Source organism: Laceyella putida, from assembly GCF_042665195.1.
GTDB classification, from domain to species: Bacteria; Bacillota; Bacilli; order Thermoactinomycetales; family Thermoactinomycetaceae; genus Laceyella; species Laceyella putida.
The window spans coordinates 1-57,671 of record NZ_JBHTBW010000005.1; the positions used below are offsets into that span (position 1 = coordinate 1).

56 protein-coding genes and 1 riboswitch (1 of these 57 running past the window's edge) are annotated in these 57,671 nt (G+C 51.0%); of the genes, 37 read left to right on the top strand and 19 right to left on the bottom strand.

From position 1 onward, the window contains the following. The 11 genes from ACFQNG_RS01350 to ACFQNG_RS01400 form a co-directional block, all read left to right on the top strand. Positions 1–181 (top strand): hypothetical protein (locus ACFQNG_RS01350; protein WP_379863000.1); only part of this gene is annotated, 181 nt, incomplete at its 5' end. Between the two features lie 117 nt (positions 182–298). Then, positions 299–925: a TetR/AcrR family transcriptional regulator gene (locus tag ACFQNG_RS01355; RefSeq protein WP_379863001.1), complete on the top strand. Its 627-nt coding sequence runs from the start codon at positions 299–301 to the stop codon at positions 923–925. A gap of 124 nt (positions 926–1,049) precedes the next feature. After that, complete coding sequence (locus tag ACFQNG_RS01360) at positions 1,050–2,252, top strand: cytochrome P450 family protein (RefSeq protein ID WP_379863002.1); 1,203 nt, start codon at positions 1,050–1,052, stop codon at positions 2,250–2,252. Between the two features lie 312 nt (positions 2,253–2,564). Beyond that, positions 2,565–2,957, top strand: a complete 393-nt coding sequence (locus ACFQNG_RS01365; protein ID WP_379863004.1) for a hypothetical protein — start codon at positions 2,565–2,567, stop codon at positions 2,955–2,957. A gap of 32 nt (positions 2,958–2,989) precedes the next feature. Beyond that, entirely contained in the window at positions 2,990–3,670 is a 681-nt protein-coding gene (locus tag ACFQNG_RS01370) for a PspA/IM30 family protein (RefSeq protein ID WP_379863005.1), read from the top strand. A 511-nt stretch (positions 3,671–4,181) separates the two neighbouring features. Further along, the gene (gene liaF / locus ACFQNG_RS01375; RefSeq protein ID WP_379863006.1) at positions 4,182–4,922 is read left to right on the top strand and encodes a cell wall-active antibiotics response protein LiaF; all 741 of its coding nucleotides are present in this window, start codon (positions 4,182–4,184) and stop codon (positions 4,920–4,922) included. Next, positions 4,919–5,983 carry a sensor histidine kinase gene (locus ACFQNG_RS01380; RefSeq protein WP_379863007.1) on the top strand — a complete coding sequence of 355 codons (1,065 nt, stop codon included), beginning with the start codon at positions 4,919–4,921 and terminating at the stop codon, positions 5,981–5,983. The genes liaF and ACFQNG_RS01380 overlap by 4 nt, the downstream gene beginning before the upstream one ends. Further along, a complete protein-coding gene (locus ACFQNG_RS01385) occupies positions 5,980–6,612 on the top strand; it encodes a response regulator (protein ID WP_379863008.1) in 633 nt (210 codons plus the stop codon). Before ACFQNG_RS01380 ends, ACFQNG_RS01385 begins: the two co-directional genes overlap by 4 nt. Positions 6,613–6,780: 168 nt before the next feature. Beyond that, a complete protein-coding gene (locus ACFQNG_RS01390; protein WP_379863009.1) occupies positions 6,781–7,062 on the top strand; it encodes a hypothetical protein in 282 nt (93 codons plus the stop codon). Positions 7,063–7,480: 418 nt separating this feature from the next. Further along, entirely contained in the window at positions 7,481–8,086 is a 606-nt protein-coding gene (locus ACFQNG_RS01395; RefSeq protein WP_379863010.1) for a DedA family protein, read from the top strand. A gap of 145 nt (positions 8,087–8,231) precedes the next feature. Then, positions 8,232–9,011 carry a CAP domain-containing protein gene (locus tag ACFQNG_RS01400; RefSeq protein ID WP_379863011.1) on the top strand — a complete coding sequence of 260 codons (780 nt, stop codon included), beginning with the start codon at positions 8,232–8,234 and terminating at the stop codon, positions 9,009–9,011. 449 nt (positions 9,012–9,460) lie between these two features. Here ACFQNG_RS01400 and ACFQNG_RS01405 read toward each other — a convergent pair whose 3' ends face one another. After that, complete coding sequence (locus tag ACFQNG_RS01405) at positions 9,461–10,096, bottom strand: hypothetical protein (RefSeq protein WP_379863012.1); 636 nt, start codon at positions 10,094–10,096, stop codon at positions 9,461–9,463. Beyond that, entirely contained in the window at positions 10,032–10,568 is a 537-nt protein-coding gene (locus tag ACFQNG_RS01410; RefSeq protein ID WP_379863013.1) for an RNA polymerase sigma factor, read from the bottom strand. Before ACFQNG_RS01410 ends, ACFQNG_RS01405 begins: the two co-directional genes overlap by 65 nt. A 350-nt stretch (positions 10,569–10,918) precedes the next feature. Between ACFQNG_RS01410 and ACFQNG_RS01415 the strand changes: the two genes are divergently transcribed. After that, complete coding sequence (locus ACFQNG_RS01415) at positions 10,919–11,686, top strand: peptidoglycan DD-metalloendopeptidase family protein (protein WP_379863014.1); 768 nt, start codon at positions 10,919–10,921, stop codon at positions 11,684–11,686. An 84-nt stretch (positions 11,687–11,770) separates the two neighbouring features. Here ACFQNG_RS01415 and ACFQNG_RS01420 read toward each other — a convergent pair whose 3' ends face one another. After that, positions 11,771–12,388 (bottom strand): LysE/ArgO family amino acid transporter, encoded by a 618-nt coding sequence (locus ACFQNG_RS01420; protein ID WP_379863015.1) that lies wholly within the window; start codon positions 12,386–12,388, stop codon positions 11,771–11,773. 496 nt (positions 12,389–12,884) lie between these two features. On the opposite strand from ACFQNG_RS01420, the gene ACFQNG_RS01425 reads away from it, so the two are divergent. The 6 genes from ACFQNG_RS01425 to ACFQNG_RS01450 all read left to right on the top strand — a co-directional run bounded on the left by ACFQNG_RS01425 (position 12,885) and on the right by ACFQNG_RS01450 (position 20,008). Further along, positions 12,885–14,324 (top strand): FAD-linked oxidase C-terminal domain-containing protein, encoded by a 1,440-nt coding sequence (locus ACFQNG_RS01425; protein ID WP_379863016.1) that lies wholly within the window; start codon positions 12,885–12,887, stop codon positions 14,322–14,324. A 92-nt stretch (positions 14,325–14,416) separates the two neighbouring features. After that, positions 14,417–15,673 carry a (Fe-S)-binding protein gene (locus tag ACFQNG_RS01430; protein ID WP_379863074.1) on the top strand — a complete coding sequence of 419 codons (1,257 nt, stop codon included), beginning with the start codon at positions 14,417–14,419 and terminating at the stop codon, positions 15,671–15,673. 360 nt (positions 15,674–16,033) lie between these two features. Further along, positions 16,034–16,942, top strand: coding sequence for an N-acetylmuramic acid 6-phosphate etherase (gene murQ / locus ACFQNG_RS01435; RefSeq protein WP_379863017.1), 909 nt, complete (start codon positions 16,034–16,036; stop codon positions 16,940–16,942). A 714-nt stretch (positions 16,943–17,656) separates the two neighbouring features. Continuing rightward, positions 17,657–18,361 carry a pyridoxamine 5'-phosphate oxidase family protein gene (locus ACFQNG_RS01440; RefSeq protein ID WP_379863018.1) on the top strand — a complete coding sequence of 235 codons (705 nt, stop codon included), beginning with the start codon at positions 17,657–17,659 and terminating at the stop codon, positions 18,359–18,361. A gap of 251 nt (positions 18,362–18,612) precedes the next feature. Further along, a complete protein-coding gene (locus ACFQNG_RS01445) occupies positions 18,613–18,963 on the top strand; it encodes a DinB family protein (protein ID WP_379863019.1) in 351 nt (116 codons plus the stop codon). A 199-nt stretch (positions 18,964–19,162) separates the two neighbouring features. After that, entirely contained in the window at positions 19,163–20,008 is an 846-nt protein-coding gene (locus ACFQNG_RS01450) for an undecaprenyl-diphosphate phosphatase (protein ID WP_379863020.1), read from the top strand. A 392-nt stretch (positions 20,009–20,400) separates the two neighbouring features. Here the strand turns inward: ACFQNG_RS01450 and ACFQNG_RS01455 are convergent, their stop codons facing one another. From ACFQNG_RS01455 to ACFQNG_RS01465, 3 genes are all read right to left on the bottom strand, one after another. Then, positions 20,401–21,228, bottom strand: coding sequence for a carbohydrate ABC transporter permease (locus tag ACFQNG_RS01455; protein WP_379863021.1), 828 nt, complete (start codon positions 21,226–21,228; stop codon positions 20,401–20,403). Position 21,229: 1 nt separating this feature from the next. Then, positions 21,230–22,150, bottom strand: a complete 921-nt coding sequence (locus ACFQNG_RS01460; RefSeq protein ID WP_379863022.1) for a carbohydrate ABC transporter permease — start codon at positions 22,148–22,150, stop codon at positions 21,230–21,232. 138 nt (positions 22,151–22,288) lie between these two features. Then, entirely contained in the window at positions 22,289–23,539 is a 1,251-nt protein-coding gene (locus tag ACFQNG_RS01465; protein WP_379863023.1) for an extracellular solute-binding protein, read from the bottom strand. Between the two features lie 479 nt (positions 23,540–24,018). Between ACFQNG_RS01465 and ACFQNG_RS01470 the strand changes: the two genes are divergently transcribed. Both ACFQNG_RS01470 and ACFQNG_RS01475 read left to right on the top strand, forming a co-directional pair. Further along, on the top strand, positions 24,019–25,047 hold the full coding sequence (locus ACFQNG_RS01470) for a LacI family DNA-binding transcriptional regulator (protein ID WP_379863024.1): 1,029 nt from the start codon (positions 24,019–24,021) through the stop codon (positions 25,045–25,047). A gap of 289 nt (positions 25,048–25,336) precedes the next feature. Beyond that, positions 25,337–27,298 (top strand): glycoside hydrolase family 15 protein, encoded by a 1,962-nt coding sequence (locus ACFQNG_RS01475; protein WP_379863025.1) that lies wholly within the window; start codon positions 25,337–25,339, stop codon positions 27,296–27,298. Between the two features lie 111 nt (positions 27,299–27,409). Here the strand turns inward: ACFQNG_RS01475 and ACFQNG_RS01480 are convergent, their stop codons facing one another. Next, positions 27,410–27,940, bottom strand: a complete 531-nt coding sequence (locus tag ACFQNG_RS01480; protein WP_379863026.1) for a hypothetical protein — start codon at positions 27,938–27,940, stop codon at positions 27,410–27,412. A gap of 190 nt (positions 27,941–28,130) precedes the next feature. Between ACFQNG_RS01480 and ACFQNG_RS01485 the strand changes: the two genes are divergently transcribed. The 3 genes from ACFQNG_RS01485 (at position 28,131) to ACFQNG_RS01495 (ending at position 30,724) form a co-directional block, all read left to right on the top strand. Further along, complete coding sequence (locus tag ACFQNG_RS01485; protein ID WP_379863028.1) at positions 28,131–28,646, top strand: hypothetical protein; 516 nt, start codon at positions 28,131–28,133, stop codon at positions 28,644–28,646. A gap of 238 nt (positions 28,647–28,884) precedes the next feature. Continuing rightward, the gene (locus ACFQNG_RS01490; RefSeq protein WP_379863029.1) at positions 28,885–30,441 is read left to right on the top strand and encodes an ABC-F family ATP-binding cassette domain-containing protein; all 1,557 of its coding nucleotides are present in this window, start codon (positions 28,885–28,887) and stop codon (positions 30,439–30,441) included. A gap of 82 nt (positions 30,442–30,523) precedes the next feature. Continuing rightward, positions 30,524–30,724 carry a YwbE family protein gene (locus ACFQNG_RS01495; protein WP_379863030.1) on the top strand — a complete coding sequence of 67 codons (201 nt, stop codon included), beginning with the start codon at positions 30,524–30,526 and terminating at the stop codon, positions 30,722–30,724. Here ACFQNG_RS01495 and ACFQNG_RS01500 read toward each other — a convergent pair. After that, positions 30,721–31,431 carry an endonuclease/exonuclease/phosphatase family protein gene (locus ACFQNG_RS01500; RefSeq protein WP_379863031.1) on the bottom strand — a complete coding sequence of 237 codons (711 nt, stop codon included), beginning with the start codon at positions 31,429–31,431 and terminating at the stop codon, positions 30,721–30,723. The genes ACFQNG_RS01495 and ACFQNG_RS01500 overlap by 4 nt on opposite strands. Positions 31,432–31,921: 490 nt before the next feature. Between ACFQNG_RS01500 and lepB the strand changes: the two genes are divergently transcribed. From lepB to ACFQNG_RS01520, 4 genes are all read left to right on the top strand, one after another. After that, positions 31,922–32,353 carry a signal peptidase I gene (gene lepB / locus ACFQNG_RS01505; RefSeq protein ID WP_379863075.1) on the top strand — a complete coding sequence of 144 codons (432 nt, stop codon included), beginning with the start codon at positions 31,922–31,924 and terminating at the stop codon, positions 32,351–32,353. Between the two features lie 547 nt (positions 32,354–32,900). Then, the gene (locus tag ACFQNG_RS01510) at positions 32,901–35,009 is read left to right on the top strand and encodes a HelD family protein (protein WP_379863032.1); all 2,109 of its coding nucleotides are present in this window, start codon (positions 32,901–32,903) and stop codon (positions 35,007–35,009) included. Between the two features lie 239 nt (positions 35,010–35,248). Further along, entirely contained in the window at positions 35,249–35,875 is a 627-nt protein-coding gene (locus ACFQNG_RS01515; protein WP_379863033.1) for a tetratricopeptide repeat protein, read from the top strand. 106 nt (positions 35,876–35,981) lie between these two features. Continuing rightward, complete coding sequence (locus ACFQNG_RS01520) at positions 35,982–36,728, top strand: thioesterase II family protein (protein WP_379863034.1); 747 nt, start codon at positions 35,982–35,984, stop codon at positions 36,726–36,728. 136 nt (positions 36,729–36,864) lie between these two features. Here ACFQNG_RS01520 and ACFQNG_RS01525 read toward each other — a convergent pair whose 3' ends face one another. Genes ACFQNG_RS01525 through ACFQNG_RS01535 form a run of 3 tightly spaced genes read right to left on the bottom strand, consistent with a single transcriptional unit; the run spans position 36,865 to position 40,402 of the window. Beyond that, positions 36,865–38,721 (bottom strand): PTS fructose transporter subunit IIABC, encoded by a 1,857-nt coding sequence (locus ACFQNG_RS01525; RefSeq protein WP_379863036.1) that lies wholly within the window; start codon positions 38,719–38,721, stop codon positions 36,865–36,867. 11 nt (positions 38,722–38,732) lie between these two features. After that, positions 38,733–39,647 carry a 1-phosphofructokinase gene (pfkB, locus tag ACFQNG_RS01530; RefSeq protein ID WP_379863038.1) on the bottom strand — a complete coding sequence of 305 codons (915 nt, stop codon included), beginning with the start codon at positions 39,645–39,647 and terminating at the stop codon, positions 38,733–38,735. Then, on the bottom strand, positions 39,644–40,402 hold the full coding sequence (locus ACFQNG_RS01535) for a DeoR/GlpR family DNA-binding transcription regulator (protein ID WP_379863039.1): 759 nt from the start codon (positions 40,400–40,402) through the stop codon (positions 39,644–39,646). The genes pfkB and ACFQNG_RS01535 overlap by 4 nt, the downstream gene beginning before the upstream one ends. Before the next feature lie 383 nt (positions 40,403–40,785). On the opposite strand from ACFQNG_RS01535, the gene ACFQNG_RS01540 reads away from it, so the two are divergent. From ACFQNG_RS01540 to ACFQNG_RS01560, 5 genes are all read left to right on the top strand, one after another. Further along, a complete protein-coding gene (locus ACFQNG_RS01540) occupies positions 40,786–41,064 on the top strand; it encodes a hypothetical protein (protein ID WP_379863040.1) in 279 nt (92 codons plus the stop codon). Positions 41,065–41,078: 14 nt separating this feature from the next. Next, positions 41,079–41,417: a DUF2085 domain-containing protein gene (locus ACFQNG_RS01545; protein WP_379863041.1), complete on the top strand. Its 339-nt coding sequence runs from the start codon at positions 41,079–41,081 to the stop codon at positions 41,415–41,417. A 296-nt stretch (positions 41,418–41,713) separates the two neighbouring features. Next, complete coding sequence (locus ACFQNG_RS01550) at positions 41,714–43,042, top strand: helix-turn-helix domain-containing protein (RefSeq protein WP_379863042.1); 1,329 nt, start codon at positions 41,714–41,716, stop codon at positions 43,040–43,042. A gap of 50 nt (positions 43,043–43,092) precedes the next feature. Beyond that, a riboswitch (SAM riboswitch) is annotated at positions 43,093–43,204 on the top strand. Between the two features lie 78 nt (positions 43,205–43,282). Beyond that, entirely contained in the window at positions 43,283–46,726 is a 3,444-nt protein-coding gene (gene metH, locus ACFQNG_RS01555) for a methionine synthase (protein ID WP_379863043.1), read from the top strand. A gap of 12 nt (positions 46,727–46,738) precedes the next feature. Next, complete coding sequence (locus ACFQNG_RS01560) at positions 46,739–48,595, top strand: bifunctional homocysteine S-methyltransferase/methylenetetrahydrofolate reductase (RefSeq protein ID WP_379863044.1); 1,857 nt, start codon at positions 46,739–46,741, stop codon at positions 48,593–48,595. A 347-nt stretch (positions 48,596–48,942) separates the two neighbouring features. On the opposite strand, the gene ACFQNG_RS01565 is transcribed toward ACFQNG_RS01560, so the two are convergent. After that, positions 48,943–49,707, bottom strand: a complete 765-nt coding sequence (locus tag ACFQNG_RS01565) for a MerR family transcriptional regulator (RefSeq protein ID WP_379863076.1) — start codon at positions 49,705–49,707, stop codon at positions 48,943–48,945. A gap of 532 nt (positions 49,708–50,239) precedes the next feature. On the opposite strand from ACFQNG_RS01565, the gene ACFQNG_RS01570 reads away from it, so the two are divergent. Together ACFQNG_RS01570 and ACFQNG_RS01575 are read left to right on the top strand one after the other, a co-directional pair. After that, positions 50,240–50,683: a hypothetical protein gene (locus ACFQNG_RS01570; RefSeq protein ID WP_379863045.1), complete on the top strand. Its 444-nt coding sequence runs from the start codon at positions 50,240–50,242 to the stop codon at positions 50,681–50,683. A 39-nt stretch (positions 50,684–50,722) separates the two neighbouring features. Then, positions 50,723–51,682, top strand: a complete 960-nt coding sequence (locus ACFQNG_RS01575; protein WP_379863046.1) for a 4-hydroxy-3-methylbut-2-enyl diphosphate reductase — start codon at positions 50,723–50,725, stop codon at positions 51,680–51,682. A 77-nt stretch (positions 51,683–51,759) separates the two neighbouring features. Here the strand turns inward: ACFQNG_RS01575 and ACFQNG_RS01580 are convergent, their stop codons facing one another. Together ACFQNG_RS01580 and ACFQNG_RS01585 are read right to left on the bottom strand one after the other, a co-directional pair. Next, complete coding sequence (locus ACFQNG_RS01580; protein ID WP_379863047.1) at positions 51,760–51,924, bottom strand: hypothetical protein; 165 nt, start codon at positions 51,922–51,924, stop codon at positions 51,760–51,762. 69 nt (positions 51,925–51,993) lie between these two features. Beyond that, complete coding sequence (locus tag ACFQNG_RS01585; protein ID WP_379863048.1) at positions 51,994–52,293, bottom strand: DUF1811 family protein; 300 nt, start codon at positions 52,291–52,293, stop codon at positions 51,994–51,996. Between the two features lie 76 nt (positions 52,294–52,369). On the opposite strand from ACFQNG_RS01585, the gene ACFQNG_RS01590 reads away from it, so the two are divergent. Beyond that, positions 52,370–53,275 (top strand): alkaline phosphatase family protein, encoded by a 906-nt coding sequence (locus tag ACFQNG_RS01590; RefSeq protein ID WP_379863049.1) that lies wholly within the window; start codon positions 52,370–52,372, stop codon positions 53,273–53,275. Position 53,276: 1 nt separating this feature from the next. Continuing rightward, a complete protein-coding gene (locus ACFQNG_RS01595; RefSeq protein ID WP_379863050.1) occupies positions 53,277–53,660 on the top strand; it encodes a hypothetical protein in 384 nt (127 codons plus the stop codon). 1 nt (position 53,661) lies between these two features. On the opposite strand, the gene ACFQNG_RS01600 is transcribed toward ACFQNG_RS01595, so the two are convergent. The 3 genes from ACFQNG_RS01600 to ACFQNG_RS01610 form a co-directional block, all read right to left on the bottom strand. Continuing rightward, a complete protein-coding gene (locus ACFQNG_RS01600) occupies positions 53,662–54,012 on the bottom strand; it encodes a L,D-transpeptidase (protein ID WP_379863051.1) in 351 nt (116 codons plus the stop codon). A gap of 63 nt (positions 54,013–54,075) precedes the next feature. Beyond that, positions 54,076–54,252, bottom strand: coding sequence for a hypothetical protein (locus tag ACFQNG_RS01605; protein ID WP_379863052.1), 177 nt, complete (start codon positions 54,250–54,252; stop codon positions 54,076–54,078). Positions 54,253–54,339: 87 nt separating this feature from the next. Further along, a complete protein-coding gene (locus ACFQNG_RS01610) occupies positions 54,340–54,822 on the bottom strand; it encodes a DinB family protein (RefSeq protein ID WP_379863053.1) in 483 nt (160 codons plus the stop codon). A 369-nt stretch (positions 54,823–55,191) separates the two neighbouring features. Between ACFQNG_RS01610 and speD the strand changes: the two genes are divergently transcribed. After that, positions 55,192–55,602, top strand: a complete 411-nt coding sequence (gene speD, locus ACFQNG_RS01615) for an adenosylmethionine decarboxylase (protein ID WP_379863054.1) — start codon at positions 55,192–55,194, stop codon at positions 55,600–55,602. 138 nt (positions 55,603–55,740) lie between these two features. Here the strand turns inward: speD and ptsP are convergent, their stop codons facing one another. Both ptsP and ACFQNG_RS01625 read right to left on the bottom strand, forming a co-directional pair. After that, entirely contained in the window at positions 55,741–57,450 is a 1,710-nt protein-coding gene (gene ptsP, locus ACFQNG_RS01620) for a phosphoenolpyruvate--protein phosphotransferase (RefSeq protein WP_379863055.1), read from the bottom strand. 12 nt (positions 57,451–57,462) lie between these two features. After that, positions 57,463–57,671, bottom strand: partial view of an HPr family phosphocarrier protein gene (locus tag ACFQNG_RS01625; RefSeq protein WP_379863056.1) — the 3' portion only. Its footprint extends 46 nt past the window's final position; only the last 209 of its 255 coding nucleotides appear in the window; its start codon lies off the right edge, out of view; its stop codon occupies positions 57,463–57,465.

Sequence of the window (57,671 nt, forward strand, 5' to 3'; positions counted from 1 at the left end):
CCTTGCTTTTGTTGTTATGAACATTCTAACAGGAAATCATGATGGATTCACCAGACACGCCCTAGTCGAGATTAGCGATGAAAAGATTGCGCCCATTTTATCCACAAAAAGTACCCTGGGTAAGCAGATATCATCGCTTGGATGCCCCTGCCTTGTGAGATGTTGGGGTTTTTTTGTGTGAAAAAAAGGGTCAAGAAGTGAATGCATGGAAGGGAATAGATGCCGATTCCTGTAGTGGTTACATGTTTGTAGTATATTTATAAAAACGCCCCAGTGATGATGAAAGGAGAGATTCGTGTTGCCGAGGAAACGAACGGCGCGGGAGCAACAAGCGATGGAGCGAAGGCAACAACTGTTGAAAGCGGCGAAGCAGTTGTTTGCGGAGAATGGTTATCATGCGACCACAACCAAGTCGATCAATGAAAAGATCGGGATGGCAGATGGGTTGTTGTACCATTATTTCCCGCAAGGAAAGCGGCAAATGTTGCAAGAGCTGGTCAGGGAAGAAGTGAAGCATAAAGTGGATGCCATGATGAATGAGTTGCGGCGGCTGGACCGGGAGTTGGATTTGGAACAGACGCTATTGCGGATCGGCAAGGCCCTGATGCGTTATACGTTGATGGATCGCGAAATCATTATCATATATTTAAAGGAACATTCCTTATTGGAGCCGGAGCTGGTGAAGGAAGTGATTGGACAAATCCTCCACCTATCGCAAGAAATCACGTTGATCATTCAACGCCGATTCGATTCGGAAGCGTTTAAGGAGCTTGACCCCGTCATGATGTCCAGGCAATATGTCAGTGGCATATCCAATTATTTGGCGCAGGAATTGTATTTCGGAAGTGACAACGTCTATCGGATGCCGGCTGAAGAGTATTTGGTTCAATGGGTGAAGCATACGATTTCTTCTTGGAAAAAATGAAACATGAAAAATGTTCATTTTTCGTTACTCTTTTCATTCATTAATTAATGAATGAAAAGAGTATAGTAGAAAGTGGAGGCGCAAGTCGTCCCGTCTAAAAAATCTGTAAGTATGGGGGATAACCATGCGAAAAGTGGATTTGTTTTCCGGGGAATTTAAAAAGGAAGCGTATGAAATCTACCAAGAGTTGCGTCAAACTTCGCCCGTTTATCCGGTAGAGATGCCCAATGGAACGAGGGGATGGCTGATCACCCGGTATGAAGATGTGGTGGCAGCGCTGAAGGATCCACGCTTTATGAAAAACGGGCGAGCTGTCTTGGGAGATGAATACAAAGAAAAGTTTTATGTGTCGGAAGAAACGCATTTGTTAACCCATCATATGTTGGCGATGGACCCTCCCGACCACACCCGTTTGCGGGGCTTGGTGCAAAAGGCCTTCTCCCCACGGTTGGTGGCCGATTTGGAAGGGCGTATCGAGGAGATCGCGAAAGAGTTGCTGGATGCGATGGAGGGGAAAGCCGGGGTGGACCTGATTGAAGACTATGCGTTTCCACTCCCGATCATCGTCATTTGTGAAATGTTGGGCATTCCCGCGGAAGATCGCCTGAAATTCCGCGATTGGTCCAACGTGATCGTGGATTCCTCCAACCAGGCGGAACAGATGAGGCGGGCCGTTCCTAAAATCAGGGAATTTATCGAGTATTTGCGGGAACTGTTCGTGGAGCGGCGTCGTGATCCCAAAGACGATTTGATCAGCGGACTGGTTCATGCCCAGGAGGAAGGGAACAAGCTGTCGGAAACGGAGTTGCTTGCGATGGTATTCCTGTTGATTGTCGCGGGGCATGAGACGACGGTCAACTTGATCGGCAACGGGGTGTTGGCACTCTTGGAAAACCCTGACCAATTGTCTTTGTTAAAGCAGAAACCGGAATGCATCCATACGGCTGTCGAAGAACTGTTGCGTTATTATAGCCCGGTGGAATTGGCGACCAATCGGTGGGTCAGTGAAGATCTTCAGTGGCATGGCCAACAGATCAAGAAGGGAGACTTGATCATTGTCTGTTTGGCGTCGGCGAACCGGGATCCCAATCAGTTTAACGAACCGGACCGTTTGGATATCACGCGCAAACCGAATCCGCATGTCGCTTTTGGGCAATGGATCCATCACTGCTTGGGCGCCCCGCTGGCTCGTTTGGAAGCCAAAGTGGCCATTCCCGCTTTGTTTGAGCGTTTTCCCCATCTCGCTTTGGGAGTGCCCCGTGAAGAACTGGCTTGGCGCTCCAGTTATTTGATGCGGGGACTGCATCAATTGCCCGTTATCTATTGACATCTCCGCTTGAACACCGAAGCGGGACACGAATCATGATATGTAAAGATGGCTTGGGGTCCAATTCCCAAGCCATTTTATTTTTTGGAGCATGGCGATTTTCACACCCTTTTATACGAAGGAAACACTTCTCGCACGGCCGTGGCGGGAGGTGTTTTTATGTGTAGGGCGCGATGGGGGTTCTTCCTTTTGTGCGGTGGAGTCGTAAGCGTTATGCGACCAGAGTCGTAGCACAAAATGAAACCGGGGTTCGTGTTGGAAAAGAGGCCGTTTATGTAAGCTTAAATCAGAAACATAACAGGGGGGAGACACATGAAAAAGTTCATCGGGCTCCTGCTATTGGTCATAGGCGTCGCCGTTTTCATTGGTGATTTCGGGGCATTGCTCGCTTTGTTGGTAGCGGGCGCGCTCATGATCTACGGAGTGAAACGGTGGAAACGCGCCGAAACCAAAGGGAAGAAAGCAATTGCCTTCACGGCGCTGGGAGTGGCGGCGATCCTGCTCCTCCATTGGGCGCCCTCGATGATGGGGTTGCTGATTGGTGGGGTTATGCTCTATCTGGGGTGGAAGCTCTTGAAAGGAGACAACACCTTAGCGGTGGAGGTGGGTGCGAGTAACCTGCCGGAAGCCAATCCGGTGATGGTCGAATCTTCGTTTGAAGCGGATTGGCAAGCTTTTCTGAACAAACAAAATCAACAAGGTTGATCATATCCATAACTGACGAGGAGGAAATCCCAATGGCCTGGAAACGCATACGTGATTACCTGATGGCGACTTACCATGAGATCATGGATGATGTGGAAAAACCGGAATCGATGCTCAAGCAATATTTGCGCGATATTGAAAAAGAGATCGGGGCGGCGAAAGAGGTCATCATCAAGCAACAGATGTTGACCAAACAATTCACGCGCCAGGCGGAAGAGGCGAAGAATCTGGCGGCACGACGCGAGGAGCAAACCCGGATCGCCCAGAACGCCGGGGAAGAAAAGTTGGCGGAGAAAGCCCTTGCGGAGATGAAGTATTATGAAGCGAAGGCGCAAGAATACGAGGGATATGCGCAAAAATCCATCGCGCAAACTGAAGACTTGCGGCATCAAGTGAGCAAGCTGGAGAAAAAATATCAAGATCTGAAGGATAAAAAGAATGAATTGGTGGCACGTGCGGCGATGGCCCAAGCCAATCAACGCATTCACGCCATGCTGAGCTTCACGGCTTCGGAGAGCTTGCTCAAAGAGTTCCAACGCATTGAAGATCGGATCGCCGAAATGGAGATCAGGGCCAAGGTCTACGCCAATGCGAGCTTGGGCGAGATGAATGCGGGCTCCGCTCCGGGGCAAATCGCTTTGAACCCGGCCAAGGCGGGACCAGCGGAAGAAGTCAAGGTTTCCCTATCAGCGCCAGAAGCGATGTCGCAATAAAAGGCTGGCGATGAAGGACAAGCCCAGTGAATGGGAAAACAGGCTGGACTTTCCCTCACGCTAAACGATACATGGACAGGGTGCCTTCAAGGTACCCTCGGGATAATGACAAAGCCTAGAGGAAGAAGATTTTGAAAGCGGAGTGACTGGGAGCTGTGAATCAAGCGGAGTGCCGAACGGAGGAGGGAAGCGGGCAACACTAAGAACGACAGTGACTTTGCCCGCGCCGGAGTTCGGCGACGGAGCTACTTCCCGATAGAGCGACCAAGGAACGCAGACTCAAAAATCGACTCCGGGGCCACTTTGTCAGCAAGCTCAGGGTGCCTTCAAGGTACCCTCTTTTTGATGGTGGGAATCATGGCCGAATGGCATAGGGTCGCGATTCCTTCAATTTGATCACAACCCGGGTGATTCCCTATTTTCAAGAAGCCGGTTTCATGTTCATAATAGCTACAAGGAGGTGAAGTCGTCATGGTCCCAGAGAGCAAAAGGGGCCCCTGCGGCGTTCACGATGAAAAAGGTGTTGATTGGATGGATTGTCTTGATTATGGGGATCTGGATCTTATGGGGGATCTCAGATCTGTTTATCGGCCCATGGGTCTTTTTTGTCATCGGGATTGTCTTGCTTCGCAAGCATCACCGCAAATGGGGTTATCTCTTTTTGTTTCTGTTCGCGATCACCTTGGTGTGCCGCCTTCTTGAGATTGAATGGGAATGGATCGCCGTCTCCATCCTGTTGATCAGCTTTGGATATCGCCTGTTTACCAATGGCCGCGTGCCGGAGCGGCAGACGGAAGAGCGGAAAAACGGAAAAAGGCCAACGGAACATGACGGGACGAAGCGGACGGATATGTTCACATCGGGCAATCTGCGCTTCAAAACACCCCCATTCCGCGGCTCGTTGATTGACTCGCTCTATCTGATCAACCAGCGCTACGAGCTAACGGATATCAACCTGTCTTCCGGCATCAGTGACATCAAAATGGACTTGTCGAAAGCCATGATTCCCGAAGGGGAAAGCACCATTGTGATCAGCGGCCTCCTCGGGGATGTGGACATTTATGTCCCCGACGATCTGGATGTCGCCGTTGCCGCAACCGTCAGCGTCGGCCACTTGGATATCTTGGGACACAAGCAAGGGGGCGTCAATCGCCAAGTCCTGTTGGAGACCCAGGATTACCGTCAAGCCAGGCGAAAAGTGAAAATCAGCATTTCCTTGCTGGCTGGTGATGTGGGTGTGAGGTGCTTATGAACAGAAGAAAGCTGACGAATATTCACTGGCGATTGACACAATATACGATCTGGGTTTGCGCGGTGCTTGCCTTCTTGTTGCTGACAGCGTTCATGCACGCTTATCGATTGGGGTGGCAAACGCTATGGACGGCTAAACTCTTCAACATACCCATCCTTGTTGTGTTCGCGATGCTGGTGGTGTTTGTGGGCACTTTCTCCGGCTTTCCCTTTGGCTATGCCATCAAACGGAGGTTGGAAGGATTGATTGAAGCGACCTTGCGCTTTGAACGGGGCAATTTCTCTTACCGCCTGCCCGCCCTTGGCGAGGATGAAATTGGTTTGGTGGCAATCCATCTCAACCAGATGGCGGAACGGATTGAAAAGCAAGTCGCCTCCCTGCAAAAGTTGTCCACAGAGAAAGCGGAATGGGAAGAACGGCAGAAGCAAGCCGTCATTTCGGAAGAGCGGCAACGCTTGGCCAGGGAATTGCATGATGCGGTAAGTCAGCAACTCTTCGCCATCTCGTTGATGTCATCGGCGATCAAAGAAACGCTGTCCGGCGGAGCGGAACCCATCCACCAACAAATCGCCCTGATTGAGAAAATGGCGGGTATCGCCCAAAATGAGATGCGCGCGCTTTTATTGCATTTGCGCCCGGTCACCTTGGAGGGCAAAGGCTTGAAAGAGGGACTGGAAGAACTGCTTGAAGAGTTCAAAGCCAAGCATCCCGTGGACATTCATTGGGAAGTGGGGAGTTTGCCCAGTCTGCCCAAAGGAGTTGAGGACCATCTCTTTCGGATTGTCCAAGAAGGTCTCTCCAATGTGTTTCGCCACGCGCAAGCGACATCGGTCACGGTGCGCTTAGTTGCCCGAAATAGACATGTTCATCTGCGGATTATTGATAATGGCGTCGGATTTGACATGAGCAAGTTGAAGGCGTCTTCGTACGGATTGCAATCGATTCAGGAACGGGCCAGTGAAATCGGGGGTATTGCCGAAGTGGTGTCATTGCCCGACAAAGGGACCCAAGTCGAAGTGAAAGTTCCCATCGTGATGGAAGAAAAGGAGGGGGAATCATGATTCGTGTGATGATCGTGGATGATCATGAGATGGTACGTATGGGGTTGGCGGCATATTTGGAAGCATTGCCGGATATCACGATTGTCGGTGAAGCGGCCAATGGCTTGGAGGCGGTCCGTCTGGCCCAAGAGGTCAAACCGGATGTGATCCTGATGGACTTGGTCATGGATGAGATGGATGGCATTGAAGCCACCAAGGAGATCTGCCGCACGATGGAGAACCCGAAAATCATTGTGCTGACCAGCTTTATTGACGATGACAAATTATACCCCGTGATCGAAGCCGGCGCTTTAAGCTATCTGTTAAAAACATCGAAAGCCAATGAGATCGCCGATGCGGTGAGGGCGGCGATGAAAGGGGAGCCGGTGCTGGAGGCGAAAGTGACCGGCAAGATGCTTTCCAAAATGCGGCGTGCGGAGGAAGCCAAGCCGCATGAATCCCTTACTGCAAGGGAGATTGAAGTTCTTCGCTTGATCGCGGAGGGGAAAACCAACCAAGAGATTGCCGATACGCTTTTCATCACCGTCAAAACAGTGAAAACCCATATCACCCACATCCTGTCCAAATTGCAAGTGGACGACCGCACCCAAGCGGCCATCTACGCCCATCGCAACAAACTGGTTACATAAAACGCCCGCAAAAACTCCCGGACCCTTCCGAGGGTTTTTCTTATGGGGATGGGCGATCTTGATTCGCGGTGCAGGGTACGAAGTTTTGTACTGGCCAGTTTTCAAGTTCACTTTGTTAGCATAAAAGGTTAATATATATAAGACAAAACATCGTAAGGGAGACACATGATGATTATCAGTGAGGACCTTTTTCTGCAGCAAGTGAGTCAAGAGTTGGAGCGGATTGAAGAGAAGTTGAACAAGGATGAGAAGAAAAAAAATTGGCTTACCCTTCAGCGGCAAAAACTCGCCCTGAACTTGATTTGCCACCAATTGAAGCAAATTGATCCAGGAGTGGGGGAGTCCCCGGAGACCCCGGATGCCGGGCGACTGCGGCGGAACTTATATTATTTCAAGGCACAGATGCTGCTTCAGCAGATTGAGGAGCAAAGATCATCAAGGTCATCTTGAACCAACTTCCCTCCAGAAGTTGGAACAGAAGGCTGAGATGAACCATTGTCGCCGATGGTTGCTCCGCTTGGAAGGGGACTTGAATGCGGAACGTACAGAATGGTTGGAAAAATCAAGGGTTCATAAACACCATGTCCCTGTCAGGCCAGCGTAGGGGTCAAACTGATCCACGCTGGCTTTTTTATGTTTACAAGAACAAAATGCTGTTTTTGTAGATAAATATTTGAATAGATTTGGATTTATTGTGAAAGCTGGCTTGAGCGTTTGGAATGTTGAAATCGGATATGTTATGGTTGACTGGAAACCCCCCTTGCCTCAAATATTGATTTTACCGTGTGCGTTGATTTTAATGCGCCCGCCTGATGCGGGACATTTGGCTTGATATGATACATAACAATCACTTTCAAGGAGTGATGGTATGGAAGAGTTGATCATGAACTTAATCGAGGCGTTTAAGGAATTGTCCTACTTCGGGGTGATCTTGGCCTTGACGTTTGAATTTATTCCGGGTGAGGTTGTGCTTCCCTTGGTCGGTTATTGGGTGTATCAAGGGGATATGAATCTATGGTTGGCTGTCTTGGCGGGAAGCGTGGGAGGGGTGACCGGACCGCTAACCCTCTATGCGATCGGTCGCTACGGCGGGAGACCTGTTGTGTTGAAATTCGGCAAGTACTTTTTTGTCCGTGAGAAAGAACTGGATGCCGCTGATCGCTTCTTTGCCAAATACGGCGCCAGCGTCGCCTTTTTGGGCCGCTTTATCCCGGTCGTCCGCACGGCCATTTCTTTCCCTTGCGGCATAGCGAAAATGAATATCTGGCAGTTTTCCATTTATACATTTTTCGCGATGGTTCCGATCACCTTCCTGTACATTTATCTGGGGTATAAATTGGGGCCGAAATGGGAGCAAGTGGGCACCATTGCCGAGAAGTACCTCCTTCCCTTCGCGATTGTGGCTTTGGCGGGGCTCATCCTCTACATTTGGTTGAAATCGTCAAGCGAAAGAAAAAGAAAAATAGCCGGCTAGCCGTTGCCGGATGGCCAAAGCAGAAGAATCCCCGGATGATTTCGGGGGTTTTGTTGTGATAAGATTGTAGATTTACCTATGGGTTTCACCGGCGGGAGTACGCTATACTGTATGAGAGAACGAATTCGACCGAAGGAGGACGATGATGCGCTTTACGATATCTTTCTTGAGTCTGGCTGTTTTCCTTGTTGTATTGACAGGTTGTTCTCCCTTGCTTGGCTTGGGTGAAGCGACGCCAAATGAACCAAGCACCAAGCCCAGCGCAAAGCCGATGCCGGAAACGAAGCAGCCTGAAGAATCCACTGTTACCGTGACAAAGCCGCCTTCTCCCACGCGAGCCGAACAACAAACCGATCTGGCCCAAGACCGGGAGAAGTCAGAAAAGAGTGATAGCGGCGCGAAGACGAAAGCGCCAACCCCATCTGAAAATAAAGAGAAAGCGGAAGCGACAAACGGGAAAGAGGCCACGCCCAAACCGGTGACTCCCCCAACTGACAAGCAGTCGGACCAATCCAAACCAACACCATCCAATTCCACCTTGTTGGACATCGAAAAAGAAGTGATTCAATTGGTCAATCAAGAACGGGAGAAGCGCGGATTGGCCAAGTTGGCCATCAGTGAGCAAGTTTCCCGTGTCGCCCGCAAAAAGTCAGAAGACATGAAAGAGCACCATTACTTCAGCCACGAGTCGCCTACATACGGTTCCCCCTTTGAGATGCTGCAACGATTTGGGGTGCGCTATACCATGGCGGGAGAAAATATCGCGGCCGGCCAAACCACGGCCGAACAGGTAATGGAAAGTTGGATGAACAGTGAAGGGCATCGCGCCAATATCTTAAACCCGGATTATACGCATATCGGTGTCGGGTATGTAAAGGGCGGGGATTACGGGGTCTATTGGACCCAACAATTTATCGCAAAATAATCAGATCCCAACCATATCCATCAAATCCCATATGAAGCAAAAAGAAAAACGACAGCCAGGGACTCAGGGCCGTCGTTTTTCTTTGAGTTGTCAAAGGGGTGACCGTGAATGGCTCAACAGCCGCACTCGTCTTTGCCGCATTTTGAACATTTGGAAAGTTGTGGTCGGATCATGCGTTTCCCTCCTTTAATGTGATGGACAAGGAAAGGTAGGGCCATGGATGATCGAACGATGGCAGACAAAGCAGATGGATATCCTAGTTGATTACCCTTATTATACCATTTCTAATAGGTAAGGTTGCTATAAATGTAGAAAGATATTTTGTTCCTCGTTGTACGTGCCGTTTGGATCCGGTTAGAGAAACGGCTAACCCTTTTCCGAGGTTAGCCGCATGATCGCAAAAGTGAGTTTTTATTCATGGTGTAAGTGGTCCGATGTTGGCGCGTTGATCATTGGATGATGGTTTCCCAATGGATGGGATACCGAATGGTGATTTCCTGAAGATACAGGGTCAGCTTTTTGGGTTGATGAAGCCCTTCGATGCGGTAGGTTCGGTTTTTGTGTGTTGTGGCGCTATCTTCATGCAGCCGGTAGAGCCTTCCTTCTTCATCAAGTGCATACCAGATTAAAGGAAGGCCGGATTTGTTCAGTTCCATCTCCATTTCGACTCTCATCTCTTCGGGATGTTCTTTTTCCGGCTCCTTGTTTGGACCGAATGAAGTAAAGGTAAAGCGGTTTCCTTTGTACTCAGCCGTGACAGGTGCATGGTTCACTTCCGTCGGATCGAGTTGGATCCGCAAATCCGTCGGCTCACGTTTGCTTATGGTGGTGGCGACCAACCGGAAGGGGCCGGTGGTGGCTTTGACAGGGGCAAAGTAATTTGTTTTCGCTGTTTTTCCCAGTTCCTTGAGGTCCGATTCAGTCGATCCGTGTGTCATATTGCTGTTACGGTCTCGATGATCGGAAGAGAACAGTTTCTTTCCCTGTGAATCATACACATCGTAGATCAGTTCGTATGCATCATATAAATGACCGTACACCTTTTGTTTGGTTGGATAGTATTTTTTGGGGTAAATGTTTCGCACCTCGTTGGCGCTGTTCCAAGCATTGCCCGATCTCCTTGTAGCTGAGTTCGTGGTGAAAGCGCAGCACCAACACTTCGCGATAAAGGGGAGGCAACTGCTTTAATTTCTTTATGAACTGCTTTTTGTCTTCGTTTTGCAAGACTAGGGATTCGGGATGTAGATGATCGACCGCATCAATCTCCTCTTGCACCGTCGTTTTCCGCCGTTTGCGTTTGCGGAACTCATCGTTGCACAAGTTGGCGGCAATCTGGCACAGCCAAGTGAGAAACTTATATTCGGGTTTATACCGCTTCAGATTGTGGTAGGCCCGGATGAACGTTTCTTGGGTTAGATCTTTGGCGTCTTCATGGTGTTTCACCCGTTTATGGATGAAAAAATAGATGGCATTCATATATTTTCGTACCAGATGGTCATAAGCGTCCGGCGAGTTAGCCAGCACTTGCCGGATATAGGCCATATCCTCATGCTCCAATACACGCGCCTCCTCACTTTCCGGGATGTCTGCTTTTAATACGTCATGAGATGCGGTTTTGTCTTAATTTGTTGCGAAGGATCGGCCATCATTCCCCATGAGCGCCCGAAGGCACAAAATTAATAGGGTTAATAAACGGTGCGAGAAGGATATATTATTATTTTTAAATAATAAATGAAATGAATATTCAACTAACGTGGTTTGGGATTGAATCCGATCTGGCAAAAGAATGGAGGGGGTGAAAGCGGCGGGGCATTTAAAGAATTAATAAAAATGAAAAGGGTGCTGGAATTTGGCGCGGTCTGGCGATGGATTTGCTATTTTTCCCTACAACAGGAGGAGATGCAACGATGAGCAAAAAAGTGTGGTTACCCTTGTTGGCCATTTTGTTTTCGGCCATCACCTCGTTTTTTCCTCAAGGCGCTTCCGCCGCACCCGCATTTCAAATGCCATTTCCTTGCGGACAAGTCTGGGAGGGGCAGACGCGAACCAATCACAATCCGTTGAATTCGGTTGATTTGAATCGCGCGAACGATGAAGGGGACACGGTGGTCGCTTCCGCTTCAGGAAAAGTCACCACGGTGCGGGATTTGGGTTCAACCAGTTACGGAAAATATGTGGTGATCGATCACGGAGGGGGTTGGACAACCCTTTATGCGCATCTCAACTCTTTCAGCGTCTCGGTGGGGCAGTTGGTGTCGATGGGACAAAAAATCGGGACGGTGGGTTCGACGGGAGGATCGACGGGTCCGCACTTACATTTTGAAGAGCGGTTAAACGGCACCGCGCAAAAAATCGTTTGGAACGGGGCACAAATCTTATATTACGGAACCAAAAATTACACCAGCAAGAACAGTTGCTCAAGTGGCGTCACCGGCACAGTTCATACGGATACGGGTCTGTCCGTCAATGTTCGTTCCGGCCCGGGAACCGGCTATAGCATTGTCGGTTCCGTCGCCGATGGGCAATCCGTCACCATCCAATGCCAAAAACGCGGGGAAACGGTGACGGGAACATACGGCACCAGCGACTTATGGGATTACATCGGCACGGGATATATTTCGGAGGCGTATGTCTATACGGGGTCGGATGGGCAAGTGGCCCCGACGTGCAACTGAGACCAACGGGAATGCCCGAACAAAGCGCCAACGATCCTGTTGGCGCTATTTGCTAGACGGAAAGATGGCAGAAAACAGTGATGTTTATATTCCGTTGATGAGATTGGCAATTAAGTAGACCGCCACACCCCAGATGATCAGGGCGGAGATTTTGTTGATGACGCTCAAGACCCTGCCGGATGAATCCAACTGTCCGACCAGTTTCCCGCACAGGGCCAGTCCAAAAAACCATATCCATGAAACGGCTACACAGGCGAGGCTAAAGGCCCATTTCTCCATGCCTTCATATTGGATGGAACTGGTTCCAATGACCCCGATCGTATCCAGGATCGCATGGGGATTCAACAAGGAAACGGAAGCGGCAAAGGAGATTTGTTGCTTGGTGGACATCCGTTCCGCTTGGCCCCCGGCTGGATTGGGTTTGGACTTCCATACGGTCCAACCCATATAGAGCAGGAACAGGATCCCCACCGAGAATAATACGAGTTGGAGCCATTCGATAGTGAGAATGATGACAGAAACGCCCAACACCGCCAAAGAAATGAGCAACGTGTCACAAATCGATGCGGTGAGGATGACTGGCAAGGCCCGGAAGAAGCGGGGTTGGGTTGCGCCTTGGTTAAATACGAACACGTTTTGCGCGCCCAACGGCAAAATAAGGCCGAACGCGAGAATCATGCCATGGATCAATGCTTGAATCATAGGTGAAAACCCTCCAGTTAATTTAAAAAGAACAGGATGAACCCGTTCCTTAAACATTCATCTTATGGAAACATCAGGCTGACCGATGGTTGGTGTTGGTTCCAGTGAATATAGTGGTGAACAGATTACATCGGGGCCATCCAAATCATACGCCCCCCATGCACAATGGATGGGATAAGGAAACGGCATTGTACGCATCCACCACCGGATGGATATCAAAGAGAGGCATTTGTCTGATCATCTCCTTTTATATAGATTTATCATTTAATATAGAAATGAGTAAAGCATTATAATTTAATTTGAATAATGTTTCTTTTGTACTTACCTAAATAATCCTATGTATTTTGCGATTTTCCTTGGACCATGAAGAGGGTGTTTGCCACTACTTCGGTAGACCTTCACCGTTGGCCGCATCGTGGTGGAGATGTCTGTAATATGATAGCGTTATACATGGATTCATCTGATGACCTGATACGTGACCAAGGGAGGGATTTGGGTGAACGCAGCCTTTCAGCCAGGGGAGGGGCTTCCTGCGGAAGTGAAGCGGCAGTTGATTTCGATTGTGGGGGAGAAGTGGTTTTTGGATAGCCCCAATGAGCTTTTTGCTTACTCCTATGACGCGACGCCGATATTCCAGTCAATGCCGGATGCGGTGATCATGCCGCATAGAACGGAAGAGGTGTCGGCGATTTTAAAGATAGCCAATAACCATCGGATTCCCATCGTTCCGCGCGGGTCGGGCACCAATCTGGCGGCGAGCACCATACCGGTGGAGGGGGGCATCGTGCTCAATATGAACCGGTTTAACCGGATCATGGAGATTGATCAGCAAAACTTGACGGCGACGATTGGACCGGGAGTGGTGACGGCCGATCTTCATCAAGCGGTGGAAGCGGTGGGACTGTTTTATCCCCCAGATCCGGGAAGTATGCGCATCTCCACGGTGGGGGGGAATATGGCGCAATGCGCGGGTGGCATGCGCGGACTGAAATATGGGGTGACCAAAGATTATATTATGGGGTTGGAATATGTTCTGCCATCAGGCGAAGTGTTGCGTGCGGGCGGCAAAAACGTCAAAGATGTGGCCGGTTACGATATGACGCGCCTCTTGGTGGGGTCGGAAGGCACCTTGGCCGTGATCACGGAGATCACGTTAAAGTTGCTTCCGTTGCCGGAAACGAAGCGGACGCTGGTGGCCTACTACACCAACTTGACGGATGCGGCGCTTACAGTGGAGCGGGTGATTGCCTCCAAGATCATCCCCGCGACGATGGAGTTTTTGGATCAAGGCACGATGAAAGTGGTGGATGATTTTGCGAAGCTGGGCTTGCCGCTCACGATGAAATCGATGCTGTTGATTGAGCAGGACGGCCCGCAAGAGCTGGTTGACCGCGATATCGAGCGGATCGCGGAAATTGCCAAGGCGGAAGGGGCTGCCCAGGTGCAGGTGGCCCAGACCCAGGCGGAAGGCGCCAAGTTGCTTGCGGCCCGGCGTGCGGCCTTATCGGCGCTATCCCGCTTAAGGCCGACGACGATATTGGAGGATGCGACAGTGCCGCGCTCCCGGTTGGCGGAGATGGTTCAAGAAATCGAGCGGATCGCGGAGAAGTATCAGGTGCAGATTTGCACGTTTGGCCATGCGGGGGATGGCAATCTTCATCCCACTTGCATGACCGACGAACGGAACAAAGAAGAAATCCACCGGGTGGAGCAAGCCTTTGAGGAAATCTTCCAGGCCGCGCTCCGATTGGGCGGGACGATTACGGGTGAACATGGGGTCGGCATGGCCAAACGGGATGTTTTGCCCCTGAAAGTGGGTGCGGGGGGCGTCGAGCTGATGAAACGAATCAAGGAAGCGTTTGACCCGAACAACATCATGAACCCGGGCAAAATCTTCGCCAACGGCACACGACGTCGGGTGGTGGTGAAAAAATGAGCCGGGACGACAAACGAGTGGCGGAGAACCAACTCCCTTGCGCAAAAGCGGAGGTCGACAATCAAGAGAACGGGCTCTTGGGAAAATGGAATATGGATGAGCTGATGAGCTGTATGCACTGCGGATTCTGCCTGCCTTCTTGTCCGACGTACCGGCAGACGGGGCTGGAAACTTACAGCCCGCGTGGACGGGTCGCTCTGATGAAGGGGGTGGCCCGAGGGCAATTACCCGTCGATGCCGAGTTTGCGAAGAATATGTACGCGTGCTTGGGTTGCCGCGCTTGTGAGACCGCTTGTCCGGCGGGAGTGCCCTATGGAAGCTTGCTCGAGACGGCGCGGGAAGTGGTGGAAGGCGACAAGAAAAGGGCAGGGAAGGCACCGTTGGTGCGGGACATGGTATTTAAGCACCTCTTTCCCCATCCCAATCGGATGAAGGCATTGGGAACGCTGCTATGGGCGGCGCAAGCGACGGGCCTGCAAAAGCTGGCTGGTCGAACGGGGCTGATCCGTCTCTTGCCAAGGGAAATGGCCGAAATGCAACAGGCGGTGGATCGGGTGGCTTCACCGCTGAAGCGCGCCAGACGGCAACGGGTGATGAGGGCGGAACGAAAAGCCTTGCATACGGTGGGGTTGTTTACCGGTTGTGTGATGGATGTCATGTTTTATGAAACCAACCAAGCGACGGCGCGCTTATTGATCAAAGCGGGATGCGATGTGGTGTTTGTCGGCGCTCAGGCATGCTGTGGGGCCCTGCATGCCCACTCCGGGGAAAAAGAAGGGGCGGTTGCCTTGGCCAAACGGAATATCGAGGCGTTTGAACAAGCCGGTGTGGACTTCATCGTCAACAACGCCGGCGGTTGCGGGGCGGCGCTCAAGGAGTACCACCACTGGTTCCACGATGATCCGGAATGGAAAGAGCGGGCCGTCGCGTTTGTGGCCAAAGTGCGGGATGCGAATGAATTGCTGGCTGAACTGCCGCCGCTTCGATTTGCGAAAGAGCTCCATGTGCGTGTCACGTATCAGGACTCTTGTCATCTCGCTCACGGTCAAGGGATTCGCAATCAGCCCCGCCAATTGATCCAAAGCATCCCAGGGGTGGAGCTGGTTGAGATGAATCGCGCGGATCAGTGTTGCGGTTCGGCGGGGATCTACAACATCACCCATTTTGACCTGTCCATGGAGTTGTTGGATGACAAGATGGAAGAGGTGAAGAAAACGGGTGCGCATCTCATTGTGACATCCAACCCGGGTTGTTTGTTGCAGATGAAACAGGGAATTGCGCGCGCGGGGATGCAAGGGAAGATAGAAGCGGTGCATATCATGGATTTGCTTGATCGGGCCTTGGGATAATCGAGAGGCGCTTGGCTGGGCCAGGCGCTGTTTTTGCTGTTGCCGACAAATGGGATGCGGTTAAGATTCATTGTTTGGTTATTGATATTTTCAGATTCTTTCTCGTAAGCTATGGGTGGGAAGATTAGCTTTATGATACATAGTGGGAATGGCATGTTCAGGCGTGTTGATAAGGCGGTTTTGCCTGTGCCCTGTGGGTGAAAGCGGAATGATGGGAGCTTTGGATCAAGCTTCATCAAGAACGAAGGAAGAGAGCGGGCAACGGAGCACCTTCCCTTTGATGCGACCAAGGAATGCAGACTCAAAATCCGTCTTCATCAACAACCTAAATCTGGTAAATCAATGGAGGCTGTTTTAAACATGAAAGAACACTTGCCTTCGTTAACGACGGAGTTGCGGAACGAACGCACGATGCAGATCGATTCGGCCGATACCTTGGACATCTTGAGAATCATCAATGAAGAAGACCAAAAAGTGGCGCTGGCTGTCCAAAAAGTGTTGCCAGATGTCCGGGTGGCGGTGGACTTTGCGGTGCAATCGTTAAGCCGGGGCGGGCGGTTGATCTATATTGGGGCAGGCACGAGCGGACGCCTCGGCGTTCTGGATGCGGTGGAATGCCCACCGACGTTCAGCACCCCGCCAGAGTGGGTGCAAGGATTGATGGCGGGTGGTGAAAAAGCCTTTGTCAAAGCGGTCGAAGGAGCAGAGGATAAAGAAGAGTGGGGAGAGCGGGATTTGCGGGAGATTGGCCTGACCGACAAAGATACGGTGGTGGGGATTGCCGCCAGCGGGCGCACGCCATACGTGATCGGTGCGCTTAAATATGCCCGCCGCATCGGGGCCAAAGCGGTGGCCCTCTCCTGCAACGAACGGGCGCGCATCAGTCGAGAAGCGGATCATGCGATTGAAGTGGTCGTCGGGCCGGAAGTGTTGACGGGCTCAACTAGGATGAAAGCGGGCACGGCGCATAAGATGATCTTAAACATGATTTCGACCACGACCATGATCAAGCTCGGCAAAGTATATGAGAACTTGATGGTGGATGTGAACATCAGCAACCACAAGTTGAAGGAACGGGCGATTCATATCATTCGCACGGTGACGGGCGTATCAACTGAACAAGCGATAGAGGCGCTGGAACAAGCCCATAACGAAGTGAAAACAGCCATTGTCATGCTTGAGGCGAAGACGACATATGAAGGTGCGGTGGAGCGGCTGAAGCAAGCAAACGGCTATGTGCGCCAAGCGATTTTGCAAGCGTTGCGGTAAAAGCGTGGAACAGGGGGCCGACGGGTGGCGTATATGCATCTTCGCCACCATCTGCTGCAAAAGTCGCGGTTGGATCAGATGATCTGATCGTGCGAGAAAGAGCCCCGCAAACGATTCTTGGCGGGGTTTTTTGTGCGGTCGATGATCGTTATTTTTAATTTCCCCAAGATATTTTCTGAATATAGAGGATTGTCGGATTGAGACAGCGAAGAATTAGGGCAAACTCTTGTTGGTTGACAGAGAAAAGTCCCAAGTGTGAAAGACCTAATTACGCAAGATAAGGAAAAGGTTGGTTAGGAGCATCGTTTCTTCGTTTTTTTAGTGACGGCGGTAGTCGTTCTCCTCTTTTGCATCTCCATTCCTCCTATTTAAGCGCAACAATATTTGATCCTGGACATTGATTGCTATTCTGCCGTGTCTTCGATGGGTTCAAAATGAGATGGTGTGTCAGTCGGTTGAATTTATTTTTTTGGTGCAACAAAACAGCAGTCGCTAAAGAGGGCAAGCTCATATATCCCTATCGAAACAAAGGTCACCTTTCCGACAAAGAAACAAGGCAATAAGGGGTAGCATAGCCATTTGGATTTGCTTATCCTGAATAACGTGGTGGTATAGAGATAAACCATGGGGGCAAATCACCACACAATGGTCTGGTTGACCTGTGTTACGAATCAAGAGAGACTGACTATAGGACATACAGGGGTGTTGGCAAAAATGATGGGCTCAGAGGGAGAACGCAAGTTACAGGTCAAGTACGGCAGCGAAAAACGGGCGGCCGCATTTTACAACAACCAAATGCTGGACCGTCTCACACCGATTATGCGGGAATTTATCGCGAAGCAAGAGATGATGTTTGTCGCCACAGCGGATCGCCACGGGAATTGCGATATGTCTTTTCGCGCGGGGGTTCCCGGATTTATCCGTGTCATTGACGAACAGACGGTGATTTATCCGGAATATCGGGGCAATGGCGTTTACGCCAGTTTGGGCAACATCATCGAAAACCCGCACATTGGGTTGTTGCTGATCGATTTCTTTGAGAATAAAATTGGGTTACATATCAATGGCGAGGCGGTTATTATTGAAAACGAAGAGCTGCCGGCATGCACCGAGGTTCCCAAAGCGGTGGCCGCGGAATTGCAGGCGCGGGAGAAGCGGGCGGAACGATGGGTGCTCGTGAAGGTGGATGAAGCGTATATCCACTGTTCCAAACATATCCCTTTATTGCGCAAAGTGGAGACTGAAACGCATTGGGGCACCGACGATGTGAAGTTAAAGGGTGGGGATTTCTTCGGGGCCAAATCGTTCAAACAGGATGCCCCGGTCGCTCAAGTCGCTCGGGTCGCCCGGGTTGGACAGGTCACCCCTTTTGGCATTCGTCGCAAGATCAAAGCCTTGCTGCTGAACAAGGAAAGATGAGAGTTTGAAAATGCATCAGTCCGCTTGAGCACGGAGATCCGAATTCCGTGCATTTTGTTTACCCTTTATTTTTCTGCTTTTGAAAGCGCTCTACACTTCTTTGTTGTGTCATGGTGGATGTCTGGTGTTTCCAATCCTGACAAGAGGTGATGACATGAAAGATTCCGGTTATCCCGTTATGTGGAACTTGTTCCCCGGCGGTTGACGCAGTTGTCCCAGGCGGAGATCGGGCAGCGCCCTGCGCCGGGAAAGTGGTCAAAGAAAGAGATATTGGGACATTATGCGATTCGGCCATCAACAATGTCAGTCGGTTTATCCGCGCCCAACAGAGTGAGGGGCCGTTTGTGGTGACGGGCTATGATCAGGATGAATGGGTAAGGGCACAACAGTATCAGCAGGCCAGTCTGGAAGAGGTCGCATCCCTTTGGGTTTCGCTTAACCGATCGGTCCTGCGCGTCGTTTCCCGCTTGCCGGAGGGGAAGGAGACGCAAGCCTGCCTGCTGCCCGATGGGAAACAAGTGACGCTGGCTTGGTTGATTAAGGACTATGTGGCCCATATGGAACATCACTTGGCGCAGATCTTTGCCGAGCCGCTGTTGTAACATGGCGAGAAGGAAAAGTCCCCATGCTCGTGGGGGTTTTCACCTGTGCACGGAATTAAGGGTCCCCGGATCAGATTGCTGGCATCCTGTTTATCAGGGGAGGCGGTGGAATGGAAGGTTCAATAAATTGAACCAACTTCCTTACCGTAACACTGTTATAATCAGATTATGGTTTCGACGAAACAGAAAACGCACACAGATGGTGTCAGGAAAGGTGAGCAAATTGAACTTATGGGAACTAGTTGTAGCCATTATCCTGGGTTTAGTTGAAGGGTTGACGGAGTTTGCCCCCGTTTCGTCCACAGGGCACATGATCATTGTGGATGATATCCTGCTTAAGTCAAAAGAACTCTTTTCTCCGGAAGTGGCAAACACATTTAAGGTTTGTATTCAATTGGGTTCGATCTTGGCCGTTGTCATTGTGATGAAAGACCGGTTTATCGACTTGTTGGGATTGAGCAGAGAAACGGATGAAGAAGGAAACCGCCTGAAATTGACGCAGGTGATCGTCGGTTTGCTACCTGCCGGTGTGTTGGGTTTCTTGTTTGAGGATTACATTGATGAGTATCTTTTCTCCGTCAATACGGTGATCATCGCATTAGTCGCTGGAGCGATCTTGCTGTTGGTGGCTGATTGGTTCCGTCCGGCGCGCCCCAAAGTGGAGACGGTGGATCAGATTACATATAAACAAGCGATTGGGATCGGCTTATTCCAATGCCTCTCCTTATGGCCTGGTTTCTCCCGTTCGGGGTCGACGATTTCCGGCGGGGTGTTGCTCGGGTTGAGCCACCGGGCGGCGTCCGACTTTACTTTTATCATGGCGGTGCCGATCATGTTGGGGGCAAGTACCATTTCCCTCATCAAGAACTGGGATTCGTTTACCCTCGATGCGTTGCCATTCTTTATCGCCGGGTTTGTGAGTGCCTTTATTTTTGCGCTCCTGTCAATCCGCTTCTTCTTGAAATTGATCAATAAAATCAAGTTGGTGCCATTCGCGATTTACCGGATTGTGCTGGCTGTGATCCTGTACTTGATCGTATCCTGATAAAAAACCACCTCTGACTCACGATCACCCGAGTCGAGGTGGTTTTTTTGTTATCCTTTACCACCAAAATCTTCTGAAGGGGAAGAAAAAGGGAAAGGGTCTGAAGAAAGGAAAGGGAAAGAAGAAAAACGGAAAGAACTGTTCCGTGTGGGCGTCAGGCGGTTGCCAATCGGTGGGTGGCATGGGATAGTCCTCAAGGGAATAAGGCATGGGATAATCTTGGTAATGAGAAGTAAACGGTTGATTTTTCTTCATGATGGTGTACCTCCAACTTTTTAATTATTCTATGCCATAGGCATTTGTTGGTGCTTGGACCATCATGGGAAGTGTGTCATGGGCATCGGGGGCGCAAAAAAGGCCCCCTGCTGGACAGGAGGCTTTCGGACCGGCGGTTATCCTTTGGTTCCGCCGGCGGTCATGCCGGAGATCAGAAACTTTTGCGCGAACAAGAAGAAGCACAGGGCGGGCAAGGTGATCAAGATCGCGGCGGCGGCCATGTAATGGTAATCGGTGTTATATTGGTTGACGAATTGTTGCAAGCCGATCGGCAACGTGTACATATGCTCGTCACTCAAGAACGTGATCGCGATCAAAAACTCATTCCAAGCGGTGATGAACGAATAGAACGCGGTCACGGCCAGACCCGGCAGGGCGAGTGGCAGCACAATGCGAGTGAAGGTGCCGAAGTGGGACAAGCCATCCACGCGGGCCGCTTCTTCCAACTCATAGGGAATGGTGTCAAAGAAGCTTTTCAGGTTCATGACGCAGAAGGGCACCGCCACGGTGGAGTAAGCCAGGATGACTCCGAAATAACTGTTTAATAAACCGAGTTTGTTCACGATCAGGTAGAGCGGGATGATCAACAGCGCCCCGGGGAACATCTGCGTGATCAAAATGCCGAGCTCCACTCCGTTTCGCCCGCGGAACTTGTAGCGGGAGATCGCGTAAGCCGCTGTCGTCGAGAGCACCAATCCCACGAGGGTAGTGAACAGGGCGATCAAGGCGCTGTTTTTAAACCAAGTGAGGAAGATGCCATTCGAACGGGTCAGGACGGTGGTGTAGTTTTCCAAGGTGAACGTTTTGGGAACCAGTTCGATGGAGTTTGAAAAGACTTCCGCTTCCGGTTTGAAGCTGGTCGATAAGATCCAGATGACCGGGAACACCGCGAGAAACGAGGACACGAGTAAGATCAGGTGAACCCACCAGTTGGATTTGCGCATCTTAGTAGTACACCCCCTCATTGGCATGGGCTTTCACTACCCGTCGATAGAAGAGCGTAAAGACGACGAGTATGCTCAAGATCACAACTCCATAGGTTGAAGCCAGCCCTAAGTTCCAGTTGCGGAACGCTTCCCGATAAGCGTAGGTGACCAAGATCTCGGTCGAGTGGACGGGACCGCCGCCCGTGATCAGATAGATGATGTTAAACATGTTGAATGTCCAGATAATCCCCAGGGTGGTTGCAGTGGCGGCAACGGGTTTCAACAAGGGCAACGTGATGTTTATCAGTTGTTGCCACGGGGAAGCGCCATCGATGCGGGCCGCTTCGTACAACGACACGGGAATGCTTTGCAGACCACCCAAGAGGGTCACCATCATGAACGGGATGCCGATCCAGACGTTGACCAGGATTGCCGACGTCATCGCCCAGAAGCTGTCACCCAACCAGGGCACGGTCGGGAGCCCCAGGTTTTTCAACAAGATATTGAAGAGGCCGTATTTGTTGTTGTACATCCATTGCCAAGCAAAAGCGCCAACAAAGGAAGGAACCGCCCAAGGTACCATGAGCAACATCCGATAGATGCCTCTGCCTTTGATCTTGCGGTTGAGCAGAAGGGCAAGGAACAGACCGATGGTGAAGTGGAAAAAGACGTTCACAAAGGTCCAGATCACGGTTTGCACCAGGACGTCGCGAAAGACGGATTTGGGTTGAAAGATGGTGCTGAACAAGTCGGTGTAGTTTTTGACGCCAATCCATTCATAGCTGGGCGGAAGAAATTTGCTGCCCATATTGTATTGATTCATATTGGTGAAGCTGTAAGAGATCCCTTGAATCAGCGGATAAAAAACGAGCAATGCCATGACGAGCAACACGGGTGCCAAGAAGACATATGCGATCCATGTATTGTTACGGGTACTCACTTTCAGGCCCGCCTCCTTCCATAGTTCGAGCTTTTGCTTAAGCGATAAGAAGAAGGAAGAGAAGCTTGCTCGCCCTCTTCCCTGAGTCGGTTGCTTGCTATCATCTGCTGGTTGGCCGGTGTGCCGTTAATGGGGCACTTATTTCTTAAGCAGTTTTTTCCAGGCTTCTGCTACCGCATCCAACGCTTGTTGCGGGGATTTTTCCTTTTTGAAGGCAGCTTGGATTTCCGGGGTGAACGCCGCGTAGATTTGACCGCCTTCCGGCATGACGGGCCGGTTGGTCGCTTTGTCAAGAACCGCTTTCCAATCGTTGATCAGTCGGTTTTCTTTCACTTCTTTCAACTCAAACGCCGATTTGCGGGTGGGAACCAGGCCGTTTTTGGTTGCGAACTTGGCTTGGTTTTCCGCCTTGCTCAGATAAGAAACGAATTTGTAGGAAGCTTCCTTATGTTTGGAGCCGGCATAGATCACAAGCCCATGCCCGCCCACTGGCGTCCCGGTTTTGCCTTCCGGACCAACGGGAATCGGCGCGATGCCCAGGTTGTTTGAATCTTTGAACTGCTCTCCTTTCAAGAGGTCGGAGACAGCCCATGGACCTTGGAGCACCATGGCCGCGCGGCCCGTTTTAAAGGCTTGTTGCAGGTTGTTGTAATCGTTGGCCGCGTCGAATTCATCAGGCATCACTTTGTCGTCGCGCAATTTGAGCAGGAATTCCAACCCTTTGACAGCACCGGCGTTGTTGACTTGGATCTCTTTATTGTCGGTGATCAGTCCGCCGCCGTAGGCCCACATGAATGGTTGATACCAGTAAGCATCGGTTTGGCGGTGATAGTAACCCCATTTGTCTTGGGCCGGATCAGACAAGGCTTTGGCTACCTGGTAGAACTCATCCATCGTTTTTGGCGCTTCGTTAAAACCCTTGTCCGCCAACAGTTTTTTGTTGTAAAGCAAACCGAGGGCATCGGTTACTTGCGGCACACTCCAGGTTTTGCCGTTCCATTTGCTGTATTTCAAAGCAACGTCCAAGAAATCGTCTTGGTCTTTGAAGTAGTCGTCCAGTGGCTGCAAGAGTCCCAGCGCGGCGAATTCCGGTGTCCAAGCGATTTCGGAGCGGAGCACGTCAGGGCCGTTGCCCGCTTGGGCGGCGGTTTTGAATTTGTTTTGCGCTTCCCCGAAAGGCACGTTTTCCAGCTTGACTTTGATGTCTTTGTTCTCTTTCTCAAAATCGCTGATGATTTCTTTCAAGGTTTCTGTTTCTTCCGGATTCATCGTGTTCCAGAAGCTGATGGTAACCGGACCGGATGATTGTTCGTTGGCGGCAGGGCTGCAACCGGCAAGCAAGGAACCCGCGACAGCGACTGAAGCAATGGCACTCAAGATTTTTTTCATGTACCTACTAGCCCCTTTCTGTGGATAGCTCGATCCCTTTCTCAAACAATCAGTCGCCCACTCATTCACACTATTTAGACAGAGGAAGTTGGATGAAAGAAGAGAGAAGAAGCAAGATGATGACGGATGTCTCCAGCGATCCGCCCCTCTGTTTAGTGCAAACGTTTTCGCGAGTGGCGATGTGAAGCAACTGCGTCTTTCTAGCATCATCCTACACCAAAAGCGGGAGGATGGAAAGCGTTTGCACATGAGCGAATAATGCCAAATGAAGCCTTGACAATCATTTATATTAATATATCTCGTTATTACGGTTGTTTACGAATTATTTCTTTATTTTTTTATATGAAATATGATTTAATGTTGGTTTTTCCTTTATATATCAAGGTTTATTTCAGTGTGCAAAAGAAGGAGTTTACAATCTTCTCCGTTTCCGCTACGATATAAAAAACAAACGTTTGCACAAATCTGGGGAGAGAGCGATGCCTTCTGTAACGATTAAAGATGTGGCACGGCTGGCAGGAGTTTCACCTTCCACCGTCTCCCGTGTCATTTCGAATCATCCACGCATCAGCGTGGCCACGGTTAAAAAAGTACGAGAAGCGATGGAAACGCTCGGCTATCATCCCAATATGATGGCGAAGAGCTTGGTTTCCAAAAGCACCAAGACGTTGGGACTCGTTTTGCCGCGCTCCGCCGAAGAGCTGTTCGCCAATCCCTTTTTCTCGGAAGTGCTCAGGGGAATGCTGGCTTACGCGAATCAGAAGCAGTATGATTTGCTGATCTCTTCAGCCAATAACCAACAAGATGAATTGGAAACGGTCACACGGATGGTGCTGGGACGCCGGGTCGACGGCATGATCCTGATGGCTCCCAGAAAAGCGGATCCGACCGTCGAAAAATTGTTGGAACTGGATTTTCCCTTTGTGTTGTTGGGAAGATCGCTGGAGCATCCCAATGTATTGGCGGTGAACAATGACAATATTAAAGCCTCGTTTGACGCGACCCAGCACTTGATTGACCAAGGGCATACCCGCATTGGGTTTGTCAGCGGCCCCCCCGACTTGGTTGTGTCGGAAGACCGCTTGAAAGGGTATCAATGGGCGCTGTCCAAAGCAGGTTTGCCGATGCGCGATGAATGGGTGATGGAATCGGATATTTTGCCCAAAAACGGATTTCATGCGGTATCCATGGTGATGAATTTGCCCGATCGGCCCACCGCGTTTGTCGTATCTGATGATGTGATCGCCTTTGGCATGATTCGCGAGTTGGTGGGAGCGGGTTATCAGATTCCCGAAGATGTGTCGGTCGTCGGCTTTAACAATATCGTGTTGTCCGAGCTAAGCAACCCGCCGATGACCACGGTGGATATCGGCATCTACCATTTGGGTTATCAGGCCGCGCAACACCTGATTCGCAAGCTGCAGGGGGAAGAGATCTTGCAAACGGGTTTAACGGTTCCTCACCGTTTGGTCATCCGCCAATCGGTTCGATCATTTATCCGGCGTTAGCAACCGTTTCCCCACCGCTTTTCCCGGGAACGTGGGAAAGTGTGAGTCCCCCGCTCCGTTTCGCCGTCAACCGGTTTGGCAACGGCCTACGGCATGACCGGGATAAAAGGTCGTCCCGATCCGCGCGGAAGCCCGCGTGCTTGACGCTTGACGGCAAGGGGCACAGGTGGTTGTCCGTCCGCTCGGTAAACGGGCAACCACCTGTGCCAAACCATCACTTGCACAAATGAAAGAAAACGCCTTCACCCAAAATCATCTGATCCCGATTGTATCGAAAGGAGCACCCCCCATGAATAGATCGCCTGTAACGAACAAACCGTATATCAACGATGCCGTGATCGGCAATTCTTCCATGTTGGTCGCTTTGGACGCCCGTGGTGAAATCCATCGCCTATGGTGGCCGCATGTGGATATGCCGCAACATGTGGAAACCATGAAAATGGGCGTGCTGGTTGAAGGGATGCAGGCTTCCACGAGCTGGCTGGATCAAGCGGAAGCATGGCGACATGAGCAATCTTACCTGCCGCGCACAAATATTCTGCGCACCCAAGCGACTGGGAAAAAAGTGCCGGTTGTGGTGGCGACGACGGACTTTGCGGTGCCGGACGAAGATTTGTTGGTCCGCAATGTGGAACTGACCAACACCGGTGAAGCGAAGCTCACCCTGACGTTTTTTGTGTACGCTTCCTTGCAGATCGCGGAAAACGCGTTGTACAATTCGGTTTCTTTTGACCGTGTGATAGATGGGTTGTTGTATTTCCGCCATCAGTATGCTTTTGCGCTTTCTGGTGCAAACGTTTGCGCTGGATATGCGATCGGCGATGCGTTTCGCCATGCGACCGCCGGGTATTTACCTGGGGATACGATTGGCATGGTTCCGCATGGGGCGCTCGCGTTTCGCTTGAGCTTGGCACCGGGAGAGACCCGGGCGTTGCCTCTCTACCTGACGGCCGGTACGACGGTGCATGAGGCGAGTGCCAAGATGCATCAAGCGAAGCGGGTGGGGGCCGCCGAATGGTTGGCGCGGACGGAGGCCTACTGGCAGAAGTATTTGCGGGGGGCCAAGCCGCTGGCGATCAGAGATAAGCAAGTGCAAGCAGTGTATGAGCGTTCGCTCTTAGTGTTTAAGTTGATGTCAGATCAAGCGACGGGAAGTGTCATTGCGGCGCCGGAGTTTGATGAAGCCTTTACCCGTTGCGGCGGATACGCCTATTGTTGGGGGCGTGATGCCGCCTATATCACCACGGCCTTTGACCAAGCCGGGCTGACCTCGCTGACCCGCGCCTTTTACCGTTGGGCGGTGCTTGCGCAAGATCCGGACGGCTCCTGGCAACAGCGCCATTACCATGACGGGCGCTTGGCCCCATCTTGGGGATTGCAAATTGACGAAGGGGGCTCCATCTTATGGGGAATGCATCAGCATTATCTCATGACCGGTGATCGCTCTTTCTTGGAAGAAATGTGGCCGGCGGTGGAGAAAGGGGCTTCCTTCTTGCTCTCCTACCTGGATGCGGAGACGGGATTGCCGCTGCCGAGCAGGGACTTGTGGGAAGAACGCGAAGCGGAGCATACCTACTCGGCGGCGGCGGTGTACGGCGGATTATCCGGCGCGGCCGCCATCGCTCGGGAGTTGGGCCAAACGGCCTTGGCGACCGCTTGGCGGGAAGCGGCGGGCGGCATCAAGCGGGCGATGGAGCAACATGCGGTGGATGGTGAAACGAACACGTTCTTGCGTGGGATCAAACTGCGTGTGAGTGAAGAGGAGTACAGAGAGGCCGTTGCCTCGGGGAAATCAACCGCCATGGAAACGGATGAAAAAGGGTATACCCGTTACCTGCTAATGCAAGATAACGTGTTGGATATCAGTTTGATTGGGTTGGCGGTTCCTTTCCGAGCGTTTGATGTCCATGACCCACGGATGGTCGCCACGGCGGATGCGATCGAGCGCGCTTGCACCTCTCCGGTGGTGGGGGGGATCCGCCGTTACGAAGACGATGCGTATATCGGGGGCAACCCTTGGATCCTTACCACGCTGTGGTTGGCGCAATACCGCATTCAACAGGGACGCATCGACGAGGCCAAACAACACTTTGCTTGGGCGGTGAAACATGCCACTTCTCTGAATCTCTTGCCGGAGCAGATCGATAAGGAGACGGGCGAAACGGCCTGGGTCGTGCCGCTCACCTGGTCCCATGCGATGTTTGTCCTCACTGCCCACATGCTGGCGGAAGCGGGAGTGGACGCGCTCTGACCACAGCCAATGGAGAGAAGCGCCAATATCCAATTATATAACGAAAGGCCCAATCCGAAGCGGCGAAGGGTACGGATTGGGCCTTTTGCGTTTGGGTACCTCCCATTCTGATTATTTCCCTTTAAGCATGTGTATGAATTTCTCTCCCCAAATAAAATGCTCTTGAATCCAAGGCATATTGGACGTCAGAGTAAATGTCCGTTTCGCAATCAGTTGATCTTCTCGGTAAACACGAGCAATATATGTTCCATCTTTCCATTTGTCAGCAGGAAGGGCAATTCCAAATCCTGCTGTGTTTTTCGGATTTGGATGTTCAGAGAAGATCACTTGATTCGAAGGCAGAGAAACAATATCAAGACGGTGCTCCCTCTCTTTATTCTGTTCTGCAATCGTAGACGCAAAAGAGACAAGTACCCCTAAATTCTTCTTATGAAACTCTGTTCTGTAATTATCAAGATAATCATAAGGAATAAGCATATGTGTGGCATCCTCATACCCCATATAGATTTCGTCTTTCTTCCCTGTGGCGTCGGAAGTTGCCACAAGCCACCCGATTTCAAGAACAGGATAGAGGAAAAATAAGAAGAAAACGAAAGCGCCAATACTGATCCAATATTTTCTCTTTCTATAAAGCAGTCTCAATGATCATCCCCTCCATCTCCTATTATTCGTTCCTTGTGTGCGGTTTTTGTGATTTCTTCATGAACCATTCCTTATATGGGGTCGAATCCATCCTCTAAAACGGGAGGTTGGTTTGTAGCGTGTTTTCGCTTCCTGAAACCATGAGTTGGCGTTAAGATGAGAGAAAAAGCCGAATGGGAGTGGAGCAACGATGGAAAAAGCGCCATTGTACCTATATGAAAAACAAATCGTGCAGGAGTATCTCTACAAAGTGTATGTGGACGGTTCAAGGCTCTGCTTTGCCAAACTTCCCACTGTGCAAAGGGGCTCTTTTCTCGGCGGACTGATTTCGTCGCTTCCGTTTTGGCTGGAGTTGGTCGCGGTGTTTGTGCTTGAGTGGTTCGGCTATGACCCCGATGAGCGGAAGCTGAAGAAAGACCTGGCGGAGCGGGAACAAATCGAGCGGCACTTTGATGAACTGAGCCAAACGGATATGGAGAAGTTGCTGAGTTTCAAACACCATTTCGCCATTGATCTGAGCCGGATTGAGAAAGTGGTCATCATCCCCCAATCCTCTTATGAGATGCGGCGGGGAGTCCTGCGCTTTGTGATGGCGGAGGAAGAGGAGCGAGCATTTCAGTTCATCAAGTCTTTTAAAGTACCACGGATTAAGGAAATATTGTGTGAAGCCTGCCCGGCGGTGCACATTGAAGAGAGAGCCTATTGAGGGCTTGGTCTACCGATCTATGTGGTTTGACGCCATATATGGCGATCTTCCCCTCGCACAAAATGCGAGGGAGGGTGTTTGCGTTTCTTGGATACAAATCCGGGATGGTGAACGCGGCCAAGACATGCTACACTCAAGTGGGTACTCTCCTGAATAAGTGGGGGGGTTTTAGGTGTGGGCAGAAACCTTTTTTCATTTAAGAATAGAAATGATCATTTCATAGAAAAGAGTGTCGCTGATGAGTATTTTAACGGTAAAAAACTTAAGCCATGGCTTTGGCGATCGCGCGATCTTCCAAGATGTGTCTTTCCGTTTGCTCAAAGGGGAGCACGTGGGCTTGATTGGAGCCAATGGGGAAGGGAAATCCACCTTTATGAACATCATCACGGGGAAGCTGGAACCGGATGAAGGAAAAATCGAGTGGGCGACGAAGGTGCGGGTCGGTTACCTGGATCAGCATGCCGTGCTGCGGAAGGGCATGACGATTCGCGATGTGCTGAAAAGCGCCTTTCAGTATTTGTTTGACATCGAAGCGGAAATGAATGGCATGTATGCCAAAATGGCTGAGGCGGCACCGGAAGAGCTGGAGCGGTTGATGGAAGCTGTCGCCCCCTTGCAAGATTTGCTGATCAATAATGATTTCTATACGATTGATGCCAAAGTGGTTGAGATTGGCCGGGCTCTAGGATTGGAGGATATCGGCTTGGATCGGGATGTGCACGACTTGAGCGGGGGGCAACGGACGAAGGTGCTTCTCGCCAAACTTCTCCTGGAGAAACCGGATATCCTGCTCCTTGACGAGCCGACCAACTACCTTGATGAACAGCATATCGATTGGTTGAAGCGTTACTTGCAAGAGTATGAAAACGCGTTTATCCTCATCTCGCATGACATTCCTTTTTTGAATAGTGTCATCAACCTGGTTTACCATATGGAGAATCAACAGCTGAATCGGTATGTGGGCGATTATGACCATTTTAAGGAAGTGTATGAAGCGAAGAAACAGCAACTGGAAGCGGCCTACAAAAAACAGCAGCAAGAAATCGCCGAGCTGAAAGATTTTGTCCAACGAAACAAAGCGCGGGTATCGACCAGAAATATGGCGATGTCCCGCCAGAAGAAGCTGGACAAGATGGAAGTGATTGAACTGGCCAAGGAAAAGCCGAAACCGGAATTCCGCTTCAAAGAGGCGCGCACTTCCGGCAAACTGATTTTTGAAACGAAGCAGTTGGTCATCGGTTATGATGAACCGTTGTCCCGCCCACTGGATTTGCGGATGGAGCGCGGTCAGAAGATTGCCTTGGTCGGCGCCAACGGGATTGGGAAAACGACCTTGTTGCGCAGCCTCTTGGGGGAAATCAACCCAATCTCCGGTACGGTGGAACGGGGGGAATCCTTGCATATCGGGTATTTCGAGCAAGAGACCAAAACGGCGAACCACCGTACGTGCATCGATGAGATTTGGAGCGAGTTCCCCGGCTTTACGCAGTTTGAAGTGCGGGCCGCCCTCGCCAAATGCGGCTTGACGACCAAGCATATCGAAAGCAGGGTGGAAGTGTTGAGCGGTGGGGAGAAAGCCAAAGTGCGCCTCTGCAAGCTGATCAACAGGGAGACCAACCTGCTTGTGCTGGATGAGCCGACCAACCACTTGGATGTGGACGCCAAAGAGGAGTTGAAGCGGGCGCTGAAGGCGTATCGGGGAAGTCTCCTCATCATCTGTCACGAGCCGGAGTTTTACCATGATGTGGTGACGGATGTGTGGAATGGTGAATCGTGGACAACGAAAGTGTTTTAACGTGATGGTTATATCAGGATATGCTATGAAAAAAAAGCTTGTCCGTTTGTGGGAACAAGCTTTTTTCCATCAGGAGGTTTATATGGACGGACGCACGCGCGGACAGATCGCGCCGGGAATGGAAGTGCATATCGTGTTGAAGCAAGATCAACGGACAGGGAAGTTGACCCGTGGCGTGGTGAAGGAGATATTGACCAACTCGCCGACCCACCCTCATGGCATCAAGGTGCGTTTGACGGATGGGCAAGTGGGTCGGGTGAAGGAGATTTTACAAGGACGCTAATGGTCCAATCTCAGTTTGGCGGTGAAGGGAAGATGATCCGAGGCCTGGGGCAGAGGGGTGGAAACTTCCGCCTTCAGAACATGCCATTGCCGGCTGACAAAGAGATAGTCCAACTGCCATCGTGGCTTTGAAGCGGGATAAGTGCATAAAGGCGCTTTGCCCTTGCCCCGGCCGGCATCGGTGAGCAGGGTGGTGAGCTTGCGCCAAGCGGAAGAGTGCGGGAGCATGTTCCAATCGCCCATCAGGATGACCGGATGGGACTCCTGCCGGACTTTATGCAGGATGAAATCCGTTTGTTTGCGATGAAGCCAAGGGTTAAGGGGAAGATGGGTGAGGTAGACTTTGATTGGCCGACCGTGAAACGTCAATTTTGTTTCCAGTAAAGACCTGCCTTCAGCCAATCGGCTTTCAAAACGGTGGTTTTGTGATGACAGGATGGGCAGCCGGGAAAGAATCGCGTTGCCATATTGGCGGTCGTGTCCCCAGGTTTGTGCCTTGCCAAACAGGTGAAACATCTCCAGCCGTTCCGCCAACCAATCGGCTTGGTCGAGATAGCGGCTCCGTTTGGAGAAACGCCGATCCACTTCATTCAGTCCGATCAAGTCGGCGTCGCTGGTTTTAAGCACGTGCAGGATACGCTCCATGTCCCAACGCCCATCGCTCCCTCTGCCATGATGCATGTTAAAGGTCATCACTTTTAGCTTCACGCTTTCATCCCTCCATTCCCATCCTTACCATTATCATGGGCTTCAGTTCAATGTTTGCATTCGTGAACAAGAAAGATTTCCGCCATTTTTTGTCGGGATTCTCATGAACACGAACCCGAGCAACCATGGCAGCGCCCGGAAAGCATCGTTTTTTTGGGGGACGCAATGATTTGATTAGGAATGAATCCAACGGGTGCCATACGCACATCAGTGGCGATTGGCAAGGGATGGACGAAGTTACCAATCGATTATATTCGCAAAAGTTAAAAAAATCGATGTTAACGGGGGGATGACGGCGTTTTGCCTAAAAAGGAAGGAAAATGACTATTTTAAATGGATATTTTTCTTATGAATCATTATTCAATAAATGTTCGATTATTTTTAACCGTTGTTATATTATGATGGATAGAAAGTGTGGTTTGCCAAATCCATATACATATAAAGGAAGGGATCCCTCTTGGCCAATTCACACAAAGTTCTTCATCTCTTATTGTATATTGTAATAGGATTAGCTGGTTTGGCACTGGGTTTGCGGTTGTTTTTTGGCCTTTATCAAGTGCAAGGCGACGGGATGGAGCCAACCCTGAAAAACCAGGGGTTTTATTTGGTGATGAGTCGTCCTTTGACCTTGAAAAAAGGGGACATTGTTGTGTTTCGCACGAACACGGGCAAACCGTTGATCAGACGGGTGATCGGTTTGCCGAACCAAACCGTTGAGATCAAAAAGAGCAAAGTCTATGTTGATGGGAAATTGTTGCACGAACCGTATGTGACAAGAGCGGAAGGGATCGGCGATACAGAGGTTGTGAACATACCGGAGAATCATTATTATCTGTTGAGCGATGACCGGGCAGATACGTGGGATAGCCGTCGGATGGGAACGATTCATCAGAATCAGTTGCTGGGAAAATTTATTCATTAAGTCCTTGGCTTTTGTTCATTTTTACAGAAGTTGCCGACTGAAAGCCCAACTCTTTCAAGGATGGGATGAAAGTCGGCGTTGCTCGGTAATCCCTTTATGGTATCGTTAAGAGTGGTAATTTTCAGTATAATCTAACGCATGAGCGGTGCTCATCCCACTGGTAGTGGGTTTTGTTCCTCTGTTCGTCATGATATGGGGTTCCAGTGGCGAACCAATCTCTCCCACTGGGTAAAATCATGAGAGTGAGTAAAACGGAACTAGAACGCTGGTAATAGGCGTTCCGCCCATGTGGGTACATGCAACATGAGTTGTAGAACTGCATGGGACGGGCTGATGAGACAGCCCTGAACTTGGGAGTTGCATGAAGCAGAAATGGATTGAGTGCGCTAACTACCCAAGAATTCCACGGCTTCAGCCGTGTGGAGTCTCAATATATTCTTAATAAAGCTAACTTGATCGTTGACAGCGAAAGCGGATACATGAATCGACAGAAAGCACCTGGCACCAGCGGGTGCTTTTCGTTGTCTGCAAAAGGGGTGAAGAATCGTTGAGTACGACGTATGAAGAAGAGAAATCCAATTTGCTGGAGATGATCAAAAAGATCGAAAGCCAATTGGCCGAGCTGGAGCGGATTCCGCGTTACTACGGCAAAGATTTGGTGGAGCAGGCTCTTGATGATCAGCGGCAAAGGCAACTGAAACAGCTACGGATCGCCAAGATGGAGCCATATTTCGGGCGCTTGGATTTTGCCGAGGCCGGCAGGGAGAAACCGGTGCCGCTTTATATCGGCAAAGCGGGGGTGCAGGATGCAGAAGCCAACGAGCCGTTGGTGATCGATTGGCGCGCTCCCGTCGCCAGCCTGTTTTACTCGTTTGCGGGCCAGACGGATCGCGCGCAGTATCTTTCACCCGAAGGATTGATTGAAGGAACCGTTTATTTGAAGCGCAACATTGCCATACGCAAGCAACAGATTCAGCGGGTGGTGGACAGTTATGTGCGCGGGGGAGAGCAAACGGGCGTGGTGGATGAATTTTTGCTCTATCGTTTGGGCGAGAAGAAAGACCACCGCCTGCGGGATATCGTGTCCACGATCCAACACGAGCAGGACCAGATCATTCGTGCTGAACGCAATCAAGCGCTCGTGATACAAGGAGTGCCGGGAAGCGGGAAGACCACGGTCGCTTTGCATCGGTTGGCCTATCTGCTTTATCAGTATCAAGACCGCCTGCGGGCGGAGCGGTTTGCCATTTTTGCGCCCAACCGCATGTTTGTGGACTATATTTCGGAGGTGTTGCCTGAGCTGGGGGTGGGCGATGTCCAACAACACACCTTTGCCGATTGGGCCAATTCCTTCTTGGACCAAGAGTTTTCTCTGGCGGAGGTTGAAGCGAATGTGGGAGAGTGGTTTGCGTTGGGGCAGACGGCGGATAACAAGGAACTCGCATGGTTGCGCTATAAAGGGAGCCTCTCGTTCCATCGGCGGATTGAAGCGGCATTGGCTGAGTTGGAAGCCTTCTTTGTGCCGGATAAACCGTTTACGGCATGGGAGAACAAAGTGTTGCCGGCGGAGGAGATTCGGCGATGGTTTGATGAAGAGTACCGGCATGATCCCTTGTTGAAACGAAAAGAACGGGTCTTTGCGAGAATCAAGCGCTGGTTGGAAATGGAATGGAAGGAGATGCGCGGACGTGATCCACGGGGAACGTTCCGCAAACAAGCCAACCAACGTTTGCGGACATATATGAAAGCATGGCCCCAGCCAACCTTATGGTCGTGGTATCAGCACTGCGTCATCTCCCAGGCAAATGAGATGGAAGTCACACCACCGGCGGCCTTTTTAACGCGATTGAAGCGAAAAAAGTTTGATGTCACCGACCTGGCCCCCCTGCTTCACATTTACACCGCCTTGTGGGGGATTTCTTCCGAGCGGATGTTTGATCATGTGGTGGTGGATGAAGCGCAAGACTTTTCGCCATACCAGTTGGCGGTATTGCAACAATTTTGTCCAAGTTGCTCGTTTACGATTTTGGGCGACCTATTGCAAAATATTTATGCGCATAAAGGCATTTCGCACTGGCGCGAGCTGATGGATTTGTTTGCGGAAGGGTCCTGCCGGTATGTTCAATTGAACAAAAGCTACCGATCCACGATGGAAATCATTCAGTTTGCCAATGAGATTGTCCGCGGATTTGCCCGGGATGTGGCGATGGCCACCCCCGTATACCGCAGTGGCGAACCGGTGCAGGTGGTTCCGGTGTCAACGGGAGAGCGGGAGGAGACGTTGCTCCATTGGGTGGATGAACTGATGAATCAAGGGATTAGTACCTTGGCGGTGGTTACGCGGACAGATGAGGAAAGCGAGCGGGTGGCGACGAGCTTGCGTGAACACGGGGTGGACGCGCATGTGATCACTTCCACTCAAGCAGAGTATCACGGGGGGCTATCGGTTATTCCGATTTATTTGACCAAGGGGATGGAGTTTGATGCGGTCATTCTCACAGAAGTGGATGCGGAGCGATATCCGGTTGATGAACTTCATGCCAAGTTGTTGTTCGTGGGATGCACACGGGCTTTGCATCGCTTGGTGCTCCTGACGACGGAGCGGCCGTCTCCCTTGTTGCGGCAGGCACAGGGCAGAGGGGTTGCAAGGGGATGAAGCGATGGAGCGGATGGCGGTAGATGTCTTCGCAACTCTGCTTCCAGTAGGTGTTGGCATCTTTAATGTAGCAAATAAAACCCCATATTCTGATAATCCAACCTAATCGGGTGTTTTCGTTGCCTGAATTGTCCGTTTTCCATGCGATTTTTATAAGATTGCGATTTTTGTGTTGTGTCTTTTAGTATAATAGAATCGTTGAAATCAAATGATCTATTTCTCTTTAGGAGGAGACAATGGTGAGTCAATTTGATCAAGAAAACAAAGAGGCAGAGTTACAAGGGAACGGACAAGTGATTGATTTCAATGAAGAGAAAGAGCGCCTGCGCCAAGATGAAGGCATCAAATGGATGATCAAGGCCGCTGAAGCGGGAGATGTTTGGTCGATGTCGGAAGTGGCTTATCTCTTGTTGACGGGCAACAAGGTGAGACAAAATCTGGTTGAAGGTGAGAAATGGCTCCGCAAAGCGGCCGAAGCCAATGACAAATGGGCGATGATGGAACTGGGTTACCGTTTGATTGTGGGAGAAGGTTTGGAGCAAGATGCGGTCGAAGGTGAGAAGTGGCTTCGTCGTTCGGCTGAAGCGCAATATCCTGTGGCGATGCGCATCTTGGGTTATCGGCTGTTGGAAGGGGACGGACTGCCGCAAGACTTGGAAGAAGGGCAGATCTGGATTCGCAAAGCGGCGGAACTGGCTGAGCCGATCGCGATGCGCATCCTGGGCTACCGATTGTTAAATGGCATCACCTTCCCGCAAAACATCGAGGAAGGGGAGCTTTGGCTACAAAAGGCGGCTGAAGCGGGCGAGGTTGTGGCCATGCGGGAGTGGGGCAATTACTTGGTGAATGGCGTAAGCAAAAAATAAGCGACGATCCTGATCCATCGGAACCGACGAGCTTCCTGGTCAGGGGAGCGGCGGCAACCGCAACCGCTCTTCCAAATTCTTTACATATAGAATGGAGAGTGTCTGGATGTCCACCAAAACGAATCAGGTACTGATGTATCGCAAACCAAACCCGCAAGCGGAATTGCGCTTGTTTTGCTTTCCATATGCAGGGGGTGGCGCTTCCATTTACACGAATTGGCAGACGCGGTTTTCCAAGCGGGTAGAAGTGTGTCCGGTCCAATTGCCGGGGCGGGAAAATCGGATGCTGGAAACGCCGATTTCCTCGATGGCTCAGTTGGTGCCGCAATTGGCGGATGAATTGGAAGGCTATTTGGATCAACCGTTTCTCTTCTTTGGCCATAGCATGGGAGCGTTGATCAGTTTTGAGTTGACACGGGAATTGCGCAGGCGGAATCAACCGTTGCCGCAGAAGCTGATTGTTTCGGCCAAGTCGGCTCCCCATGTGCCGAGACGCAAATCGTTTGGATATGCCTCTTCTGATGTGGAATTGATTGCGGAGCTGCGGGAATTGAACGGCACGCCGGAAGAGGTGTTGCAAAGCGAGGAGTTGATGGAATTGTTCCTCCCCATTATCCGAGCAGACTTCGAGTTGGTCACGCGTTATGCCTACCAAGAAGAGGAACCCCTCTCCTGTCCGATTTTGGCGTTGGGTGGAACAGAAGACGCGGATGTGCCGCCGGAAAACTTGGCGGCCTGGCAACAGGTGACGACCGGCGACTTTTCCTTGCGGCTTTTCGCCGGGGATCATTTTTATTTGTTTCAAGAGAATACGGACGCACTCGATAAGATCATCGAAACGGTGGAGGAGTAATTGCGCGGCAGGGGGGGGGTTCCGGCATTGCTCATTATCCCCTGCCTTTAGGCATGGGGAGTGGTCAAAACTCAATTAGAATATGATGAAAATAAGCAAACAGCCTCTGGCTTCAGGCCACAGGCTGTTTGGTGAATCAATCGGTTTTTTGTTGTTTCCATGCGCCTAAGATGAAGGACGTGATGAGTGAGCCAATCAAAATGGCGCCAATGTAATGGAAAGGCTTGTTGACGAGGGGAATGACGAACAACCCACCATGGGGCGCGGGTAAGGTAACTCCCAACCACAAGGACAACCCGCCCGCGACGGCGGACCCGATAATGCAGCTGGTCAGGACGCGGAGTGGATCGGCCGCGGCGAATGGAATGGCTCCTTCCGTGATGAACGAAGCACCCATGATGTAGTTGGTCAAGCCGGATTTGCGTTCCTGATCGCTGAATTTGCGCTTGAATATTGTTGTTGCCAAAGCGATGCCCAACGGGGGAACCATCCCGCCGGCCATGACCGCGGCATGTGGCCCGAAATTGCCCGCCTCAATGGCGGCGATGCCAAAGGTGAAGGCGGCCTTATTAATCGGCCCGCCCATATCAACCGCCATCATCGCCCCCAAGATCAGTCCCAAGAGAACGGCGTTGGTGCCGGAGAGATCACCGAGCCAAGCGGATAAGGCCTTATTCAGCGCGCCTACCGGGCCGTTGATCACGGTAATCATCAAGAAGCCCGTGATGAGGATGCCGAATACAGGGTACAGAAGGACCGGCTTCAACCCTTCCAACTGATCAGGCAAGAGGGAAAACGCCTTTTTTAAGCCGATTACGACGTAACCGGCTAAGAACCCGGCGATCAATCCTCCCAAAAAACCGGCCCCTGCCGAAGCGGCCAGAAATCCGCCCACGATTCCCGGAGCCAAGCCGGGGCGGTCGGCAATGCTCATTGCGATAAAGCCGGCCAAGATCGGCACGAGAAAATGGAAGGCGCCTTCACCCCCGATTTTCATCAGGATTTCGGCGACGGGCCCTTTGGCGTGAATGCCGCCAAACGCAAAGGCGAGGGCGATCAGGATGCCACCTCCCACCACAAACGGCAACATATTGCTTACGCCGCTCATCAAGTGCTTGTAAAAGCCGGTGGCACGGTTGTCTTCCCTGGCCCGTTTGCCGTCATCGGTAGCGGTAAACACCGGGGCGTCTTGTCGGCGCGCGCGTGAGAGCAATTGCTCCGCTTTATGAATCGCATCTGCCACAGGAACCTGAATCACGTGCTTTCCTTTAAACCGGCTCATCTCCACCTGTGTGTCCGCGGCTACAATAATGGCGGTGGCCCGTTCAATCTCTTCCGGTGTGAGCGCATTTTTGACACCGGTTGACCCATTGGTCTCCACTTTGACGGGAATGCCCATTTCCTGCGCCTTCGCTTTGAGCGCATCAGCGGCCATATACGTATGGGCGATTCCCGTTGGGCAAGCGGTCACCGCTAAAATAAGCTCATCTTGGGGAACGGCGGGGGTACGGCTTTCCGCTGTTTCCTTTTCTTCGCTTTCCGCTTCTTTCGCGCCGATCAGCGCAATCAGTTCCTGCACCGTTTGGGCCCGCTCCAGTTGTTGGCGAAATTCGTTGTCCATCAACAGGATGGAAAGGCGCGATAATGTTTCAAGATGGGCTTCATTGGCGCCTTCGCTGGCGGCGATCATAAAGAACAGGTGGGCGGGCTGCCCATCGAGCGACTCATAATCAATGCCCTGTTCACTTTTGCCGAAGCAGATGGCGGGTGTTTTGACGGCCTTGGTTTTGGCGTGCGGGATCGCGATGCCATCACCGATGCCCGTCGACCCAGTTGCTTCCCGCTGGAAGATGGCTTCTTTGAACGCTTCACGGTCATGCAGGCGTCCCGCTTCCTCCAACTTGGCGACCAATTCTTCGACAACCTCATTTTTTGTGGTTGCTTGAAGCTCCATGATTACTGTATCCGGTTTCAATAAATCTGTAATCTTCATATGATCTCACCTCAGAGCTTCGTAAGTTTAACTTGTGGAAAAATGGCTTCGATTTTGTCGCGGCAAGCCAGATCCTCTGAAAAAGCGGTGGCGCTTCCAGTCGCGATGCCATAACGGAAAGCGTCTTGCACAGATCCGGTTTGCGCCAGCCGGCCAATGAAACCGGCAACCAAGGAATCTCCGGCACCGACGGAGTTCACCACGGTGCCGCGCGGAGCGGTGGAGCGATAGACGCCATCGGCGGTGAACAGCAAGGCGACTTGTTCCGCCATGGAAACAATCACATGCGTGATTCCCTGGGCCAACAGTTTTTCACCATAAGGGATGATTTCGTCGATCGTCGTGAACGTGGTGTTAAACAGCTCCCCCAACTCATGGTGATTGGGCTTGATCAGGAAAGGCTGGTGCCGGACGGCACGTGCGAGCGCTTCCCCACTCGCATCGATCACCACATGAATGCCGCGCTGGCCATAAGACATGAGCAGCTGTTCATACAGATTGGACGGGAGCGAACGGGGGATGTTGCCAGCCAATACCAACATGTCCCCGACTTGCAGTCGCTCCAGCTTTTTCATGAATTGTTGCAGCTGTTCAGGTGTGATCGAGGGGCCTTGCCCGTTGATCTCCGTTTCCCCGCCTTTGTCTTTTAACTTGATATTGATGCGGGTGTGTTCAGGAATCTGGACAAAGTCATGGGCCACTTGTTCCTGTGCAAGCGCTTCCCTGATATAGGTGCCGGTGAACCCTCCGATAAAGCCGAGCGCGGTCGTCTCCACCCCGATCCGCGTCAGGATGCGGGAGACGTTGATCCCTTTGCCGCCCGGATACTTGTGTTCATGTTCCATGCGGTTCAATTGATACAGTCGCAATGAATCGACATGGACAATAAAGTCAATCGATGGATTAAGCGTAACAGTATATATCATGACTCTACCTCAAATACATGGGTCTTTTTCTGATAGGTTTCCCGTTGCTCATCCGGGAGTTGATCGGTAATGATGTGCATTTCTTCGATGTCCGCGATTTTGGCGAACGATACTTCAAAAAACTTATGCCGGTCCGCCACGACATAGGGCTGGCTGGACAGCCGCAAGGCCGTTTTTTTGATTGTGGCTTCGTCGGGGTCCGGTGTGGTGTAACCCAGCTCCAAGTCAATCCCGTTTGTGCCCAAAAAACATTTGTCAAAGCGATAGTTGCGCAGTGATTCAAGTGCCATGCACCCAATCATCGCGCGGGTGGAGGGTTTCATCATGCCCCCGAGCAAGTAGGCGCGAATCTGATGCTCAACCAACGCTTCCAATTGGGCAAAGCCATTGGTGACGACCGTGATGTTTTTGCCCCGCAGATGCGGCACCATTTCCAGCGTGGTGCTGCCGGCGTCAAGATAGAGGCAATCGCCGGGTTCTACCAACGAAGCGGCCAAGGCGGCGATCCGTTGCTTGGCTTGAAGGTTTTTGGTTGATTTTTCGGCGATGCTGGGTTCAGTTCCCTTGGTTTGCAACTGGGTGGCCCCTCCGTGGATGCGTTTGAGAAGGTGGCGCTGCTCCAGTTCAATCAAATCCCGCCGGATCGTAGATTCGGAGGAATCAGTCGCTTGGACGAGCTCTTGCAATTTGACTACGCCCTGTTGTTTCAACAGATTCAAAATAACTTGGTGACGTTGTAGTGTAAGCGTATTCACTCACCTCTCTTCTCCCTATATTAGCGAAAAGTTTTCAATCAATCAATCATAATCTATCATTTTCTATCAATTTCCTTCATCGGGTGACGGGTTTTGAGCGCTGCCATAGCAAATACATCAACCGATAAAATGTTTTGAAATAGATATTTTAACCTTTTGTAACCAATCTATCATAAGTGAAAGTGGGAAAATGTTTACTGTGAAAAGAATGTTATTGATAAAAACATGACTGTATGTCGTGTGCGAATGAAGATAGAAAGGGTAGTCTAGAGGGGGCTTGCTAGCCTGAGCAGTTATGATAAAAAAGTGAATCATCTGTCATGGGCGGCTACTTTTACCATGTGCCGCGCCAAACGAACAGTGGCAAGAAAGGGGGAAGTCGTTTGTTCTTTGTGTGCTTGACGCTGATTTTGCTGGTGGCGGTCGCCGCGGGCATCTTATTCACGCAAGGGATGGTGATGGAAGGGGGCGTCTGTTTGGCGGTGAGCATCGCTCTCTTTATCTTGTGGCTTTTCTTTTATTCGCGTCTTCGGAAGAAGAAGCGGGAAGATGACGGGCTGAGAGGCTGCCTCGACTGTCTTGACTGCCTCGATTGTTCCGCGGATTGCTCCACCATGCACCCGTTTAGACGCATGGACTGTGACTGTGTGGATTGTACATAGAGGAGGGGAATGCGGTGAACCGTTGGCTTCACAGGTTGATGATCGTTCCCTGCCATCGCAAACCGGAGCGGTGTTTTAATATGGGCGGACAACCCTTGCCCATTTGCGCGCGTTGCACGGGGATATTGCTGGGGTATTTTTTTATTCCGGCGATGTTATTGATCACACCCCCACTCCCTTGGGCAGTGGGGATGCTGGCCCAGCTTCCCATGCTCATCGATGGGGGAACGCAGTCGTTGGGCTTGCGGCTGAGCAATAATGGGGTCCGTGTTGTGACGGGATTGCTCAGCGGCTGGGGGTTGTCTGTCATCGTGGTGGCAGGAGCCCGGGGATTGGTTGAATTAATCAAATAGCCCCAAAACGGTAAGTTTGTCGCGACGCTTCATTCTATTGGAACGATGGTTGTTGCAGTAAAATATTTCTGTATTGGAAAAGAGACGAAAATAAAGTCTCTTTTTCCTTCGTTTTTTCAGATTATTCCTCTTTTTATGTGTTATTGCGGAGCGATGAAAGGGTAAGAATTAAAAAATGAAGTCTATGGAAAAAATTACACTCCTTAATTTGGAAATATTTATATGTTTATTCCTTTATAAAATGAAATAGATGGAGTAATATAGAAATAACAAGTATTCGGAAAGGATAGGTCGCGATGAACATTTTGGAAATGAGCGAAGTTGGCAAATATATCCGTAAAGTGAGAAAAGAAAGAGGATTGAGATTGGAGGACCTCTCTGACGAGCATATTTCCACAGCTACGATCAGTAACATTGAACGTGGCGTTCCCCATGTGAATAAGGATAAAGTCCTTTATCTCATGAACAAGCTCGGCCTCGATTTGAGTGAAGTGCCTGACATGGTCGAAAAGGATACGGGCAGCATCGAAAGTTTGCAGGTGAAGTTCACCGCGATCGAAACCATGATCCAACTTGGAAACACTCAACGTGCTTTGGCTCTTTTGTCCGATTTATCCGATGAGGTTTTATCACAACATCAAGCGACAATCCACTACCTGAAAGGGCGGATTCATTTGGCGAAACGGGATTGGCGCAAAGCCGAACGGGAGTTGAGTGAAGCGATTCGCCTCGCTTACCAGGACCCTTATTCGCCCAAAGCCAATCTGGAAGCGGCCAGTTACTTATGCTTATCAGAATGCCGCGCGCAGCATAAAGACTGGGAACAGGTATTGAAATATGTCGAACGGGGTTTGGATGCTTTGGTGGGTGAAGAAGAAAGCTTCGAACAAACTCCTGTGAAGCTCTCGTTGGCCCGCATTAGAAGCTTGCACAAACTGGGACGCACGGATGAAGCGTTGCGCGGAATTGAACAAGTGTGGACACGGCTGCCTGAGATCCGTTCGCGCCAGCTGGTGATTCAGATGTATACGATCAGAGCCGAACTCCTGCGCGAGATGAAGCTTTATCAAGACGCGATACGCTATGCCCGTGAAGGGAGCCAAATCGCTGTCAGCAGCAAAGAATACGATGAGATGTTCCATTTATGGTCGGTATTGGCCCATGCATATAAGGAAGCGGGCCAATTGGTCGACGCGGAGACGGCTTTCGAATTCGTGCTGGAGCTGGGAGACTACTTGAGCAATAAAGAGGAATGGGTGCGAGCGATCTGCTCCTTGGGGCAAGTGTATCTCATGCAAGGGAAAATGGAACAGGCGAGAGAAACGTTGAAACAAGCCTTGGAACTGGCGGAACGGATTCATCATGGCATGTTGACGAGCGCGGCGCTCATCTTGCTGGGACAAGTCATGAAAAATATGAACCATTACCTGGACGCGATTGAATATTTTAAGCGCGCGGGGAAAGTGGCCGACAAAAACAAATGCAAAGAGAGCGTGTACCTGTGCTATTATGAACTGGCAGATTGTTATGAAAAAATGGGGGACGTGGAGAAGTTCAAAGAAGCGACAGAACGGATGTACCGTACGCAAAAAGAAATGAACAAATCGCGTCGGATCTTTGAATAACCATTGACATAACATAGAAATATCGGTATATTATTAGAATATAAAATGATCTCTTATCCAGAGCGGTGGAGGGACTGGCCCGATGAAACCCGGCAACCTGTTGGATCATGCCAATGTGGTGCTAATTCCAGTCAGAGAGTTGATCTCTCTGAAAGATGAGAGCTACAAGTGAGCGGCTAACACCTTTCATCTTTCGGAGATGTGAGGTGTTTTTTATTTTTAGCAGAGGATGGGATAGGCATGGGTAAACAAAGTGTGGTTGAGCGAGTGAAAGAGAAGATCCTGATCTTGGATGGCGCGATGGGGACGATGTTGCAACAGGCGGGACTGACCGCGGAGGATTTTGGTGGAGAAGCCTTGGATGGATGCAATGAGATGTTGAACCTGACCCGGCCTGATGTGATTGAATCGATCCATGATGCCTATTTCGCCGCAGGAGCCGATATTGTGGAGACCAACACGTTTGGCGCGACGCCCGTGGTGCTGTCGGAGTATGAAATTCCTGAATTGACAGAAGAGATCAACTTGGCGGCGGCTCGGTTGGCCGTGAAGTCGTGCCAAAAGTTTTCCACTCCGGAATGGCCGCGCTATGTGGCCGGGGCGATGGGACCGACGACCAAAACCCTGTCCGTCACCGGGGGAACCACCTTTGACGAGTTGATTGAAGGGTATTATCGGCAGGCGAAAGCTTTGATTCAAGGCGGGGTCGATTTCTTGCTGTTGGAAACTTCGCAGGATACGTTGAACGTCAAAGCGGGAAGCATTGGGATTCAGCAGGCATTTGCCGAGCTGGGCGTGGAGCTGCCCGTGATGATATCCGGCACGATTGAGCCGATGGGAACGATGCTCGCGGGGCAGACCATCGATTCCTTTTACATTTCCATCGAACATTTAAAGCCGTTTGCCGTGGGGTTAAACTGTGCGACGGGACCCGAGTTTATGACCGACCATATCCGCTCATTGGCGGGCATGGCGCGGTGTGCCGTCAGCTGTTATCCCAACGCCGGATTGCCTGATGAAAACGGGAATTATCTGGAAACACCAAGTGCCCTGGCCCAAAAAGTGGCGGAGTTTGCGGCGAATGGCTGGCTCAACATCGCCGGCGGGTGTTGCGGCACCACGCCGGATCACATTCGGGCGATGAGTGAAGCGCTCAGAACCATCGCGCCACGCCAGCCACAGGCGGCCCATGCCCCGGCGGTTTCGGGGATCGAAGCGGTTTTTCTTGAAGACAATCGTCCCATCCTTGTGGGTGAGCGGACCAATGTGATCGGCTCGCGCAAGTTTAAGCGGTTGATTGCGGAAGGGAGTTATGAAGAAGCGTCTGAGATTGCGCGCAAACAGGTGAAAGGGGGCGCCCAGATCATCGACATCTGTTTGGCCGACCCCGACCGTGACGAATTAGCTGATATGGAACGGTTCTTGGCATTTGTCACCAAGAAAGTCAAAGCGCCGCTGATGATCGACTCCACCGACCCGCAAGTGATCGCCCGCGCTTTAACGTATTCGCAAGGAAAAGCGGTGATCAACTCCATTAACTTGGAGGACGGCGAGGAGCGGTTCCGAGAGGTGTTGCCGCTGGTGAAGCAATTTGGGGCCGCCGTTGTCGTGGGGACCATTGATGAACAAGGAATGGCGGTATCGCGTGAACGGAAGCTGGAAGTGGCGTTGCGCTCGCATAAGCTGTTGGTGGAAGAGTATGGGCTTGAGCCGGAAGACATCATCTTCGACCCCTTGGTGTTTCCGGTGGGCACAGGGGATGAACAATACATCGGCTCGGCCAAGGAGACGGTGGAAGGCATCCGTTTGATCAAAGAAGCGCTCCCCCGCTGCGCCACGATATTGGGGGTATCCAACGTATCCTTTGGGTTGCCGCCCGCCGGTCGCGAAGTGCTGAATGCCGTTTACCTGTATGAGTGCACTAAAGCGGGGCTCGATTATGCCATTGTGAATACGGAGAAATTGGAGCGCTACGCTTCGATTCCGGCAGAGGAGCGCGAATTGGCGGAAAGGTTGCTATTCGATACCAACCACGACAATTACGAATCCGTCTTGGCCCAATTTACGGCTTTCTACCGCGAGAAAAAAGTGGAAGAGAAAAAGCAACTCGACCACTTGACCTTGGAAGAACGGTTGGCGCGCTATGTGGTGGAAGGCAGCAAAGATGGCCTCTATCCCGATTTGGACGAAGCACTGACGAAGTACAAACCGCTCGATATCATCAATGGTCCGCTGATGGCTGGGATGGATGAAGTTGGACGCCTTTTCAACGATAACCAGTTAATCGTCGCGGAGGTGTTGCAGAGTGCGGAAGTGATGAAGGCGGCGGTGGCCCATCTCGAACCGCACATGGACAAAATGGACACGCATGCGAGAGGGAAAGTGATCTTGGCGACGGTGAAAGGCGATGTCCATGATATCGGCAAAAACTTGGTTGAAATCATCATGGCCAATAACGGCTATCAAGTGGTCAATCTCGGCATTAAGGTGCCACCGGAACAATTGATTGAAGTGGCGCGGCGTGAACGGCCCGACATGATCGGCTTGTCCGGCTTGTTGGTGAAATCGGCCCAACAGATGGTGATCACCGCGCAAGACTTGAAAAAAGCGGGTATCCATGTGCCGATGTTGGTCGGTGGGGCGGCGTTGTCGCGCAAGTTTACGGAGACGCGGATTGCGCCGGAGTACAGCGGCCCAGTCTTGTACGCGAAAGATGCGATGAATGGCCTTGATTTGGCCAACCGTCTGATGAGTCCGGATGAGCGGGCGACACTCGAAGCGGAACTGAAGGCGAAGCGGTCCAAAGCGGAAGCGGCGGCGACGGAAGTCAAAGTGAGTGTGGTTGTGGCCGAACGGCGGGTCAGTGACGTCAATCGCCAAGCGCCTATTTTCATCCCGCCGGATTATGAGAAGCACGTGTACCGCGATGTCCCGCTCAAGCAGCTCCACCCTTATATCAATGACCAGATGCTCCTGGGCAAGCACCTTGGCTTAAAAGGGAATGTGGCGGAACTTTTGGCCGCTGGAGATGAAAAGGCGCGCCAATTGAAGGAGCAAGTTGATGAAGTGTTTGCTTTGGCGGCAAGCGAAGGGTTGATCCGTCCGCAAGGGTGTTATCGGTTCTTCCCGGCGCAAGCAGATGGCGACACCATCTTGATTTATGATCCTGAAAATCATGACCGCGTCATCGAACGGTTCACCTTCCCGCGGCAAACGAAGGGATCTTACCTCTGTTTGGCTGATTTTGTGCGTCCCGTGGAGTCGGGGGAGATGGATGCGGTCGGTTTCTTCGCCGTCACCGCCGGACTGGGGGTTCGCGGCCAGGCGGAGAAATGGAAAGAGCAGGGTGATTACTTGCGGTCCCACTTGTTGCAAGCGCTGGCGCTGGAGACTGCGGAAGGATTTGCGGAGCGGATTCATCAGGTGATGCGCAATGCCTGGGGGTTCCCAGATCCTGTCACCATGACGATGAAAGAACGATTCGCCGCCAAATATCAAGGGATACGCGTATCGTTCGGATATCCGGCTTGTCCCGATTTGGAAGATCAAGTCAAGTTGTTCCGCCTGCTTGGGCCGGAAGAGATCGGAATCGAGTTGACGGAAGGGTTTATGATGGAACCGGAAGCGTCCGTATCGGCGATGGTATTTGCACATCCTGAGGCCCGTTATTTCAATGCGGTGTAAGGAGGAAAAAAGATGGGCAAGCCAAATTTAATTGAACGGTTGCGTGACGAGCTGCTTGTGGGCGACGGGGCGATGACCACCTACTTATACCAACAGGGTGTCTCCATCGGGGATTGCACGGAAGAGTTGGTGCTTAGCGACCCCAACCTGGTGGCGAGTGTGCATCAGGCTTACTACGAGGCGGGAGCGCGTGTGATTGAAACGCATACGTATGGCGCCAATCGTGAACGGCTGACGCGTTACGGCCTGGAAGGGAAAGTGACACGCCTCAACCGGGAAGCGGTGCGCTTGGCGCGCGAAGCGGTTGGAACCGACGCCTATGTCCTGGGCTCGATCGGTTCCATCTGCGCCGGGCGCGTGCCCGTTTACGATGAGGAAGAATATCGTGACATGTATGAAGAACAAGCAACCGCTTTGTTGCATGCCGGGGTAGACGGAATCTTGTTGGAGACATTCCTGGATGTCAAGGAGATGTTGCTGGCGGTGGAAGTGATACGTCCTCTGACCAAGTTGCCCTTGATCGCCCAGTTTTCGATGCTGGAAGTGGGCAGGACGCGTGATGCCTACTCGATCACGGAAGCGTATCAACTATTGGCTGAGCAGGGGGTGGATGGAGTCGGGCTCAATTGTCGCTTGGGACCGATGGAGTTATTGCGCGGCTTGGAGAAAACGGTGGTGCCTGACGGATTGATCCTCACCGCTTTTCCCAACGCCAGTCGGTTGGGGATCAGCGATGGGGAGTTGTCGTACAAATCCAATCCCGCCTATTTTGAGGAAACGGCCGAATTATTGGTGGAGCAAGGGGTTAGCTTGTTGGGCGGTTGCTGTGGCACCACCCCGGAGCATATCCGGTTGCTCGCGCAAAGTCTTCATGGCAGAAAGCCAGTGCCTCGGCGCAATCCGGAACGAGAGGTGTCGAAACAACCGCCCGCTTTGGAGTTGAAGGAACGGATCAAGCCGACGGTGGCTGAAAAAGTGCGGCATGAACGGACGATCATCTGTGAGTTTGACACCCCCAAAGACCTGGATATCTCCTCCTTTCTGCATGGGGCTGAACGGTTGCACCAAGCAGGGGTGGACGCGATCACGATGGCGGACAATTCATTGGCAACCGCCCGCATGAGCAATCTGGCTTTGGGTGCGATATTGAAAGAAAAGTTGGGGATTGAACCGCTTGTTCACCTTACCTGTCGCGACCGCAATCTGTTGGGGCAACAATCCCATTTGATGGGGCTTCACGCCTTGGGCATTGACCAAGTTCTTGTGATCACGGGAGACCCGACCCGCATGGGCGATTTGCCAGGAGCTAGTTCCATTTATGATGTCACCTCATTTGAGTTGATTCGGATGGTAAAGCAATTGAATGAAGGGATTTCTTTTGCCGGACGCCAGCTGAAGCAGAAGGCCCGGTTTGTGGTGGGCGCGGCCTTTAACCCTCATGTGCGCCAGTTGGAGGCGGCTGTGCGCCGGCTGGAGAAGAAGGTGGAGGCGGGAGCCGATTTTATCATGACCCAACCGGTGTATGACCCACAAGGGATCGTGGATGTATATGAAGCGACCAAACATATCCCGATTCCGATTTTTATTGGAATTATGCCTCTCACCGGTTACCGAAATGCATTGTTTTTGCATAACGAAGTGCCGGGAATCAAAATTTCGCAGGATGTGTTGAAACGGATGGAAAAACAGCCGGACAAAGAAGCGGGGCGCCGGGAAGGGGTAGAGGTGGCCAAAGAGCTGTTGCAAGTTGCCCTGGAGCACTTTAAGGGCATCTACTTGATCACGCCTTTCTCATTCTGGCAGATGTCTGAGGAATTGATTCACTTCATCCACCAGCATGACCGCCGGCGAATCGCCTTGCGGGCGTGAGAATTCCGGGCGCATGGAGGGATTTCCCGTAATTGGAACGAAAACGGGACAAAAAATCCCCCCGTTTTTCAAGGGGGAATAAAGCATAAATAAACCAAAACCAAGACCAAAACTGAGATAGGCTAAAAAGATACAGTTAAATAGTTATTCGATGCAACATCGGATTTTGTGTCTACTTTTTTAAAATTTATTGGAATTCATGCTTGGACGGTGGAGGAATGCTTTCCCTCTGTTTATGCAATTTGACAAGTTGCGGATTCATTCCTTGTTCATCGACACAATCGGCCAAAAGATGTCGTATTCATACAAAAACATGATCCGCTCCCTGGCAAACGAAAGACGGCAGGTCAACCCCTGCCGTCTTTCGTTTGCTGATGGTATTCGAGCGCCCGATTGATATAGTTGCCTTCATCCTCTGAATAGGGAAGCGAGAAGACGCCTTCTTCATAGGTTTTCTTCAATCCCGAGAAAATGGCGGGGTCACCTTGGGTAAACTCATATATCAGTTGCTGCCATTCCTGTGCCGCTTCTTTCACTGTCGGATGATCGAACGGCAACTGCTGTGCGTAGGCCTGTTTGAATGTCGCGATCACTTTTTCCCAGCGCAATTGGTCACGCGCGGCTTCTTCGGCCGTATACGTCTTCTGCCGTTCCTCCACCTTCTTGGCAGCTTCCTCGGAATAATACTTTCTCCAATCCAAATCGCCATGTTGGTTTGACATTTGAACAGCCTGGATCAATTGAATAATGGATTTCCAGCGCAACTGGCCATCGCTCAACAAATGTTCCGCGTGTTCAATCGTACTGAGCAAAAGCCGCATTTGTTGGAGCTTTTCTTTCACCATCCGCTTTTGCAGTGCAAGGGCCTGTTTGATATCTTGCGGTCCCTCATCCAGAACCGTTTTGATCTCGGACAACGGAAACCCGAGATATTTAAGGGCCAGAATTTGCTCCAATCGGAACAGATCATGATCCGTATACAGGCGATGTCCGGTTTTGGTGTGATGAGAGGGGCTTAATAATCCGATTTGGTCATAGTAGCGCAAGGTGCGAATGGTGACAGAAGCTTTTTTGGCGAATTGCCCCGTTTGATAATAGAGATCCAGGATGATTCCCTCCTTTCATCATCCAGTCTACAAGGTGACGGTACGTCACATGCAAGCCGGATAGACAAAAATATTTCGCAACAAGAAAATGAATGGAGTGTTACAATGATATATGGATCGGAGGAAGATGAATTGTCTATATTTCGAATTAAAAGGGCTTTTTCTTTACGTTTGCCTTTTTCTATTGTATATATGTAATGGCCAAGAGTCGAAGAGGAGGGAACCGGGAATATGAATGCGAATTTTCTGGATTCGGGACTGTTGCTATTCTCCATACTGATTTCGTTTGTATTAGCCGGATTATACATACGGGAACGCATTAAAAATAAGGCCAACTGAACAATGCCAATCCACTTAACAGGTAGGCGTTTTTTGCCGCACTTTTCTTGACTCAAGCGAACCTCGCTCTCCATGGCGGGGTTTTTCCCTTTAAAAAAGGATGCCCTCCCGGAGGCATTAGGAGGGGAGGCCCGGGAGGGTTAACAACCGCAACTTTCACGGTGTTTGTGTGAAGACTCTCTAGAGGAGGAGCAACGTTTTGGCGGGTAGTGTCTGTGTCTGGGATGTCTGGAGCAAAATCTCATGTACCATTTCAGCATATTCATTTCGAATTTATGGCAAATTTTCAATTGCATATACAGATGATGCAAGAGATGCGGATCACATGGCAAATGATGCGGCATGTCATGGTGGTAATCCGGTGGGCATGGTGGCGGCATGGGCGGAAGCATCGGCTCCATGGGCGGAAGCATCGGCTCCATGGGTGGCATGGGCGGTTGCGGTTGAATCGGCGGCATCGGTGGCAATTGAGGCTTTTGTGGTCTTTCCATGTTTTTCACTTCCTTCATTTGTGATGACAGTGTATCTTATGAATGCCCCAGTGCAAATGTACCGTATAGACCAGCCTAACTTTCGGATCTTTTCCATGCGGAAACGGTCCCTTGGTTCACTTAGCATAATGAGCTATAATAAGGTGGACTAAGCCTCGGACCAAACGACGGGGTCGGGAGGGAAACTTTAAATGGAAGTAATAAAAATTACGCCTCGTGGATACTGCTACGGCGTGGTCGATGCGATGGTATTGGCACGGCAAGCGGCCAAAAATCTGGATTTGCCAAGACCGATCTACATCTTGGGCATGATCGTCCATAATAGCCATGTCGTGGATGCCTTTGAAGATGAGGGCATTATCACCCTGGATGGGGAAAATCGGCTTGAGCTCCTCGAAAAAGTGGATAAAGGCACAGTCATCTTTACGGCCCATGGAGTTTCTCCTGAGGTGCGCAAAAAGGCGCGGGCGAAAGGGTTGACAATTGTGGATGCGACTTGTCCGGATGTCACCCGCACCCATGATTTGATCCGTGAAAAAGTGGCGGACGGCTATGAAGTGATCTATATCGGAAAAAAGAACCATCCGGAGCCTGAAGGGGCCATGGGGGTGGCCCCGGGTCACGTGCACCTGATTGAGAAGGAAGAAGATATTGAAAAGCTCAACTTGGCGACGGATAAATTGCTGGTTACCAACCAAACGACGATGAGTCAATGGGATACCTCCCATTTGATGAATAAAGTGCGCGCCAAATACCCGACTGTCGAGATTCACAATGAAATCTGTTTGGCGACGCAAGAGAGACAGGAAGCGGTTGCTGAACAAGCCAAGCTGACCGATTTGGTCATCGTGGTGGGAGATCCGCGCAGCAACAACTCCAACCGTTTGGCGCAAGTGGCCAAGGAGATCGCCGGGGTGGAGTCTTACCGCATCGCTGATGTGTCCGAGTTGAACATCGATTGGTTAAAAGGGAAGAAAAAAGTGGGTGTGACCGCTGGCGCGTCTACACCGACGCCGATTACCCGCGAAGTGATCCAATTCTTGGAGCAATTTGATGAAAACGACCCAAGCACATGGATCATCCAGCGCAAAGTGGACATGAAGAAAATCTTGCCGCCGGTGCGTGAGAAAAAGTTGAATGCCCAAAAATAGAAAACCGGGAACATCCCGGTTTTTTGCTGGAGTGATGTGCTTGATTATTCTAACAATTAGGTGAAACGAAGAGAAACTTATCTCCCTTGGTAACGGGTTGCCATAAAGTCATAACATTGGTTCATGGTGCCACGAAATTCGACCCGATGGTCCTTTTTCATCGGATTGTACCAAGCGAAATAGTTGTCCTCGTGAATAATGGATGGTGGCAATTTTTCGGAATCTCTTATGACATAATACATCTTTTGAACACACCTCCTAAATGTAGTATGTTCAAAAAGATGAAATTTAACCTTGATTTACCAAAAAAATTATTTCTTCAAACGCGCCAGGGGAATCGCTACCGTTTCGTCCGTTCCTTCCCAGTTTCCCCAAGCCATCACGCCATTGAGGGAATCGACGAAGAAGCGGCGTGTCTCTTCTTCCACCGCGTACCATTGTTTTAAGGCGATGGTGGCGGGATCGATCAAATAAGACCGGGCGAGGTGGCGTTTTTGTTTAAATATCGCGGCTTGGCTTTCCAAACCGTGTTCGCGGGCCAGTTGCTCTTCCCGTTCCAACTGGCGGATCGTTTCGGTTAGGGTTTCTTTGTCCATTTGACTGAAGCGCATGTTCGTTTCCTCCTTTGTTCTGTCTAACATGTTACAATGAAAAAGACTGGAGGTGAAGGGGATCGCTGTATTCTTATTGTTTATTGACGGTGTGGGGTTGGGTGACGAGGCGGAGTACAACCCTTGGGTGACAGAGCCGACGCCCCATCTGCGGGGTTGTTTAAGTGGATTTCCCCTCAGCCGGAGAGCGGTGGGGACGCATGGGGAAGTGCGCTTGGTGGCGACCGATGCTTGTCTCGGCGTGGAGGGATTGCCGCAGAGCGCAACGGGGCAAGCGACGATCTTTACGGGAAGAAACGCCTCGCAAGCGATGGACATGCATATGGCCGGATTGCCGTTTCGCCGGTTGCGTAATTGGGTGCAAGAAGACAACATTTACAAGCAGTTTGCGCAGAAGGGCTGGAAAGCCACTTTTGCCAATTGCTACACCAAGGAATATTTTGAACGGCCGGCGACCAAACGCGGCTGGATTTCCGTAACGACCGCGGCGATTCAATCGGTACCGGAGCCTGTTCGATTCTTGCCTGATTTGTTGCGGGGGGAAGCGGTATATCATGACCTCACCCGGCGCACGTTAAAAATGCATTCGCCTGAAGTGGAAGAGATCACGCCCGAATTGGCGGCGGAGCATCTGATCCGATTGGGAGAGAGCTACGACTTGGTGGTGCATGAATTTTTCTTGAGTGATCGGGCGGGACATAAGCATGATCCGGAACTTGTGCGTTGGGTGATTGAGACCTTGGATCGTTTTGTGGGGGCCATGATCCGTTTGCGCGAGAAGGAAGATACCATTGTCATCGTAAGCGATCATGGGAACATGGAAGACCTGCGCGTGCGCACACACACCATGAACCCCGTTCCGACCATGGTGATCGGCGATATCGGAGCGATTGGGGAAGAACGGGTGGCGCAGTGGAACTTATGTTGTATCGCACCACTTTTGGGGCGGTTGGTGGAACGGCGGAAGAAAGGGGAAGATTAGGATGTCAACACGATATATTCCACAGGTTCGGCAGGCGGTGATTCCGGAAGATGGTGGATGGGCGGAGTTAACCGATGGTGCGGTGCTGATCTTATCGATTCCGGAATGGACGGAGTCCGAACAGTCGCTGACGGAAGAAATGCAATCCGTGTGGTTGTATGACCGTGGAAATGATGCTTACCTGTACTGCTTCAAGCTGGCGAACGGCCAAGAATACGCGATTGCTTTCGCCAAAGAGCATGCGGGGATGTTATTGGACGATGAACGGGCCAAACGGCCGTTTGCCCTCTTGATTACAGCACAGCCGTTACTTTCGGAAGGATACGCTCCTTACCTGTTGATTCCCGATGTGGAATTGAAAAGGCATCCCAAAGCGGGATGGTGAGTCAACGGATGATGACAGTGGTGCCGATCGGCACGATGCGGGCCAATTGGTTCACATCATGATTGTGCAGGCGGATGCAGCCTTTGGATACCCGCTTGCCGATCGAGGAGGGGCGATTGGTTCCATGGATACCATAGTGGGGGCGCGATAACCCCAACCAGTAAGTGCCAAAGGGGGAGAGAGGGCCACCCGGATAACTGTAAGGGTAAGGGACTTTGTTGATGATGCGGTAAGTGCCTTGCGGGGTGGTACTGGCCACTTTGCCGATCGCGATGGGATATGATCTGATCAGCCGTCCATCGCGATATAAAAACAAACGGAATCGCTTTAACTCGATCACAATCAGATACATAATGAAATCACTCCTTTTCTACACGATACGAAGAAAAGGAGTGATGCATGCCTTTTTTGAACTTCATCCGTCATCCATATTGTGTCGGAAACCATTGATGAATGTGAATTCCCCTTCTCGATCTTGCTCGTCTCGCAATCGATCCAGCAATTTCTTATATTCATCCGCGCGCGGTTCCATTGTCAACACTTTGGTTAACGCGCGAATGACGATACCTCGTTCTTTGGGAGATAAGTACATCGTTTGGCCTCCCGCGGTGAAGGATGTCAATCTTGTATCTTATCCTTCCCGATGATAAAGGTTTTAGACGTGCAAGATGTTGGTTTCTCAATATAAATCAAACATATTGACGTTATAACGTAATTCCTTCAAATACTCGAAACACTGCGAACGGTGATGGGACAGGTGGGTCAGGATTTCGATCAGCCATTTGGAATGGGGGATGCCCTCCTGGCTGTGGAACGGTTTGCCTGTCTTGTGGACAAAGTCCTCATCGCTTAAACCGCTCATGTACGCTTTTAGCTTATCTGCGCCGGAATAGAGGATGTGCAGCAGCTCCGCAGTGTGTTTGGTGTGAAGTTCTTGTTCCAGTTTACGTATGGAGATTTCGTCTTGTTCCTGGATAATGGCCAAGTCGACCGTGGGTATTTGCACGAGATGGTTGACAACTTCAAGGAGGGTGCGCATCGAATTTTGCGGTTGATAATGCCAGTCTTTTTCATCAATTTTTTCGATCAAGGCGGCGGTGGTGCGGACCATCAAATCCAACTCTTGAAACAGCTGTTGTCTTAATTGGTCAATGGCAGACAATGCTCCTCATCCTTTCTGTTGTTGAATTAAGAACATAAAAAACATTAATCGCATTACTTCTCTATATGGAGCATGAAAACCTTTGAGAGTAATCGGATATTATGGTGTTTTTTAGCAGATAAGGCGGGGAGTGAACGGAGCGATAGTGGTAAAAAATAGACAAGGATTGTTTTTATTTTAGGATAAAATAACTGTTGCAGTTCCCCAGGAGTTATGTTAAGTTAATCATTGTGACATTGAGCTAGTAGGATCCAGGATTCACTTAAAGGGTTGGGACCTCACTGGACTAACCTTCCCCCGTGGTGAACAAGCAGATCCTAGCGGAATTTGGCTCACACCAACTTTTTGCTAGGAAGGGGGCCGAAAGAGATGGAATTTTCTACTTTCGGAAGACATGTAGCGATGGACGCATGGGGCGTTGACTTTGACCTGATCAATGATGTTGCGTTTTTGGAGCATCATATGAAAGAGGCCGCAAAAGCCTGTGGAGCAACGATTTTGTCTGTGCAATCCCAGCAATTCGAGCCTCAAGGGGCAACGGTGCTCGTGATGCTCTCGGAAAGCCACTTGACGATTCACACATATCCTGAAAAAGGTTTCGCTGCTCTTGATTGTTACACTTGTGGTCACACTGTTGATCCCATGATTGCCATTGAGTACATGATCAATGTGCTGAAGCCAACCCAAGCATTTTCCAAAGTGCTTCGGAGAGGTGTAGGGCCTATTGAGGTCGTCCAACCGGATGTAGCTACATTGACTAGAGAAGAAGTGACAGTTTGAACATAGAGAACATGTGGTAGCCGGCTAAAATCTCCACGCATCAGGGGATTATGGCCGGCTTTGCTTAATTTATGCGGACTAAATTTATATAGAAAAAGAAACCGACCGCTATCGTGCAGTGGTCGGTTTTTCATTATTTCATTGTTTTTGTTTCGCCAATTCACGCACTTGGTCGCCATCTTCCAACTGGACGGCTTTGTCAGCCAGCGCTTTAGCTTTGGCGCTATCAACAGCACGCACTTGCTGTTTCACTTCGGGAATCGTTCCCGCGCTCATGGAAAGCTCGTGCAAGCCGAGTCCAACCAAAATCTCGGTCATGGTTGGGTCACCTGCCAACTCGCCGCACATACCGACTACGATCCCTGCTTTGTTTGCCGCATCGCAAGTCAGTTTGACCAGACGCAATACCGCTGGATGAGCGGCATCGTACAGATGGGCCACTTGCTCATTGCCGCGGTCGGCCGCCAACGTGTACTGGGTCAAGTCATTGGTTCCGATGCTCATGAAGTCAACCTCTTTCGCCAAGAGGTCCGCGGTGATCGCCGCCGCCGGCACTTCGATCATGATCCCGATCTTAATGTCGTCGGCAACAGCGATGCCCGCTTGCGCCAGTTCTTGGCGGCATTTGTTCAACAGGGCTTTGGTTGCGCGGATTTCGGATACATTCTCAATCATGGGGAACATGATCCATAAGTTTCCGTGTACGCTGGCGCGCAACAGCGCTTTTAATTGGGTCTTAAACATGTCGGGGTTCGCCAAACAATAACGGATGGCGCGATGGCCGAGGAAAGGGTTTTCCTCTTTGGGCAGATCCGCATAAGGCAGATCTTTGTCTCCGCCAATATCCAAGGTGCGGATCACCACGGGGCGTTCGCCGAACGAAGAAAGCACTTTAGAATAAGCTTGGTATTGCTCGTCTTCGGTTGGCCAGTGATCGCTTTCCAGATAGAGGAATTCGGTGCGGAACAAGCCGACCCCTTCGGCATGGTTTTTGAGCGCAATCTCAATATCGTTTAAGCTGCCGATGTTGGCGAAGGTTTGGATTCGTTTGCCATCGGCGGTATAGGCGTCGGCTGCCGCTTCTTTCAAAGCGGCTTCCCGGGCTTGCTTTTGCTTTTCAATTTGCGTGCGCACCACTTGCTCTTGGGCCGTATCTGGGTTGAGGGTGACGATTCCTTTGTCCCCATCCACGATCACCGTATCATCATCGTTGATTTGGTTGATCGCGGCGCCCAAACCGAGTACCGCCGGAATTCCCAGGGTGCGTGCCATGATGGCCGCATGGGCCGTTTTGCTTCCTTTGGCCGTGACCATCCCCGCAATGCCTTCAGGGAACTGAGCGGTGTCGGATGGGGTTAACTCTTCCGCGATGACCACATCTCCCGCTTTCAAAAGAGAAGGATCAAACGGCTTTTTGCCCAACAGAAGCAGGAGTAAGCGTGAGCCTACGTCACGGATGTCATCGGCACGCGCTTGCATGTATTCATCATCGAGCGAAGCCATCAGCGAGCTCATCTCTTCGGTCACTTCTTGACAGATCGCCTCGGCGTTCTTTTTCTGGCTGGCGATGCGGCTTTTCATTTCGCCAGTAAAACCGGGGTCGTCCAAGAAAGCGAGGTGGGCATCGAAGACTTGCGCTTCCTCTTCACCCATGCGGTCTGCCGCGATTTGGCGCAATGCGGTGATTTGCTCTTTGGCTTGTTGAATGGCTTGTTCTAATTTCGCCGTCTCTTCTGCGACGTTGGTAATCGATTTAGCAATGACGGTAGGTTGCTCTTTACGCCACCAGATGGCGGTGCCCAGATTGATTCCCGGTGCAGCACCTACGCCTTGGATCGTCTGGCTCAATGTGTACCCTCCTTAAGAAAGCGTTGCGATGATTTCCGCAATCTTATCAATGGCTGCTGCCTCATCTTCACCTTCAGCGCGAATGGTGATTTCATCGTTTTGTTTGGCGGCTAAGGACATCACGCCAAGCAAGCTTTTCGCGTCCACTTCTTTCCCGTTTTTCACCAATTTGATTGTGCTTTTGAAAGCCCCCGCTTCTTTTACCAAAACAGCGGCCGGGC

Excerpts from the sequence above, each read along its gene's own strand:
- ACFQNG_RS01525 (WP_379863036.1), bottom strand. The coding sequence starts at position 38,721 with ATGAAGATTACAGATTTATTGAAACCGGATACAGTAATCATGGAGCTT.
- liaF (WP_379863006.1), top strand. The coding sequence starts at position 4,182 with ATGAAAAAGGTGTTGATTGGATGGATTGTCTTGATTATGGGGATCTGG.
- ACFQNG_RS01380 (WP_379863007.1), top strand. The coding sequence starts at position 4,919 with ATGAACAGAAGAAAGCTGACGAATATTCACTGGCGATTGACACAATAT.
- ACFQNG_RS01475 (WP_379863025.1), top strand. The coding sequence starts at position 25,337 with ATGAATAGATCGCCTGTAACGAACAAACCGTATATCAACGATGCCGTG.
- ACFQNG_RS01560 (WP_379863044.1), top strand. The coding sequence starts at position 46,739 with ATGGGCAAGCCAAATTTAATTGAACGGTTGCGTGACGAGCTGCTTGTG.
- ACFQNG_RS01455 (WP_379863021.1), bottom strand. The coding sequence starts at position 21,228 with ATGCGCAAATCCAACTGGTGGGTTCACCTGATCTTACTCGTGTCCTCG.
- ACFQNG_RS01605 (WP_379863052.1), bottom strand. The coding sequence starts at position 54,252 with ATGTACTTATCTCCCAAAGAACGAGGTATCGTCATTCGCGCGTTAACC.
- murQ (WP_379863017.1), top strand. The coding sequence starts at position 16,034 with ATGAAAGAACACTTGCCTTCGTTAACGACGGAGTTGCGGAACGAACGC.
- ACFQNG_RS01420 (WP_379863015.1), bottom strand. The coding sequence starts at position 12,388 with ATGATTCAAGCATTGATCCATGGCATGATTCTCGCGTTCGGCCTTATT.
- ACFQNG_RS01490 (WP_379863029.1), top strand. The coding sequence starts at position 28,885 with ATGAGTATTTTAACGGTAAAAAACTTAAGCCATGGCTTTGGCGATCGC.
- ACFQNG_RS01365 (WP_379863004.1), top strand. The coding sequence starts at position 2,565 with ATGAAAAAGTTCATCGGGCTCCTGCTATTGGTCATAGGCGTCGCCGTT.
- ACFQNG_RS01465 (WP_379863023.1), bottom strand. The coding sequence starts at position 23,539 with ATGAAAAAAATCTTGAGTGCCATTGCTTCAGTCGCTGTCGCGGGTTCC.
- speD (WP_379863054.1), top strand. The coding sequence starts at position 55,192 with ATGGAATTTTCTACTTTCGGAAGACATGTAGCGATGGACGCATGGGGC.
- metH (WP_379863043.1), top strand. The coding sequence starts at position 43,283 with ATGGGTAAACAAAGTGTGGTTGAGCGAGTGAAAGAGAAGATCCTGATC.
- ACFQNG_RS01430 (WP_379863074.1), top strand. The coding sequence starts at position 14,417 with ATGGATGAGCTGATGAGCTGTATGCACTGCGGATTCTGCCTGCCTTCT.
- ACFQNG_RS01450 (WP_379863020.1), top strand. The coding sequence starts at position 19,163 with ATGGTGTCAGGAAAGGTGAGCAAATTGAACTTATGGGAACTAGTTGTA.
- ACFQNG_RS01550 (WP_379863042.1), top strand. The coding sequence starts at position 41,714 with ATGAACATTTTGGAAATGAGCGAAGTTGGCAAATATATCCGTAAAGTG.
- ACFQNG_RS01575 (WP_379863046.1), top strand. The coding sequence starts at position 50,723 with ATGGAAGTAATAAAAATTACGCCTCGTGGATACTGCTACGGCGTGGTC.
- ACFQNG_RS01415 (WP_379863014.1), top strand. The coding sequence starts at position 10,919 with ATGAGCAAAAAAGTGTGGTTACCCTTGTTGGCCATTTTGTTTTCGGCC.
- ACFQNG_RS01470 (WP_379863024.1), top strand. The coding sequence starts at position 24,019 with ATGCCTTCTGTAACGATTAAAGATGTGGCACGGCTGGCAGGAGTTTCA.
- ACFQNG_RS01440 (WP_379863018.1), top strand. The coding sequence starts at position 17,657 with ATGATGGGCTCAGAGGGAGAACGCAAGTTACAGGTCAAGTACGGCAGC.
- ACFQNG_RS01495 (WP_379863030.1), top strand. The coding sequence starts at position 30,524 with ATGGACGGACGCACGCGCGGACAGATCGCGCCGGGAATGGAAGTGCAT.
- ACFQNG_RS01360 (WP_379863002.1), top strand. The coding sequence starts at position 1,050 with ATGCGAAAAGTGGATTTGTTTTCCGGGGAATTTAAAAAGGAAGCGTAT.
- ACFQNG_RS01595 (WP_379863050.1), top strand. The coding sequence starts at position 53,277 with ATGTCAACACGATATATTCCACAGGTTCGGCAGGCGGTGATTCCGGAA.
- ACFQNG_RS01395 (WP_379863010.1), top strand. The coding sequence starts at position 7,481 with ATGGAAGAGTTGATCATGAACTTAATCGAGGCGTTTAAGGAATTGTCC.
- ACFQNG_RS01390 (WP_379863009.1), top strand. The coding sequence starts at position 6,781 with ATGATTATCAGTGAGGACCTTTTTCTGCAGCAAGTGAGTCAAGAGTTG.
- ACFQNG_RS01400 (WP_379863011.1), top strand. The coding sequence starts at position 8,232 with ATGCGCTTTACGATATCTTTCTTGAGTCTGGCTGTTTTCCTTGTTGTA.
- ACFQNG_RS01585 (WP_379863048.1), bottom strand. The coding sequence starts at position 52,293 with ATGCGCTTCAGTCAAATGGACAAAGAAACCCTAACCGAAACGATCCGC.
- ACFQNG_RS01580 (WP_379863047.1), bottom strand. The coding sequence starts at position 51,924 with ATGTATTATGTCATAAGAGATTCCGAAAAATTGCCACCATCCATTATT.
- pfkB (WP_379863038.1), bottom strand. The coding sequence starts at position 39,647 with ATGATATATACTGTTACGCTTAATCCATCGATTGACTTTATTGTCCAT.
- ACFQNG_RS01370 (WP_379863005.1), top strand. The coding sequence starts at position 2,990 with ATGGCCTGGAAACGCATACGTGATTACCTGATGGCGACTTACCATGAG.
- ACFQNG_RS01385 (WP_379863008.1), top strand. The coding sequence starts at position 5,980 with ATGATTCGTGTGATGATCGTGGATGATCATGAGATGGTACGTATGGGG.
- ACFQNG_RS01485 (WP_379863028.1), top strand. The coding sequence starts at position 28,131 with ATGGAAAAAGCGCCATTGTACCTATATGAAAAACAAATCGTGCAGGAG.
- ACFQNG_RS01520 (WP_379863034.1), top strand. The coding sequence starts at position 35,982 with ATGTCCACCAAAACGAATCAGGTACTGATGTATCGCAAACCAAACCCG.
- ACFQNG_RS01600 (WP_379863051.1), bottom strand. The coding sequence starts at position 54,012 with ATGTATCTGATTGTGATCGAGTTAAAGCGATTCCGTTTGTTTTTATAT.